At 58.6% G+C, this 56,977-nt stretch carries 53 protein-coding genes and 3 tRNA genes (1 of these 56 cut by a window edge); 36 read left to right on the forward strand and 20 right to left on the reverse strand.

All coding sequences use genetic code 11. The features are described 5' to 3' along the window. Both JMN37_RS07355 and JMN37_RS07360 read left to right on the forward strand, forming a co-directional pair. Positions 1–601: hypothetical protein (locus tag JMN37_RS07355; RefSeq protein WP_252931491.1), on the forward strand; the 601-nt coding region annotated here is incomplete at its 5' end. A 1,133-nt stretch (positions 602–1,734) separates the two neighbouring features. Next, on the forward strand, positions 1,735–2,796 hold the full coding sequence (locus JMN37_RS07360; protein WP_070479191.1) for a glycoside hydrolase family 25 protein: 1,062 nt from the start codon (positions 1,735–1,737) through the stop codon (positions 2,794–2,796). On the opposite strand, the gene JMN37_RS07365 is transcribed toward JMN37_RS07360, so the two are convergent. The 6 genes from JMN37_RS07365 to JMN37_RS07390 all read right to left on the reverse strand — a co-directional run bounded on the left by JMN37_RS07365 (position 2,793) and on the right by JMN37_RS07390 (position 7,999). Continuing rightward, the gene (locus JMN37_RS07365; protein WP_070479190.1) at positions 2,793–3,602 is read right to left on the reverse strand and encodes a spermidine synthase; all 810 of its coding nucleotides are present in this window, start codon (positions 3,600–3,602) and stop codon (positions 2,793–2,795) included. The two genes, JMN37_RS07360 and JMN37_RS07365, sit on opposite strands and share 4 nt — an antisense overlap. 16 nt (positions 3,603–3,618) lie before the next feature. Continuing rightward, positions 3,619–4,368, reverse strand: coding sequence for an ABC transporter permease (locus JMN37_RS07370; RefSeq protein ID WP_252931492.1), 750 nt, complete (start codon positions 4,366–4,368; stop codon positions 3,619–3,621). A gap of 2 nt (positions 4,369–4,370) precedes the next feature. Further along, complete coding sequence (locus JMN37_RS07375; protein WP_252931493.1) at positions 4,371–5,117, reverse strand: ABC transporter permease; 747 nt, start codon at positions 5,115–5,117, stop codon at positions 4,371–4,373. Continuing rightward, entirely contained in the window at positions 5,114–6,028 is a 915-nt protein-coding gene (locus JMN37_RS07380; protein ID WP_252931495.1) for an ABC transporter ATP-binding protein, read from the reverse strand. Before JMN37_RS07380 ends, JMN37_RS07375 begins: the two co-directional genes overlap by 4 nt. An 82-nt stretch (positions 6,029–6,110) precedes the next feature. Beyond that, a complete protein-coding gene (locus JMN37_RS07385; RefSeq protein ID WP_070362596.1) occupies positions 6,111–6,815 on the reverse strand; it encodes a response regulator in 705 nt (234 codons plus the stop codon). Then, complete coding sequence (locus JMN37_RS07390) at positions 6,812–7,999, reverse strand: sensor histidine kinase (protein WP_252931497.1); 1,188 nt, start codon at positions 7,997–7,999, stop codon at positions 6,812–6,814. The genes JMN37_RS07385 and JMN37_RS07390 overlap by 4 nt, the downstream gene beginning before the upstream one ends. Before the next feature lie 94 nt (positions 8,000–8,093). Here JMN37_RS07390 and mnmA point away from each other — a divergent pair, with 94 nt between their 5' ends. Together mnmA and JMN37_RS07400 are read left to right on the forward strand one after the other, a co-directional pair. Continuing rightward, positions 8,094–9,185: a tRNA 2-thiouridine(34) synthase MnmA gene (mnmA, locus tag JMN37_RS07395; RefSeq protein ID WP_070479184.1), complete on the forward strand. Its 1,092-nt coding sequence runs from the start codon at positions 8,094–8,096 to the stop codon at positions 9,183–9,185. Further along, a complete protein-coding gene (locus tag JMN37_RS07400; protein ID WP_252931499.1) occupies positions 9,182–10,027 on the forward strand; it encodes a uroporphyrinogen decarboxylase/cobalamine-independent methonine synthase family protein in 846 nt (281 codons plus the stop codon). Before mnmA ends, JMN37_RS07400 begins: the two co-directional genes overlap by 4 nt. On the opposite strand, the gene JMN37_RS07405 is transcribed toward JMN37_RS07400, so the two are convergent. Further along, positions 10,024–10,707: a 3'-5' exonuclease gene (locus JMN37_RS07405; RefSeq protein ID WP_070363535.1), complete on the reverse strand. Its 684-nt coding sequence runs from the start codon at positions 10,705–10,707 to the stop codon at positions 10,024–10,026. The genes JMN37_RS07400 and JMN37_RS07405 overlap by 4 nt on opposite strands. A gap of 50 nt (positions 10,708–10,757) precedes the next feature. Here JMN37_RS07405 and ligA point away from each other — a divergent pair, with 50 nt between their 5' ends. Next, positions 10,758–12,806: an NAD-dependent DNA ligase LigA gene (gene ligA, locus JMN37_RS07410; RefSeq protein ID WP_252931500.1), complete on the forward strand. Its 2,049-nt coding sequence runs from the start codon at positions 10,758–10,760 to the stop codon at positions 12,804–12,806. On the opposite strand, the gene JMN37_RS07415 is transcribed toward ligA, so the two are convergent. Then, on the reverse strand, positions 12,803–13,468 hold the full coding sequence (locus JMN37_RS07415; RefSeq protein WP_252931501.1) for an ACT domain-containing protein: 666 nt from the start codon (positions 13,466–13,468) through the stop codon (positions 12,803–12,805). The two genes, ligA and JMN37_RS07415, sit on opposite strands and share 4 nt — an antisense overlap. Positions 13,469–13,657: 189 nt before the next feature. Between JMN37_RS07415 and gatC the strand changes: the two genes are divergently transcribed. The 5 genes from gatC (at position 13,658) to gatB (ending at position 19,289) form a co-directional block, all read left to right on the forward strand. Next, positions 13,658–13,957: an Asp-tRNA(Asn)/Glu-tRNA(Gln) amidotransferase subunit GatC gene (gene gatC, locus JMN37_RS07420; protein ID WP_070362590.1), complete on the forward strand. Its 300-nt coding sequence runs from the start codon at positions 13,658–13,660 to the stop codon at positions 13,955–13,957. Between the two features lie 2 nt (positions 13,958–13,959). Further along, positions 13,960–15,441 (forward strand): Asp-tRNA(Asn)/Glu-tRNA(Gln) amidotransferase subunit GatA, encoded by a 1,482-nt coding sequence (gatA, locus tag JMN37_RS07425; RefSeq protein WP_252931502.1) that lies wholly within the window; start codon positions 13,960–13,962, stop codon positions 15,439–15,441. A gap of 199 nt (positions 15,442–15,640) precedes the next feature. Beyond that, positions 15,641–16,672: a 6-phosphofructokinase gene (locus JMN37_RS07430; RefSeq protein ID WP_070479179.1), complete on the forward strand. Its 1,032-nt coding sequence runs from the start codon at positions 15,641–15,643 to the stop codon at positions 16,670–16,672. 90 nt (positions 16,673–16,762) lie between these two features. Next, positions 16,763–17,767: a bile acid:sodium symporter family protein gene (locus JMN37_RS07435; RefSeq protein ID WP_070976362.1), complete on the forward strand. Its 1,005-nt coding sequence runs from the start codon at positions 16,763–16,765 to the stop codon at positions 17,765–17,767. A gap of 22 nt (positions 17,768–17,789) precedes the next feature. Next, positions 17,790–19,289 (forward strand): Asp-tRNA(Asn)/Glu-tRNA(Gln) amidotransferase subunit GatB, encoded by a 1,500-nt coding sequence (gene gatB / locus JMN37_RS07440; protein WP_252931504.1) that lies wholly within the window; start codon positions 17,790–17,792, stop codon positions 19,287–19,289. A 77-nt stretch (positions 19,290–19,366) separates the two neighbouring features. Here gatB and JMN37_RS07445 read toward each other — a convergent pair whose 3' ends face one another. Then, positions 19,367–20,800, reverse strand: coding sequence for a YkvI family membrane protein (locus tag JMN37_RS07445; protein WP_070362585.1), 1,434 nt, complete (start codon positions 20,798–20,800; stop codon positions 19,367–19,369). Between the two features lie 349 nt (positions 20,801–21,149). Next, complete coding sequence (locus JMN37_RS07450) at positions 21,150–21,611, reverse strand: MarR family winged helix-turn-helix transcriptional regulator (RefSeq protein ID WP_070362584.1); 462 nt, start codon at positions 21,609–21,611, stop codon at positions 21,150–21,152. 165 nt (positions 21,612–21,776) lie between these two features. On the opposite strand from JMN37_RS07450, the gene JMN37_RS07455 reads away from it, so the two are divergent. Then, the gene (locus JMN37_RS07455; RefSeq protein WP_070362583.1) at positions 21,777–22,592 is read left to right on the forward strand and encodes a DoxX family protein; all 816 of its coding nucleotides are present in this window, start codon (positions 21,777–21,779) and stop codon (positions 22,590–22,592) included. Positions 22,593–22,605: 13 nt separating this feature from the next. Here the strand turns inward: JMN37_RS07455 and ilvD are convergent, their stop codons facing one another. The 3 genes from ilvD to JMN37_RS07470 are packed head-to-tail and all read right to left on the reverse strand — an operon-like array spanning position 22,606 to position 26,426. Beyond that, entirely contained in the window at positions 22,606–24,444 is a 1,839-nt protein-coding gene (gene ilvD, locus JMN37_RS07460; protein WP_252931506.1) for a dihydroxy-acid dehydratase, read from the reverse strand. 3 nt (positions 24,445–24,447) lie between these two features. Beyond that, positions 24,448–24,975 carry a PH domain-containing protein gene (locus tag JMN37_RS07465; protein WP_252931508.1) on the reverse strand — a complete coding sequence of 176 codons (528 nt, stop codon included), beginning with the start codon at positions 24,973–24,975 and terminating at the stop codon, positions 24,448–24,450. Positions 24,976–24,998: 23 nt separating this feature from the next. Then, the gene (locus JMN37_RS07470) at positions 24,999–26,426 is read right to left on the reverse strand and encodes a mechanosensitive ion channel family protein (protein ID WP_252931510.1); all 1,428 of its coding nucleotides are present in this window, start codon (positions 26,424–26,426) and stop codon (positions 24,999–25,001) included. 247 nt (positions 26,427–26,673) lie between these two features. Between JMN37_RS07470 and JMN37_RS07475 the strand changes: the two genes are divergently transcribed. From JMN37_RS07475 to ilvC, 3 genes are read left to right on the forward strand one after another with little or no spacing between them, the layout of a single operon-like run. Then, the gene (locus tag JMN37_RS07475) at positions 26,674–28,548 is read left to right on the forward strand and encodes an acetolactate synthase large subunit (RefSeq protein ID WP_070479167.1); all 1,875 of its coding nucleotides are present in this window, start codon (positions 26,674–26,676) and stop codon (positions 28,546–28,548) included. 1 nt (position 28,549) lies between these two features. Beyond that, positions 28,550–29,068 carry an acetolactate synthase small subunit gene (gene ilvN, locus JMN37_RS07480; protein ID WP_070362578.1) on the forward strand — a complete coding sequence of 173 codons (519 nt, stop codon included), beginning with the start codon at positions 28,550–28,552 and terminating at the stop codon, positions 29,066–29,068. 60 nt (positions 29,069–29,128) lie between these two features. After that, positions 29,129–30,142: a ketol-acid reductoisomerase gene (ilvC, locus tag JMN37_RS07485; protein WP_252931512.1), complete on the forward strand. Its 1,014-nt coding sequence runs from the start codon at positions 29,129–29,131 to the stop codon at positions 30,140–30,142. A gap of 71 nt (positions 30,143–30,213) precedes the next feature. Here the strand turns inward: ilvC and JMN37_RS07490 are convergent, their stop codons facing one another. Then, positions 30,214–30,618 carry a hypothetical protein gene (locus tag JMN37_RS07490; RefSeq protein WP_070362576.1) on the reverse strand — a complete coding sequence of 135 codons (405 nt, stop codon included), beginning with the start codon at positions 30,616–30,618 and terminating at the stop codon, positions 30,214–30,216. 99 nt (positions 30,619–30,717) lie between these two features. Here JMN37_RS07490 and JMN37_RS07495 point away from each other — a divergent pair, with 99 nt between their 5' ends. From JMN37_RS07495 to JMN37_RS07525, 7 genes are all read left to right on the forward strand, one after another. Beyond that, positions 30,718–31,626, forward strand: a complete 909-nt coding sequence (locus tag JMN37_RS07495) for a cation diffusion facilitator family transporter (RefSeq protein ID WP_070362575.1) — start codon at positions 30,718–30,720, stop codon at positions 31,624–31,626. Between the two features lie 21 nt (positions 31,627–31,647). Continuing rightward, positions 31,648–33,531, forward strand: coding sequence for a DUF262 domain-containing protein (locus tag JMN37_RS07500; protein WP_070479163.1), 1,884 nt, complete (start codon positions 31,648–31,650; stop codon positions 33,529–33,531). A 46-nt stretch (positions 33,532–33,577) separates the two neighbouring features. Further along, positions 33,578–34,411, forward strand: coding sequence for a hypothetical protein (locus tag JMN37_RS07505; RefSeq protein ID WP_252931545.1), 834 nt, complete (start codon positions 33,578–33,580; stop codon positions 34,409–34,411). 56 nt (positions 34,412–34,467) lie between these two features. Then, positions 34,468–36,054 (forward strand): phosphoglycerate dehydrogenase, encoded by a 1,587-nt coding sequence (gene serA, locus JMN37_RS07510; RefSeq protein ID WP_070362573.1) that lies wholly within the window; start codon positions 34,468–34,470, stop codon positions 36,052–36,054. Between the two features lie 72 nt (positions 36,055–36,126). Continuing rightward, positions 36,127–37,143: a 3-isopropylmalate dehydrogenase gene (locus tag JMN37_RS07515; RefSeq protein WP_070976378.1), complete on the forward strand. Its 1,017-nt coding sequence runs from the start codon at positions 36,127–36,129 to the stop codon at positions 37,141–37,143. Positions 37,144–37,207: 64 nt separating this feature from the next. Beyond that, entirely contained in the window at positions 37,208–38,671 is a 1,464-nt protein-coding gene (locus JMN37_RS07520; RefSeq protein ID WP_252931513.1) for a cell wall-binding repeat-containing protein, read from the forward strand. Positions 38,672–38,707: 36 nt separating this feature from the next. Further along, positions 38,708–39,499, forward strand: coding sequence for a fumarylacetoacetate hydrolase family protein (locus JMN37_RS07525; protein WP_083329507.1), 792 nt, complete (start codon positions 38,708–38,710; stop codon positions 39,497–39,499). Between the two features lie 6 nt (positions 39,500–39,505). Here JMN37_RS07525 and JMN37_RS07530 read toward each other — a convergent pair whose 3' ends face one another. Then, positions 39,506–40,621, reverse strand: a complete 1,116-nt coding sequence (locus JMN37_RS07530) for an isochorismate synthase (RefSeq protein ID WP_070362569.1) — start codon at positions 40,619–40,621, stop codon at positions 39,506–39,508. 91 nt (positions 40,622–40,712) lie between these two features. Here JMN37_RS07530 and gltX point away from each other — a divergent pair, with 91 nt between their 5' ends. From gltX to JMN37_RS07565, 7 genes are all read left to right on the forward strand, one after another. Then, entirely contained in the window at positions 40,713–42,212 is a 1,500-nt protein-coding gene (gene gltX, locus JMN37_RS07535) for a glutamate--tRNA ligase (RefSeq protein ID WP_070976385.1), read from the forward strand. A gap of 180 nt (positions 42,213–42,392) precedes the next feature. Beyond that, positions 42,393–42,464: transfer RNA gene (locus tag JMN37_RS07540), tRNA-Gln, on the forward strand. A gap of 28 nt (positions 42,465–42,492) precedes the next feature. Beyond that, a tRNA-Glu gene (locus tag JMN37_RS07545) sits at positions 42,493–42,565 on the forward strand. 125 nt (positions 42,566–42,690) lie between these two features. Beyond that, positions 42,691–43,908, forward strand: coding sequence for an alpha/beta hydrolase (locus tag JMN37_RS07550; RefSeq protein WP_252931514.1), 1,218 nt, complete (start codon positions 42,691–42,693; stop codon positions 43,906–43,908). Between the two features lie 39 nt (positions 43,909–43,947). Further along, positions 43,948–44,020 (forward strand) — tRNA-Glu (locus JMN37_RS07555). A 130-nt stretch (positions 44,021–44,150) separates the two neighbouring features. Beyond that, the gene (locus JMN37_RS07560; protein WP_252931516.1) at positions 44,151–44,951 is read left to right on the forward strand and encodes a carbonic anhydrase; all 801 of its coding nucleotides are present in this window, start codon (positions 44,151–44,153) and stop codon (positions 44,949–44,951) included. A 30-nt stretch (positions 44,952–44,981) separates the two neighbouring features. Further along, positions 44,982–45,281, forward strand: coding sequence for a hypothetical protein (locus tag JMN37_RS07565; protein ID WP_070362564.1), 300 nt, complete (start codon positions 44,982–44,984; stop codon positions 45,279–45,281). Here JMN37_RS07565 and JMN37_RS07570 read toward each other — a convergent pair. Then, positions 45,262–45,954 carry an IclR family transcriptional regulator gene (locus JMN37_RS07570; protein WP_176754842.1) on the reverse strand — a complete coding sequence of 231 codons (693 nt, stop codon included), beginning with the start codon at positions 45,952–45,954 and terminating at the stop codon, positions 45,262–45,264. The genes JMN37_RS07565 and JMN37_RS07570 overlap by 20 nt on opposite strands. Before the next feature lie 60 nt (positions 45,955–46,014). On the opposite strand from JMN37_RS07570, the gene leuC reads away from it, so the two are divergent. Together leuC and leuD are read left to right on the forward strand one after the other, a co-directional pair. Beyond that, the gene (gene leuC, locus JMN37_RS07575; RefSeq protein WP_252931518.1) at positions 46,015–47,457 is read left to right on the forward strand and encodes a 3-isopropylmalate dehydratase large subunit; all 1,443 of its coding nucleotides are present in this window, start codon (positions 46,015–46,017) and stop codon (positions 47,455–47,457) included. Between the two features lie 19 nt (positions 47,458–47,476). After that, a complete protein-coding gene (gene leuD / locus JMN37_RS07580; RefSeq protein ID WP_252931519.1) occupies positions 47,477–48,073 on the forward strand; it encodes a 3-isopropylmalate dehydratase small subunit in 597 nt (198 codons plus the stop codon). On the opposite strand, the gene JMN37_RS07585 is transcribed toward leuD, so the two are convergent. From JMN37_RS07585 to JMN37_RS07595, 3 genes are read right to left on the reverse strand one after another with little or no spacing between them, the layout of a single operon-like run. Beyond that, complete coding sequence (locus tag JMN37_RS07585; protein WP_252931521.1) at positions 48,057–48,518, reverse strand: hypothetical protein; 462 nt, start codon at positions 48,516–48,518, stop codon at positions 48,057–48,059. The genes leuD and JMN37_RS07585 overlap by 17 nt on opposite strands. Before the next feature lies 1 nt (position 48,519). Continuing rightward, positions 48,520–48,966 (reverse strand): YbjN domain-containing protein, encoded by a 447-nt coding sequence (locus JMN37_RS07590; protein ID WP_070976395.1) that lies wholly within the window; start codon positions 48,964–48,966, stop codon positions 48,520–48,522. Between the two features lie 35 nt (positions 48,967–49,001). Then, the gene (locus JMN37_RS07595) at positions 49,002–50,009 is read right to left on the reverse strand and encodes an NUDIX hydrolase (protein ID WP_070362558.1); all 1,008 of its coding nucleotides are present in this window, start codon (positions 50,007–50,009) and stop codon (positions 49,002–49,004) included. A 113-nt stretch (positions 50,010–50,122) separates the two neighbouring features. Here JMN37_RS07595 and JMN37_RS07600 point away from each other — a divergent pair, with 113 nt between their 5' ends. Further along, positions 50,123–51,136, forward strand: a complete 1,014-nt coding sequence (locus tag JMN37_RS07600) for an NAD(P)H-dependent glycerol-3-phosphate dehydrogenase (RefSeq protein WP_205634855.1) — start codon at positions 50,123–50,125, stop codon at positions 51,134–51,136. Between the two features lie 21 nt (positions 51,137–51,157). Then, on the forward strand, positions 51,158–52,222 hold the full coding sequence (locus tag JMN37_RS07605; protein WP_370296005.1) for a D-alanine--D-alanine ligase family protein: 1,065 nt from the start codon (positions 51,158–51,160) through the stop codon (positions 52,220–52,222). Here the strand turns inward: JMN37_RS07605 and JMN37_RS07610 are convergent. Then, positions 52,219–53,190 carry a DUF3515 domain-containing protein gene (locus tag JMN37_RS07610; protein WP_252931523.1) on the reverse strand — a complete coding sequence of 324 codons (972 nt, stop codon included), beginning with the start codon at positions 53,188–53,190 and terminating at the stop codon, positions 52,219–52,221. The two genes, JMN37_RS07605 and JMN37_RS07610, sit on opposite strands and share 4 nt — an antisense overlap. Positions 53,191–53,221: 31 nt before the next feature. Between JMN37_RS07610 and JMN37_RS07615 the strand changes: the two genes are divergently transcribed. The 4 genes in view from JMN37_RS07615 to JMN37_RS07630 are tightly spaced (at most 11 nt apart) and all read left to right on the forward strand, a layout consistent with a single transcriptional unit that may run on beyond the window. Beyond that, the gene (locus tag JMN37_RS07615; protein WP_252931524.1) at positions 53,222–54,187 is read left to right on the forward strand and encodes a thiamine-phosphate kinase; all 966 of its coding nucleotides are present in this window, start codon (positions 53,222–53,224) and stop codon (positions 54,185–54,187) included. Further along, positions 54,184–54,828 (forward strand): uracil-DNA glycosylase, encoded by a 645-nt coding sequence (locus tag JMN37_RS07620; RefSeq protein WP_070362555.1) that lies wholly within the window; start codon positions 54,184–54,186, stop codon positions 54,826–54,828. Before JMN37_RS07615 ends, JMN37_RS07620 begins: the two co-directional genes overlap by 4 nt. Before the next feature lie 11 nt (positions 54,829–54,839). Beyond that, positions 54,840–56,402, forward strand: coding sequence for a DAK2 domain-containing protein (locus JMN37_RS07625; protein WP_252931527.1), 1,563 nt, complete (start codon positions 54,840–54,842; stop codon positions 56,400–56,402). 3 nt (positions 56,403–56,405) lie between these two features. Further along, positions 56,406–56,977: the 5' portion of an ATP-dependent DNA helicase RecG gene (locus tag JMN37_RS07630; protein ID WP_252931528.1), read on the forward strand. The gene runs 1,531 nt beyond the window's last position; the window shows 572 of its 2,103 coding nt (coding positions 1–572); the start codon lies at positions 56,406–56,408; its stop codon lies off the right edge, out of view.

Below are 56,977 nucleotides of genomic sequence, written 5' to 3' on the forward strand. Positions count from 1 at the left end.
TGCCCAGCAGGAAGCGATGCAGCAAGCTGAGGCCGCGCAGGGCAGCGCGAAGGTTGCTGTTGTAGGTGACCCTGAGCTTCACCGTGGTGAGAATATGGTGAGCTTGAAGGTTGCAAATCCTGGGTTGGATGCGGCCCGGATGCGTGTTGAGGTTGTCTACCCGTCGGGGAAGGCCGAGCAGACTGTGACGGTTGCAGGCCAAGGCGAGGCGACGGTTGCGCTGCCAATCAGTGTTGGTGTGGTTAAGACGTCGTCGTTGCCGTTGGATGTGCGTGTGGTCAATGAGGATGGCTCGCAGGCCTTTGCTGGCCGGTTTGATGTTGCCGCGGTCATGGATGCGGATGTTGATGGTGATGCGATGGCTGGTGCGCCTCGTAAACCGCAGCAGAATACACAGACTGCCCCGTCGACGGCGAAGGCTGGTAAGCATGAGTCCTCGCAGTTGACGACGGCGCAGCGTCCAGCGCCGACTGCTCGCGACGATAACGCAAGCCAAGCTGGTGAGACGAATATCGCGGCGATTGTTGCTCCGATTGTGGTGCTGCTGCTGTTAATTGGTGGTGGTGTTGCCGCTGCGATGGCTGGTGGTCTGCACTTCTAGCCGGATGTGATGTGGGGCCTGTGGTGCCGGGAGTGCTCCTGGTGGCATGGGCCCTTTTCGTTGTGCGGGGGTTGGGATTGTTCCCTGCAGGTCTGTGGTGCCGGGAACGTTCTTTGTTTTCTTCGCCAGATGCATTTTTGATGAAACCTGTTCATAAAGAACACATCTAACCTCGAAGTTTAAATACGGCTTGTGTCAGTCAAAGGTTATTCTGCCAGCTACCTCCTCAACACAACGTCCCAAAGACCCGAGTTCCTGGGACATGCCTTCTGTTACTCCCGCCTTCGCTTCGCTCAGCTGCCCCAGTAGACCCGGACGACAATAAATTCATACAGCCGAGCCGCTACAGTCGGCTCGGCTCCGTTGACGGTGGCGGTACCAACTACTTGGAACAGGGCAGTACCGAGTCTTCGGAATGTCTTCGGAACACCGGTACCAAAACCCGCAGCTGACACGCGTAGCTGTCTTAGCGTGAGCCGTCGGCATCCGCAAGGGTGTCGACGGAGCTTGAGGACGTAAACGTCTGTTTATCGGTTGCTGAGGAGGTTATAGATCGGCCTGGCTAGATGCATCAAAAAGCTAGCGACCACCATTGGTGGTCGCTAGCTAAAGGTGTGGGCAAGTCTTCTGAAATTACCGTTGATTTCCACTCATATTATTCCTCAAGCGGTAAATGTCAGCGGCTAACCCTGAGGCGACAAGCATAGCGCTGGCTGCAAGAAAATTTCGGCTAAAAAGCACGACGATTCCCGCAATTGCCATAATCACTGAAGATATGATGTATAGTTTATTTACATCCATTCATGCCTCCGCTTTTACTGTATCTTAGCTAAAATGAAATGATACACGTCGCGAGCTGGGTAAACATAGATGCTGGTCGACCGGGTTGGGCCTGAAAGCCGAAATAGTTCCCTGAGGGAGATGAACTATGTTCAGGAGCGTGTGGAAGGCCTGAGGGCGGCGCACCAAAATCCGGGTTTTGCTCTCGCTAGCAATCGGAATCCCCTGGTCGCGCCTGCTTGCGATGGGAATGTGGTGCCCAGCCAACACACAGGCAGATAGTACTGAAGCGTCTGATGATTTGTGTGTGTCGCGTGTGAATAGTGTGACTGGTGTGCGCTAGAGTGTCGCGTATGTATGTAGCCCCTAGACTTCGCTCTGCAACCGCGGCTTTTGTAGCCGCGACGCTTGCCCTTGCGCTTACTGTTTTTGCACCTCAATCGTTGAGCTCCCACGCGGATGCTCAATCGATCCCTGGTCTGATCTCTGGCGTTGATGTGGCTGATCACCAGCGCCCTGGTGGTGCGCCAATCAACTGGAAGATGGCTGGAACGGTCGGTGGGCAGCACTTTGCGTTCGTCAAGGCGACTGAGGGAACGACGTACAAGAACTCGTTTTACGAAGAAGATGTCAAAGCTGCTGCAGATGCAGGTTTGAAGGTCGGTGCATATCACTATGCGCGACCGGGGATGGACCCTATTGCGCAGGCTCGCCACTTCGCAAACGTCATTAACGCTGGCCCTGCGCAGCAGCTGCCACCAGTTCTTGACCTTGAGGTCGATGAGGGGCTTGGTCCAACACAGCTCGCGGCGTGGACGCAGATCTTCCTCACTGAGTTGGAGCGTGCATCGGGCAAGCGGCCGATGCTCTATACCTACCGTTATTTCTGGTACGAGCGGATGAACAACACCAACGCGTTTACTAGCTACCCGCTGTGGCTTGCCGCATACCAGAACCAGCCGCCACGTCCGGTCGGTGGCTGGGACAAGTTGACGTTCTGGCAGCGCAGCGACTCCGGCCGGGTCGCTGGTATTCCGGCGACTGTCGATATGAACTTGTTTAACGGCACCGGTGCACAGTTCGGCGGTTTCGCCGCTGGCAATCTCGGTTCCGCAGGTGGCGTCCTTGAGACGTTCCAGGTGCCGGACTCCGATCAGCTTGAGGTTCTGGAACAGAACAGCACGGCGCTGGTCGTCGCGATCCTCGCGTTGGCTGCCGGTGCCCTGGGTGCATCACAGGTTGCGTCGGAGGCTGCGAAATTCGGCTTCGATATTAAGGACGCGAACAACATCGCTGGCCTTGTCCAGCGCCTGGCTTCTCAGGGCGAACTGCCCGTGGATGACCTGCGTAACATGATGATTGGTGATTACCAGGTTGGTGACCTGCTGATCCTGTTGGATAACGCTGCGCACTAGACGTCGGTAGGCGCGTCGTAGCGAGGGCTCGTAGCAAGGCTACGGGCCCATTTTTCGTGCTTGAACTGCGCAGGCACGGCGCCTTTGAGCAGTTCACGGTTTAGCGAAGGGCTGGCCTCGATTGGTGTGTTTGCGGCGATGAGGACGATGTTGCCGTAGCGGCGGCCTTTCAGCATTGGTGGGTCCGCGATAGCGGCAACGTGTGGCCACACTTCGAGCATGCCAGCCAGTTCTTCCTTCGCTTCTTTGAGATCCGCGTGGCTGCCGCAGTTTGCCACATATATTCCTGACGGGCTGAGTGATTTCCGCGCTTGCTCGAAGAACTCCACCGTGGTCAGGTTTCGTGGAGTGATCGCTGATGAGAAGACATCGCGAATGATGATGTCGCGGGTGTTGGGTTTGAAGCTGTCGGTGACTTCGCGGGCGTCACCGACTCGTATTTTAACGACCGGTGAACGGGGGATATCGAAAAGTTCGCGGGCGAGCTCGGCAAGTGACATGTCAATTTCCACGACAGTGTTGCGCGAGCCGTTCCACTTAGAAGCAAAGTAGCGGGGCAGTGTGCAGGCAGCGCCACCGAGGTGGGTTAGGCGTGGTTTGGGCCAAAGGGGGACGTCGACAAGCTGTTGGTCGTTCAGAAAATCAGCGATCCACCTCATGTATTCGAAGTCCAGCCGTTCGGGGTCGCCGGGGACGATGTGGGAGCTCGGCACGCCGTTGACGAGGAGCACCATGGAGCCGTCCGGTTCGTGGAGAACCTCCGCGACGCCGGTATCGATTTCATGGAATTCACTTTTTGCTGCCATGCACAGTGACAGTACCTTACGCCTTCACGTCGGCATGGCGCAGGTACACGACGGACGCAAGCCACGCTGTGGCAGTAAGCAGCAGGGTGCTTGCGAGGACGCCGGACACCGCACTCCACTCGAGGACACCCGAGCCCGCGACTGCGTTACCGCCCATCCACAGCATCGTGGCCACGCCGACGGGAGGAAGCAGAAACTGCGCTACTGTGGCGCCGGCAGCAATTGCACCAAAAGCGACGAGGCTGGCCACCACGCCAAGGGCGACTGGCATGGCAAAGTTGCGGACCAGCATTGAAGCGAAGCTTTGCCACGCGGCCACTGCCATCGCAGGAACCACAGCGAGTAAGGACGATGCGAGTAGGGCCATCGGCGGCATGTCTGATAGGCCAGCGACCCAACCACCGATAGTGCTCAAGACGATGAACACGCACTGCATAATTGAGGTCATCGCGATGAGTACAGCAAGTTTTGCGGTGACCAGACTCGCCGCCGATCTGGACGAGGTAAGCAACGTGTTCCAGTTGCCGCCACGGTGCTCAACGCGCCACGTGGAGGACGCGAGAATCGAAATACCCGCCACCATGAAAAGCATGCCGTAAAATAGCGTCGCCTGGGACCAATAGCTCGTCCACCCGGATTCCAAAGTCTCAGAGTTGGCGGCGTAGTTGCCAGCACCGAAGACGACGGAGACGAGTGGGATGGCGACGGCAACGATTGTGATGTAAGTGCGCCGAAGTTTACAAAACTCGTTAACGATCATGTCCATGATTAGATTTCTTTCCTGTCGAGTATTCGCGTTATTGCAACGAACCCTGTAGCGAGCAACACGATGTAGACACACCACGAAGCCCAACCTGGTTGCGTAGGAACTGCGCCTTCGTTAGCGAAGGTGTATGGGAGTAGGACTGCAAAATAGCCGAAGGGGTTCATCTCAGCGAGCCACACAGGGGAAAGCAGCGAGGTGATGCCGAGGAAGCCTCCCGCCACGCCAAATGCCAGCACTCCTACTTGCGATTCAGTGACCGCTGCGAGCATGACCATGGCGCTGGTGATCGCTAGGCTAGTGACAACGGCTGCAACTCCGTACACTGCCCAGGCTCCAGCTGTGCTTCCGCTAGGCATCGGCGCACCCAGCAATACTGGTAGCGCGATGCACGCCGTGAACTCCATCAGCTTGAGCGTGACGATGAGAGGCGCCACTACTCGGAACTTTCGTCGCAGCAGCGAGCCCTTGCGGACGCCAGCAACCGCGTTGAGCAGCCACCCGCCACTTGCATGCTCGTTATCGACGGCGCGACTGGCAATGAGCGCCAATTGCAGTGGGGTGAGAAATGCGAGCGACATCGCAACCGCAATCAGTTGGCCCGACCATGCTGCCTCCGGGGCAGCGGTGAACGCGTCGATTTGGCCGTCTGAGAACAAACTCATACAAGCGAACAGTACGATGCCCAGGGAGAGCACGCCGCCCAGTAGCGAGATGTGCGTACGACGCAGCTTCAAGAATTCGATGCTCATGCGCTAAGCCCCTTGCGTCCTGTCATCCCAATAAAAATTTCTTCCAGGCTGCGGTGCTTTCGCAGAACCTGGTAGATCGGGACTCCGTGATGGACGAGCTGCGCGCATGCAGTAGCAACGGCCTCCTCGGTAAGTCCGGGTAGTTCTACGCCCCCGGAAACGATGCGTGGTTGCAAGTCTCGTAGAACTTCGGTGGCAACGGCTGCCTGTGGGGTTTGGACGTAGACGTCGGGGAGGTGGGCGTCGAAAAGCTGCTGCTTCGAGCCTTGAAATATGAGCTTGCCTTGGTTGATAATGCTGAAGCTGGTGGCCATCTTCTCCATTTCGGAGAGCAAGTGACTTGAAACGAGGACAGTACGGCCTTCGTCGCGTGCGAGACTGATGATAAGCTCGCGGATTTCTTCGATACCCGCAGGGTCGAGGCCGTTGGTTGGTTCATCGAGGATGAGCAATTGAGGGTCGCGTACGAGCGCGATTGCGATGCCGAGGCGTTGCTTCATGCCGAGCGAATAGTTCTTGACCTGTTTGTCCATGTGCTTTTCCAAGCGAACAAGTCGTACCGCGCGCTGCGCGTTTGCAGAATCGGCTTTGAATAGACGCGTCACAATCTTCATGTTCTCCGCACCGGTGAGGTGCGGGTATGCCGCTGGCGACTCGATGAGTGAGCCGATGCTAGCGAGTACCTCGCCGCGTGTTGAGCGGGTCATCGGCTGCCCCAGCACGGTGATCTCCCCGGCAGTTGGTGTGGTCAGGCCGAGCAACATTTTCATTGTGGTTGATTTGCCGGAGCCGTTCGGCCCCAGGAGCCCGTGCACGGCGCCCTGCGGAACCTCAAGCGAAAGCTTGTCGACGACTGTGTGCGCACCGTAGACCTTCGTCAGGCCCTTCGTAGTAATGATTGGTGAGTTCATAGTGTTCACTATCGCCAAGTGAGGCTCCGAAAGCGTCGGAGCTTGGTACGATCTTGCAAGTCATACCGGGGGATGATGGTGGTTAGCCGTCGAGGAGATCGGAACGATCGACAAGGCCCGTGCGATAGGCGAAGAGCGCCGCATGCACGCGGTCGCGCGACTGGGTCTTGGACAAGATCCTCCCGACATGCGTCTTCACCGTTGGCATGGAAATGAACATGCGCTCAGAGATCTCCGAGTTTGACCAGCCGCGACCGATTGCGATGAGTACTTCGCGCTCGCGGGCAGTGAGCTCGCCAAGCGCCATGCGGTCAGTCGCAGAAATTGAAAGCTCCTCGTCGGCGTGTGCGGCTTGGCGCGTGCTGTGAGAGATCCGAGCAATGATGCGTTTGGTGGCGCGCGGAGAGATGACGGCATCGCCAGCAGCGACGGTACGGATGGCGTCGAGAAGTTCCTCGGGTTGTGTGTCCTTGAGCAAGAACCCACTGGCGCCGGCCCGCAGTGCGTCCACGACGTAATCCTCGTCATCGAACGTGGTGAGGATAATGACCTTGGTTTGCGGGAAACGGCTGGCGTACTCGGCTGTCGCGGCAATGCCGTCGAGGATGGGCATTTGCACATCCATCAGCACTACATCGACCGGGTGGGATGCCTGTTGCTCGAGTGCCTCAGCGCCGTTCGAGGCCAGCCAATCGACGCCCAAATCTGTCTGGGAGTCGATGACGAGCTGGATACCGTGGAGGAAGAGTGCCTGGTCGTCGACGATCCCTAAGCGAATTGTGCTCATGCATGCTCCAACGTGTCGGGGTGTATCACTCCGGCGAGACCTTGCTCAACGTAGGGGATTCGCACTTGCGTGACCCACTCTGCACGCCCGCTGTTGGTGGGGGTGGGGCCTGCCTGCAAAGTTGCCCCGATAAGAGCGGCGCGCTCCCGCATCCCACGCAAGCCGTGGCCATTGACAAGGCTTGCTGCAGTGCCATCGAATCCATTGCTCACACGGATTACCACTTGTTTTTCCTCCCACGTCACATCAAGCAAAGCAGCGCCGTCGCCGTGTTTGAGCGCATTCGTGAGAGCCTCCTGGACCACGCGTCTGGCCGCAAGGGACGTAGCAAGTGGTAGCTGCTCTGGTGCAGATCCCGTTTGCGAGTAAGTGATATCCAGGCCGCCGAGTCGACTCGTACGAACCAGCTCTTCGAAATCTAGAGACACTGGTGAAGGTTCCACCGACCGCGACTCGGGCGCGCGAAGGAGCGCGACCACTTCGCGCATTTGCGCCAGGGATTCCCGTCCGACCTCTCCGATTACTCGAAGGGCTTTGTCGCAGTCCCCGCCGTAGCGTCCGCCATCGGCCTGCGCAACAATCACAGTGAGCGAATGGGTAACCACGTCGTGGATCTCGCGGGCAAGGAACGCGCGTTGCTCAGACATAGCCTGTTGAAGCTCGATCCGTTGCTGCCGCAGCGCCTGCTCGAGCTCGCGGGTTGCGGCTTCTTCGGTCCGCCTGCGTAGCTCGCCGAAGAGTCCAGCCGCCACTAGCAACGTGGCGCTCCACGCGAGGTAGGGAAGCTGCTGCTCAAAGGGCATGCTCCGAGGCACGGGCGATACGAGTGAGAGTGCCACGAGGTCTCCTGTAACGAGCGCAATGGCAGCGAAGTCGCGAAGAACTGGGCGAACATTGCGACGGATGATGTAGGCAGTGAAGACCCCAACGACAATCACCGCTACCGTGAGGTTCGTGCTGAATGCACGCATCCCCAATAGGACGAATGCGGTGAGCACAGTTGCAGTTGGCCATCGCCAGCGGGAAAAAGGGGCGACGATAGCCCACAGCAGGAGAGGTACGACCGCCCATGCAGATCTCGTGGCACTCAGGACACCAAGCGAAGCACACACGCCGAGGACAAAAGCGATGCTTGCGTCACGAATGCGGACCGGCATGCGGGCAGTAAAGGGAGGCATATCCATAACCTAATCGACCTGCGCAGGGCTGTCGTCATGCCACGGTATGATTCGCCGGGCGCTTTCCTTCTCCTTCTACTCGCGGGTACACTTCCGCCACATGCGAGTTTTAGTGGCGATGAGTGGAGGCGTGGACAGCTCGGTGGCCGCAGCACGCCTTGTCCAGGCTGGCCACGACGTTGTGGGAGTGCATCTGGCGCTCTCACAGGACCCGCAGGCCACCAGAGAGTCGGCACGCGGGTGTTGCTCGCTGGAGGATTCTGCGGACGCTCGACGTGTGTGCGACAAACTCGGGATTCCATTTTATGTGTGGGACTTTTCCGATCGCTTTAAAGCTGAGGTCATTGATAATTTCGTGTGGTCGTACGAGCATGGTGAGACCCCGAATCCATGCCTGCGATGCAACGAGAAAATCAAGTTTGCTGCCTTGCTTGAGCGCGCTGTCGCGCTTGGGTTCGACGCGATCGCTACCGGCCATTACGCAACTATCGACGAAGACGGGAACCTGCGGCGCTCGGTGGACCCGCTGAAAGACCAGTCTTATGTGTTGGGAGTGCTGACGCGTGATGAGCTTGACAAGTGCATCTTCCCAGTCGGTGATACGGAAAAACCTCAGATTCGTGAGGAGGCGGCAGCGTTCGGGTTCGCTACCGCGCAGAAGCCGGACTCCTACGATATTTGCTTTATCCCGGACGGCAACACCCAGGCATTTTTGGGTAGGTCCATCGGTATGCGCCCAGGAATCGTGCGCGATCAGGACGGCACCGAGCTCAAAGAGCACGACGGCGCGTTCCAGTACACCATCGGACAGCGCCGCGGCCTCAACCTTCGCGTGCCAGCCCAGGACGGAAAGCCGCGCTACGTCACCGATGTCGACGCCACCACGGGCACGGTTACTGTCGGGCCGCGCGAAGCGCTCAAAGTCTGGCAGATCGACGCAGACCGCCTGAAAGTATTGCATCCGGCGATGCAAGGTGAGTTCGCGGCCAATGTACAGATCCGTGCGCACGGCGGGGTCGTCGCCTGCCACGCACGCGTTGAGGGCAACAGCATGCATCTCGAGTTGGAGACGCCCCTGGAGGGAGTCGCGCGAGGGCAGGCTGCCGTGCTGTACTTGCCTGACCCGGACGGGCGCGGTGACGTGGTGCTGGGGTCCGGCACGATTTGTGGGACTTCGAGCGTGCAACCATGACGGCGTTCGGCCTCGGGGAGTTACCCGGCACAGACCTCGTCACCGCCGCGGACGTTGTGCTTTCAGAATCACCGCTGCCACACATTCCACAGCTGCCAGAGCGTGGGATCGGGAGTGACCTGATTGGGCGAACAGCCGCGTTGCTCGACATTCCCATCGACCGCGGTCCGCGCGGATGGCGCGTTGGTACCCAGCACCGGGCGGTGCGTGACCAGATGGATCGCGACCTGGATGTCCTGGAATCGCTGTGGGCCGGCAAGCTCGATGCGATCAAAGTCCAGGTTGTCGGTCCTTGGACACTTGCAGCAGAAATTGAGATGCGCAATGGACACCGCATGATCACGGACACTGGTGCGCTGCGGGATGTGACCGAGGCGCTTGCACAGGCTATTGACGATCATCGAGAGGATGTGGGGCGTCGATTAGCGCCGACAGTGCTGCAAATCGACGAGCCAAGCCTCGACGCCGTGATGCGAGGCTCGCTGCGTGGTGCGACTGATGCCGAACGCATCCCGGCGTACCCAGAACCGGAGGAGCGCCTCGCAGGCTTTGGTAAGTACCTGCTCCACGCGCCAGTGATGATCAACGTCCCTTGGCAGACCGTAGACCTTGCGGACCTACAATCAACCGCCGAAAAAGACCGCTTTGCGCAACTGCTCGATCGCGGCAGCCGCTTCTCGCTTGCACCCATGCGGCCAAGGGACGTGTGGAACGTGCTCGACGAACTCCAAACCGCCCCTGAGGCCTGCAGCTTCGACGTGTGGGCACGACCCGCGGATACGTTGAAACAGGCCGCTGCGAACTACCGTGAAGCCGCTGAAATGGCGGAAGGGCTGCGCTAACTCGCATCCCCGATCATCGGCCACGACGTCGTGAGGTTTGAGACATCACGCCCCTTCGACTCGAAGAACTCCCGCAACTCTGTTTGGAGTTTGTAGTACTCCACGGCCTGAAACTCCATCAACTCGTCCGTGCTCATCTGGGCGAGTTCAGGGTAGGTGGAGCGGACCTGCTTCCACGCAAGGCGCGCAGCGGCGGTCGCATCAGCCGTCGCATCGTGAGCGTTGTCGAGCTTCACTCCGTACAGCTCGCACAGAGCGCCGAGGTTGCGTTTCCCCTTCCTGTAGCGGTCCTTCGCCCGGTCGATGACGAGAGGGTCGAAAACCGGGCCGGTTACAGTGAAGTCTCCGGTGAGCTGTCGCAGCACAGAAAGGTCATACGGCGCGTTAAAAACGATGAGAGTGAGGCCGTCCTCCCAACCGCGCTTAATCATGTCAACTGTTTCTTGCAAGACCTCATCGTGCGGGCGGCCGTGCGCGCGGGCGTACTCCGTGGTGATGCCGTGGACCGCGGCAGCCTCTGCGGGGATCTCAACCCCTGGGTCCGCGAGCGCCTCGTGCGCGTTCGCCTGCGCACCGTCGATCGTGACAAGGGAGGACGTCACAATACGAGCAGTGCGTGGGTTCACAGAAGTCGTCTCGAGGTCGAAGGACATCATGCGGGATGCGTCGAAGAAAGCCATGCACATTACCTTACTAACCGTGTCGGACAGAGACGCTAGACTTGCACGTTATGAACGAAAATGTGAACGAATTGCCTGCTAATGACGTCGATGTGCGTCGACTCTGGGATGAGATTGCCAGCCAAGTTCGCCACCATCGGGATCTGTACTACAACAGCCAACCCGTTATTAGTGACGCCGAGTTTGATGAGCTTTTCCAGCGCTTGGTGCGACTTGAGGAAGAGCACCCCGAGCTCGCTGTTCCGGACTCACCGACGATGCAGGTCGGTGCGCCGACCGGCGGTGCATTCGACGATGTCGAGCACCTCGAACGGATGATGAGCCTAGATAATGTTTTCTCGGAGGCAGAGCTACGAGACTGGCTGGCAAAGGCGCCGGGCCCGTATCTGACAGAGCTCAAGATCGACGGGCTTTCGATCGACCTCGTGTATGAAAACGGCGAGCTGGTTCGCGCTGCTACGCGTGGTGACGGGCGCGTGGGCGAGGACATTACGGCCAATGCAAAGGTCATTGAAGATATTCCGCACCAGCTGCAGGGCGATGCCCCGGCGCTAGTCGAGGTGCGAGGGGAAGTTTTTATCCGGCCCGAGGACTTCCCAGATCTCAACGCTGCTCGCATCGAAGAGGGCGGGAAACCGTTCGCGAATCCGCGCAACGCGGCTGCCGGAGGCTTGCGTCAAAAGGATCCCGAGGATGTGAAAAAGCGCAAACTGCGCATGATTTGCCATGGTATCGGCGCACGTGAGGGGTTTGCTCCGGCAACCCAACACGAAGCTTATGAGCAAATGGCCGCCTGGGGCCTACCAGTTTCGGAGTATACAAAGCGCGCAGCAACTGCTGACGCGGTGGTGGATGCCGTTCGCTATTGGGAACAGCACCGCCACGACGCGATCCACGAGATGGATGGGCTCGTTGTAAAAGTCGATGCGGTTGAGGAACAGCGCCAACTAGGAGCGACGTCGCGGGCGCCACGGTGGGCGATTGCGTACAAGTACCCGCCGGAGGAGGTCACGACGAAACTGCTCGATATTGAGGTTTCCGTTGGGCGAACTGGTCGCGTAACACCGTACGCGGTAATGGAGCCGGTCTTTGTGTCTGGTACGACTGTCGCCATGGCGACGTTGCACAATCCGACCGAGGTCCGCCGCAAGGGCGTCCTCATTGGTGACACGGTCGTAGTGCGTAAAGCTGGCGAGATTATCCCTGAGGTGTTGGGTCCCGTCGCAGATCTTCGCACTGGAGAGGAGCGGGAGTTCGTGTTCCCCGCGGAGTGCCCAAGTTGCGGGGCAACCTTGGCGCCTGCGAAGGAAGGGGATGCGGACTGGCGCTGCCCGAATACGCGCTCATGCCCGGCCCAGCTGGCGCAACGCCTGAAGTACCTCGCCAGTCGTGGCGCCTTTGACATTGAGGCGCTGGGCGAGAAGGGCGCGCAGGACATGATTGACACAGGTGTGATCCAAGACGAGGGTGACCTGTTTGATCTCACAGAGGAAGACCTCAAGAAGTCACAGGTCTACACCACGAAGAAAGGTGCGGTAAATGCCTCTGGCCGTAAGCTGCTGGAGAACCTCGACACTGCGAAAAATGCCGATTTCTGGCGAGTCCTCGTCGCGCTTTCAATTCGACACGTCGGTCCGACCGCAGCTCGTGCACTCGCCTCCCGTTACGGCAGCATGGAAGCGCTTGTCGACGCCCCACTGGAGGACCTTGCGCAAACAGACGGAGTAGGCGCCATCATTGCGGAATCGTTCCAAGAGTGGTTCCGCGTTGACTGGCACCGCGAGATCGTCGAAAAGTGGACAGCTGCTGGCGTGACGATGGAAGTTGATGCCGCCGACGTTGCTCCGCAAACCCTTGAGGGGATCACCGTGGTGGTGACGGGCACGCTCGAGGAATACACACGTGATGGCGCGAAAGAAGCGATCGTGTCGCGTGGTGGTAAGGCGTCGGGGTCTGTGTCAAAGAAGACGGACTTTGTGGTCGTCGGCGAAAATGCCGGTTCAAAAGAGCAAAAGGCGCGTGAGCTCGGCCTCAGGATTCTCAACGAGGAAGAGTTCACGCGCCTGCTCGAACAGGGGCCAGAAGGAGTTGAAGACTAGGAAATTATCGAACCGATGATGGTTCCCAAGTCTCCGATCTGAGCTACCTCTGATGCAAGGAAATCAGGGCCGCCGATGCGACCAACGACGAGAATGTACTCGGAGGCGCCGAGGGGAGTGATGGCAAGCGCGGTATCGAGTTGCCACCACGATTCTGGTGTCCACGTGTCATTGTCCGGAACGAGCACCCGCGCATGCTCGAGCGGCGGCATGATTGGGTGGGATTGGTCATCTTCTGGTGCAGCCTGGGAGGCGCACAGGCGGTCGAGTCCTTCGGGGGTGTGCTTCAGCACCACGGCCCAGGAAGAGGTCATTGCCTGGGGGATCATCACGGTTAACTCGTCGAGTGCCTGCTTCGGATTGTTTGCAAGCTCGGCGATTTTCGCCAGCATCCGGATGTGCCCACTGCGGTCAACGCGCCCAGTGAACGGGCGGATCGAATCAACTTCAACGCCGTCGATGGCTGAAGCTGCTGTAATGAGTGCGTCGACCATCGTTCCGGTGGGCAGGCTGACGACAATGTCGTCAGTGACGGTACCGCTTGGATCAGTCTCGACGATGTCGACGGACTGAATATTTGCGTCGATTACGCCGAAGGCTTCCGCGAGTTCGCCAAGACTGCCGGGTAGGTCGGGCAAGGTCACTCGTACGAGGTAAGACATAGGCTCTTTTATAGCACTGCATACGGACAGCATGCTGCCAATTACATGAATATATGCATGCAATTGTAAAAATGAGGCGAAAAGGGATGGGGCGATGGTGTGGTGTTGCCTAGTGCGATGCGGGTTCTGGGGATAACGTAGAATGAACACGTTTTAGTGGCTAACCTACGGTAAAGATTGGACTTCACATTGGCTGAGATTTCACGCGATGAGGTCTCCCGCATCGCACGCCTTGCGCGAATTGCGTTGCAGGAGGATGAGCTTGACCAGATCGCCCAGCAGCTCGACACCATTGTTGACGCTGTTTCGAAGGTGCAACAGGTCGACACTGATGGGGTGGAGCCGATGAGCCACCCCCACTCGATTGACGCTGGCATGAGGCCGGACGTCGAGAAGAAGACGTTGACGCAGGCGCAGGCCCTTGACCAGGCCCCTGAAGTTGATGAAGAGCGCTTCGTAGTTCCACAGATCCTTGGAGAAAGTGAGTAGGCATGACTGAGTACACGCTTCCATCTGAAGGCATTGTGTCGCTTCCAGCTCACGTGCTTGCACAGAAGATCCAATCCGGCGAGCTGACGTCGCGCGAGGTTACCCAGGCATTCCTGGACCGCATTGCGGAGACTGATAACGAGCTTGGGGCATTCCTGCATGTCGGCGCCGAGGAGGCTCTCGCTGCGGCAGACGCGGTGGATGCCCAGGTTGCTGCTGGTAAGCCGCCGGCTTCAAAGCTGGCTGGTGTACCACTGGCGCTGAAGGATTTGCTGGTGACGACGGATGCTCCGACCACCGCTGCATCGAAGATGCTTGAGGGATACCGCAGCCCGTACGACGCTACGGTAGTCCGCAAGTTGCGCGAGGCCGGTATCCCAATTCTGGGCAAGACGAACCTCGACGAGTTTGCGATGGGTTCCTCCACTGAGAACTCCGCCTATCAGGTCACCCGTAACCCGCATGACCTCGAGCGTGTTCCGGGTGGATCTGGCGGTGGTACCGCTGCTGCACTTGCCTCTGGCCAGGCACCAATTGGTATTGGCACTGATACCGGTGGCTCTATTCGTCAGCCCGCATCGCTGACAGGCACCGTCGGTGTGAAGCCGACGTACGGCGGTGTTTCCCGCTACGGTGTGATCGCTTGTGCGTCATCGCTGGATCAGGTTGGACCGTGTGCGAACAACGTCCTCGACACGGCGTTGCTGCACGAGATTATTGGCGGCCACGACGAGTTCGACGCCACAAGCGTTGATACTCCGGTACAGGAGCTCGCAGCTGCCGCCGAGCAGGGCGCTTCGGGCGATCTGTCTGGCGTGAAGATCGGGCGCGTGAAGCAGTTCTCGCGCCCAGGTACCCAGCCAGGCGTCACTGAGCGTATCGACGCCGCCTTTGCACAGTTCGAACGTCAGGGCGCAGAGATCGTCGAAGTGGACTGCCCGAGCTTCGACGACGTTATGGGTGCGTACTACATCATCCAGATGTCCGAGGTTTCGTCGAACCTAGCGCGCTTTGACGGTATGCGCTATGGCCTGCGCACGGGTGACGACGGCAAGCACTCTGCGGAAGAGGTTATGGCGTCGTCCCGTGGTGACGGCTTTGGTCCGGAGGTGAAGCGTCGCATCATCCTCGGCACGTATGCGTTGTCTGTTGGTTACTACGACGCCTACTACCTGCAGGCGCAGCGTGTGCGTACCCTCATCGCGCAGGATTTCCGTCGGGCGTTTGAGAAGGTGGATGTCATCGCTGGCCCTGCCGTTCCTCAGACTGCGTTCAAGATCGGGGAGAAGGTCGACGATCCGTTGGCAATGTACAACTTTGACCTCTTCACCTTGCCGTTGAACCTGGCAGGCCTCCCGGGCATGAGCGTACCTGCGGGGACGGCAAGCGATACTGGTCTTCCTGTTGGCCTGCAGATTATTGCTCCTGCTTTTGAAGATGAGCGCCTGTACCGTGTTGGTGCGGCGTTTGAGGCTGGACGCTAGCATTCTTATCTGGCATATCCACCACGACCCCGCAGGTTACTGCCGCGGGGTCGTTTTCATTTTGATAACACCTTAATCGCCTATGTTGTGGATTTGTGTGTGAATGGGAGCATCAATTTGATGCCTGTGACCAGGGGTAATTTGATTTTTGGGCATGCGGAATAAGCCCTTTTGCCTTGAAAGCGCTAGGGTTGTGTGTATGCGACTTGCCACTCTTACCTCCGGCGGCGACTGCCCAGGGCTGAACGCCGTCATTCGCGGAATCGTCCGAACTGCCAGCGCGGAATATGGCTCGACAGTTGTCGGGTACCTCGATGGCTGGGTCGGGCTGATGGAAGACCGCAGGATTGACCTGTACGACGATGCGTTTATCGATTCGATTTTGCTGCGCGGCGGCACCATCCTGGGGACCGGCCGTTTGCACCCCGACAAGTTCAAAGCCGGTATCGACACTATTAAGGCGAATATGGATGACGCCGGTATCGACGCCCTGATCGCCATTGGCGGCGAAGGTACCCTCAAAGGTGCCAAGTGGTTGTCCGATAATGGCATTCCGGTTGTCGGCGTTCCAAAGACCATTGACAACGACGTTGCCGCAACTGACTACACGTTCGGCTTTGACACCGCAGTATCGGTTGCTACCGACGCGATTGACCGCCTGCATACGACTGCGGAATCACACAACCGCATCTTGATCGTCGAAGTGATGGGCCGCCACGTCGGCTGGATTGCACTCCATGCCGGTATGGCAGGTGGTGCACACTACACGGTCATCCCTGAGGACCCATTCGACATTGCAGATATTTGCAAGGCAATGGAGCGCCGCTTCCAGATGGGAGAGAAGTACGGCATCATCGTTGTCGCCGAAGGCGCTATCCCGAAAGAGGGCACGATGGATGCAGGCCTCGGTGAGGAAGACGAGTTCGGCCACAAGACCTTCAACGGGATGGGGCAGATCATCGCTGACGAGATTAAGCGCCGCCTTGGTTACGATGTCCGAACTACGGTGCTGGGGCACATCCAGCGCGGTGGTACGCCAACGGCGTATGACCGAGTGCTTGCCACCCGTTACGGCGTGCACGCAGCCCGTGCCGCACACGAAGGCAACTTTGATACCTGTGTAGCTCTGCACGGTGAGGATATCGACCTCGTGCCGCTCGAGTCCGCGGTGGCACACCTGAAGACGGTTCCGGAACACCGGTATAAAACTGCACGAAGCATGTTTGGATAAGAAATTTTTGGGTGGAGCGCCCGCGCCAGTGCAAAAGATTTTTGCGGAAACTGGCGCGGGCGCTCCTTTTGTGTGTCTATAGTCTGACCTATGACTGTTTCGGTAGGTGAGAAAAGAGAACCATCTAGCGGGACTGCCCAGGACCGCGCTGCATACTTCGCAACGCTGGGCTTCCCCGTGCTAGTACTGATTGGCTTCGCGCTTGGTGCAGCAGCACCTGGCGCGGTGGCCCCAATTTCTGGTTGGACTACGTGGCTCCTGGGCATTGTGATGTTCGGCATGGGGCTTACCTTGCGTCCAGTTGATTTTCGTCTCGTTTTTTCGCGTCCGCTCCCGGTACTCATCGGTGTGGTTGCGCAGTTCGTCATCATGCCTGCAATTGCAGTAGCTATCACTGTGGTGCTCGGTCTGCCGTCTGAAATCGCGGCAGGTGTGATCTTGGTTGGGTGCGCACCAGGCGGGACGTCATCCAACGTCGTTAGCTACCTTTCCCGTGGTGACGTAGCTTTGTCGGTCACTATGACGTCGGTATCGACGCTGCTTGCACCAATAATGACGCCGCTGTTGACTCTGTGGCTGGCAGGTCAGCACATGCCAGTGAGTGCAGCAGCAATGGCGCTGTCGATCGTCAAGATGGTCATCGTTCCAATCGTGCTCGGTCTCGTCGTGCGCCTCGTGCTGCCTCAGCTTGTTGACGCCATCTTGCCTGCGCTGCCGTGGGTCTCTGTGATTGCGATCTCGATGATCGTGGCGATTGTCGTGCAGGGCTCCCGTGAGAAACTTGCAGAGGCTGGTCTCTTGGTGCTGCTGTGTGTAGCAATCCACAACATCCTGGGGTACCTGCTGGGCTACCTGACTGGAAAGGTCACGCGTCAGCCGGAAACCGCTTCTCGAACAATGGCTGTCGAGGTTGGGATGCAGAACTCCGGCCTAGCCGCCACACTTGCCGCACAGTACATGAACCCAGTCGCGGCACTTCCAGCGGCAGTGTTTTCTGTATGGCACAACCTCTCCGGTGCGGTATTTGCGTTCATCTGTCGCTCCGTAGACCAGCGGAAACGTGCTATTGGCGCGCCAAGCGACACGGAGAACTAGGAGAGCACTACACTAGAACACTATGACTGCGTACGACCTGATGGATTACGACGAAGTACTGAAAAAATTCGACCCGGTTATGGGGTTGGAGGTACACGTTGAGTTAGCAACCGAGACCAAGATGTTCTCGACATCTTCAGCCCACTTCGGTGCGGCGCCAAACACCAACGTCGACCCGGTGTCGCTTGGGTTGCCTGGCGCATTGCCCGTCGTTAATGCAAAGGGCGTTGAGTGGGCAATCAAGATCGGCCTTGCGCTGAACTGCAAGATTGCGGAAAGCTCGCGCTTCGCGCGTAAGAACTACTTTTACCCGGATCAGCCGAAGAACTACCAGATTTCGCAGTACGACGAGCCGATCGCGTACGACGGCTACCTGGATGTCCTGCTCGATGACGGTACTGAGTACCGCGTTGAAATTGAGCGCGCGCATATGGAAGAAGACACCGGTAAGCTGACTCACCTCGGGTCTGCCTCGGGGCGCATCACGGGTGCGACGGCCTCGTTGGTTGACTGTAACCGCGCTGGTGTTCCGCTCATTGAGATCGTGACGAAGCCGATTATCGGTGCAGGGGAGCGTGCTCCCGAGGTCGCTCGTGCGTACGTTGGCGCGCTCCGCGAGCTTGTGAAGGCTCTCGGTGTCTCTGATGCACGCATGGACCAGGGGTCGATGCGCTGTGATGCGAACGTTTCGCTACGCCCGATTGGTCAGGAGAAGTTCGGTACCCGTACGGAGACGAAGAACATCAACTCCTTGAAGTCGGTTGAGCAGGCCGTCCGCTTCGAGATGATGCGTCAGGCACAGGCGCTCGTCAACGGCGAAGAGATTGTGCAGGAGACCCGCCACTACCAGGAGAAGGATGGCTCGACGTCGAAGGGGCGTCCAAAAGAAGAGGCCTCTGAGTACCGCTACTTCAACGACCCAGACCTGCCCCCAGTTATCGCGAAGCCTGAGTGGGTGGAGGAGATCCGCAAGACGCTTCCGGAGCTTCCGTGGGTGCGCCGGGCGCGAATCCAGGAAGAGTGGCAGTTGCCTGAGAAGGAGTTCCGCGATTTGGTGAACGCTGGCGCGTTGGATCTGGTTGTGGATACAGTCGAGGAAGGTACGACTCCTGACGAGGCGCGTGCTTGGTGGGTGTCGTACATTCAGAGCAAGGCAAACGAGCTCGGCAAGGATCTTGACGCGGTTGGAGTGACGCCAAAGGACGTTGCTCGTGTGGTCGAGTTGGTGAAAGAAGGCAAGCTGACGACCAAACTGGGTCGCCAGGCTATCGACGGCGTGATTGCTGGCGAGGGCCATGTTGACGAGGTTGTCGCTGCTCGTGGCCTCGAGGTCGTGCGTGATGATGGCGCTATCGAAAAGGCTGTCGACGACGCATTGGCTGCCAACCCGGACATCGTTGAGAAGTACCGAGCCGGCAACAAGAAGGTAACCGGCGCGATTGTCGGTGCCGTGATGAAGGCAACGCAGGGCAAGGCTGATCCTGGTCAGGTGAACAAGCTGATCGCGAAGAAGCTGTCCTAAGCTACATCGCATAAAGGAGCCCCCGCGCCGATTTGAACCGGTGCGGGGGCTCTTCCATGTACTGCAACGAAACGGATCTATTTGCCCTTCGATGCGTTCTTGACGTCCTCGTCGGTGACGGCTGGGAACGTGCCAGTTTCGTACATCTCTGAGTAGGCCTCCCAGTCGATTGGGTCGTCGTGTGAGTCGGCGTCACCAGGTGCACCGTCGTACTCCTCGGAGTCGGGGTCGAGTGCCGGTGCGTCGTCGAGCGAGAACTCATTCTCTGGATCAGCGTGGAGATCCGCAGCGACTTCCTCCTGGACGGATTGCCACAGGTGTGTGTCACCAACGTGAGACTCGGTGACCAGGTCTTCGACCTCTTCGCGCTCCTTCGCGGACAGTTCGCTTTCTGCTGGGTCCAGCGCGGTTTCTGCGAGCTCTGCGAGGCGCTCACGTCGTTTGGTCTCTGCCGCGATACGTCCACGATCCTTAAACCAGGAAATAATCATAACGATCGAGAGCACAAGTCCGAGATAGCCAACGACAGGGTAGACCCAACCAACGAGGGCCGAGAAACCGATGAAAGACAGCGCGAAGCCAATGCCGACCACGATGAAGTAGATCAGTCGGAACTTTTCCTGACGGCCATGAGCGAGACGCCGCGCCATGGCGTAGAACATGCCTACCGCGGTGTTGTAGATCATCAAGTAGATCAGCAGCGAGACGACGAAGCCGACCGCTGGGTGCATGTTGTCAAACACCATGAGCAGTGGGAAGTCGGCGCCGTAGACGCCTTCCATGTTCATGAAAATGATGAAATTCAGGATGACCAGTAGGGTTGCAAAGATGAACCCGCCAAGCAATCCGCCAATGCCGGCTTCGCGAGGGTTGAGCTGCGAGCCCGCAATGACGAGGATCATCGAAACAGCCATGATGATGCATAGCGTTGCGTAGTTGACAGCGGAGAGCAACCAGTTGTTGCCCACACCTGTAGCAGGGGCGTTCTGCATGGAGAGCTCGTTGATTTGGCTGATGTTGTCTGGCATGTTCACCAGCGTGATCATCAGCGCCACGATCACCGCGACGATAAGAAATGGCGTGATGATGGAAATGACGTTCGTGAGCTTGTCGACGTCCAGGAACCCCGAAAGGACAAGCAGGACGGTCATGATGGCCGCGCCCACCCAAGTTGGGAGCCCGAACTGTTGGTCAAGGTTCGAGCCTGCACCGGCGACCATGACGAAGCCGATCGCAAAAAGGGTGAACATCGTGGCGACGTCCATAAATTTCGATACAAGTGGCTTTGATACGTTCTTAAAGACGGCGCTGTGGTCGTCAGCGAGGTAGAAAGAACCCAACTGGAAGAGCGTCGAGCCGACGACGACGATAATGATGCCAGCAACAATCGAGCCGACAAGGCCCCAGTACCCGTACGCGAGGAAGTACTGAATCACTTCCTGGCCGGATGCGAAGCCAGCTCCGACGAGCAACCCCACGAACGCGAGCGCCACACGGATAGATTTACGCATAAAACTTTGTCCCTATTGAATATGTAGAAATCGATATAAATATTTAGCGGTGGCGTTATTGCAACGTCCACCGAACGGGAGTTGATGGTACCAAAGGCATTTCTCCAGCGCACACCATAAAACGGACGGAACAGTAGTGTTAAAGGCTCTGGGGAGTGGCGCTGATAAGCGTTCGGCCTTGGTGGGCGTGGGTCGTGACTATCGAATAAACCGCCTGGTAGTAAGGGAGAAGTTGCCAGGTGATCAGACGGGGGAGGTGAGGGGACGTGTGGAGGGAGAAGCTGGCGTCAAAAAGAATGAGATGCACGCCAAAGCGTTACGGAACTGTTACCTTGGCTAGGCTCGTGCCCTAATGGTCTGGTCCTGCCTTGGCGACGATCTTCTTCATGATTCGGTTGAGTTGGTCGGCCTCTTCCGGCGTAATGGAATCGAATACGAGCTCGCGGAGCTTCTGAAGGTAACCGGGCGTGGACCGCACGATGAATTCGACGCCGTCTTTGGTGAGCGTGGCGATGTTGGTGCGGCGGTCCGTCGAGTCTTGGCTTCGCGCCACGAGCCCACGTCTCTCCAAACGTGCGACGATATGGGACAAGCGTGATGCAGACATCTGTGTTGCCTTCGCGAGTTGGCTCATCGTGATCTTCTGATCGTCAGCTTGTGCGATCTCTACCAGTGCAAGGTAGTCAGACAGATTCATGCTCTCATTGGCCTTGAGTGCTTCGTCAAGGCGGGCAGGGATCCACGAGATCATTGCCCACATAGTGAGCCAAATTTCAGTGTCGTGTTCATCAAGCCAACTGAATCGATGCATGTGATGAGATGTTAGTAACTACAACAGATTTCAACCTAATTTTGTTCAGAGGCCCAGCTTCTGGGGCTACGTTTGAACGAAGGTAGCGTCTCTTAGGGCAAGAAGTTTTGTGGCGCGCCGACGTACAGGCTCGTAATCGGACAGATTTGTTCTAGATTGCTAGGCATGACTGATAAAAACTTGCGCGATGCTACACCCGAGGATGTAAGTGGACTCGAAGGCATTCCTGAGTTTCAGGGATCGGCTCGAGGCGACTCGGCTCAGGGAATCTATTCGATGACGGGGAAGGCTGCTCCCACTGAGGTGTTTCCAAACGCCGACGCTCCGGGCGGCTTCGATGCCACACCGGCGACCGAAACGGTTGTTGCCAACAACACGCTCGATTCGGTGCCGACGACCTATGCGCAACCAGATGTTGCCGCTGACTCTGACCTGGAAGAGGAGAAGGTTGAGCACGCAAAGCGCGGTACGCTCGACTTTGGCTTGCTGATTGCGCGCCTTACCATCGGGCTCGCGCTCATCCTGCAAGCGATTGCGGTGTTCTTCCGTCTAGGCGATTCGGCTGGTATCGGTGGGCTGGAAGCAGAATTTGCTGCGCAGGGCTACGCATTTACCGACGGCCTGGCTATCATCCTGCCGACGTTGCAGCTCGCCGCAGGTGTCTTCTTGCTGCTAGGGCTGTTGACGCCAGTTGCAGCGATGGTGGGCATCGCAGTTACTGGCTTTGCCGTTTTACACAGCATTGTTGTGAGCGGAGTTGGCCTGAACGTGTTCGAGTGGGAACCAGCAACAGTCTTGGCAGCAGTGCTTTTCGGTGTGGTGCTCGCGCTGCAGTTTGCTGGCCCTGGCCTGTACGGCGTCGACGCGACCCGCTCGTGGGCGCGCCGACCACTGGCAAGCTCCTGGATTTTCGCAGTCCTTGGGTTAGCCGCAGCTGGTGCGCTGTGGTGGTTCGGCGCCGGGGTAAACCCGCTCGCCTAACCACGACTGCCCGCTAGTCGAGCTGGCGGACGGCGCCCTTGTCGGCGGACGTTGCCATCTTTGCGTACACCTTGAGAGCCTTCGACACTTCGCGGACACGATTTGGTGTCCACGGGTGCTCGGAGGCTTCCATTGCTTCACGGCGCTTTTCCAGGACGTCTTCGTCGACATCGAGGGTGAGCTCGCGCCGAGACACTGAGATCGAAACGGTATCGCCGTTTTCGATCAGGCCGATGAGGCCACCGTGGGCAGCCTCGGGTGAGATGTGTCCGATGGAAAGTCCTGACGTGCCGCCGGAGAATCGGCCGTCGGTAATCAGGGCGCACTTCGTGCCCAGTCCGGCACCTTTCAAGAAGGAAGTGGGGTGAAGCATCTCCTGCATGCCTGGCCCACCCGCGGGTCCTTCGTAGCGGATCACGACAACCTCACCCTCAAGTACTTCGTGTGCCAAGATCATCGACACCGCCTGCTCTTGCGAGTCCACAACATGCGCCGGTCCCGAGAACTCCCAGAGACCTTCTTCAACACCTGCAGTTTTGAGGATCGCGCCGTCCGGAGCAAGGTTGCCACGCAGGACGACCAAGCCGCCGTCAGAAGCAAACGGGTGGTCGACATCGTGGATCACGCCACGGATGGCATCGGTATCCAGGCTCGGCCACCGCGCTGACTGCGAGCATGCCTGCGTGGTTCGCTTGCCACCCGGCGCGGCGTGGAAGAGTTCGATGGCTTCTTCACATGCGCCGGTGCCACGGATATCCCAGTCCTTGAGCCACTCGTCGAGGGAGTCGTAGACAATTGAGTGCACGTCCTCGTGTAGCAGTCCGCCGCGGTGGAGCTCGCCGAGGATTGCTGGGATGCCTCCGGCGCGGTGGACATCTTCGACGTGGGCTGTGCCGTTTGGAGCAACCTTTGACAGGCACGGGATGTGGTGGGACAGGTCGTCGATATCCGCGAGTGAGAAGTTCACCTCGCCCTCTTGCGCGGCCGCAAGGATGTGCAGAATCGTGTTCGTCGATCCACCCATGGCCATGTCGAGAGCCATTGCGTTGCGGAACGCGTGCACGGTTGCGATCTCGCGCGGCAATACTGAGGTGTCGCCTTCTCCGTAGTAGCGGTTGCACAGGTCAACGATGGTGGCGCCAGCTTTTTCGAACAGCTCACGGCGCGCTGTGTGCGTGGCAAGAGTGGTGCCGTTGCCAGGCAGTGAAAGGCCGAGCGCTTCGGTAAGGCAGTTCATGGAGTTAGCGGTGAACATGCCGGAGCACGATCCACAGGTAGGGCAGGCGCCTTCGACGATGGCATCGAGTTCGTTATCGGAGACAGCATCGTTTGCGGAAAGCGCGATGGCGTCAACAAGGTCGGAGGCTGGCTTTTCGACGCCACCAACGTTAATTGGCTTGCCTGATTCCATCGGGCCGCCGGAGACGAAAACCGTAGGGATGTTAAGCCGCAGTGAAGCATTCAGCATGCCCGGTGTGATCTTGTCACAGTTGGAGATGCATACCATTGCGTCGACGGTGTGGGCGTTGACCATGTACTCCACCGAATCCGCGATGATCTCGCGGCTGGGCAGGGAGTAGAGCATGCCGGAATGACCCATGGCGATACCGTCGTCGACGGCGATGGTGTTGAATTCTTTCGGCACACCGCCAGCGGCGCGTACAGCTTCCACAACAATTTCCCCTACCTCTTTGAGGTGCACGTGGCCAGGAACGAACTGCGTGTATGAGTTGACGATGGCAACAATCGGCTTGCCGAACTCATTTTCTTCTGTACCGGTTGCTCGCCATAGTGCACGTGCGCCTGCAGCTTGGCGGCCAATGGTTGTGACTCGTGAGCGGAGAGGGATCACGGCTTACTCCTTTGTACGTGGCGCGGGCTCGGGCCGTGGCCCGGGCAGATCAGGGTGTGCCTTGACGTATTCGTCGTAGGCTTCTCGCGACATTAATACTTTATTGCCGTCTTTGTTGATGATTTCATATTTTCCGTCGGCGGCTTCCTGCGCCTGCGTGATGACGTCCGTGATTCGGCCCCGGGAAGCTTCTGCAAGTTCCGGTAGCATATTAAAGGTCACGCCGGGCATGGTGTGCGATGCCCCGTCAAGAGTTGTGGCCTTCGCCTTCGCACCCTGAAATGCAATTCCCGCCAGGTCAGACCAGGCGATGGTCACGTTTGGCTTCACCATGTACCGCAGAGCAATGCCGCGTTCGCTGATCGTGGTGGAGGCGGTGAAGATCCAGAGCAACCACGCGAGCGGAATGATCAGCAGCCAGCCAAGAATGAGCGGAGCCCAGGAAATTCCGATCAACGCGATGCCTGTCATGAGGACAACCGCAATGACGTGTTGTTTGCTAGGGCGAAAGGTGGTGGGCGAGTCAGTCATGCAAGTTATGCTAGCCAATCTTGTTACGGCTGCGGGAGTTGCTCTTTATCGACGTCCACTTCGTCCGTCGCCGTCTCTTCCTGAGTAGCTGGCGTGGCCACCGGTTCCGGTCGTTCGTATGTGGATGTTTCGGACGTCCAATCAGATGATTCCGACTCGGTCGTTGTGGATGAAGGCGTGGTTGCTTCGGTGGTTGGCGTGGCTGTTGGAATAGTAGTGGTGACGTCGGACGTGGGGATCTCTTCTTGGGTGGCAGGCATGGGGGCGCTCGTGGATGCAACCGGCCGGGCAGGTGGCGCCCAAACACCGGAATTTGCGTTGCTTTCCTCCGCGGGTTGCAACATGAGGCCGCGGACAATGAGCAGAATGGCGAACCCCGCGAGGAGGAACGCTGTGGACATACGCATAATTCCGCGGAATACGCGCTTCGGTTCAGGTGCGTCGTCATCAGTAAGCGTCAAGTCATCAACTGCTGCCGGATCTTGGGGCACTGGGTCTGTCGCGGGCAGCTTCTGCGTCTGAGGAAAGGACTCTGGAATACGCTCTGTGGGCGTTTGCACATCAAAGTGCCTGGTCGGTTGTTCCAAACCTTGCACCAGTGCGCCCTCGAATGTTGTTGCCGCGCCGTACTCGTTCCAAAACTCGTCGAGGATCGCCATGCGGATTGCGCGCTCCACCTTCCACTGCATCAATGGTTGAGTGCGAACCATCACGCGCATATCCACGGTCCATGAGCTTCCGACAGTTGCGGGGGCGTTTACCGCTACTGCGGGTTGTACTTCGACCTCGTCGATGGTGGCGTCGGCAATGTCGGGTTGCGCAATCGCGCGCTGCGCCGCGGTGAGGGTCCTCTTTAACGCCTCTTCCGCAGACGTTGAACCGAGCAGTGGGACAGGAATGACGACGACCGCGCTGGACCAGTAGTTGGATTGGTTGATGCATATGCGTGCCGTCGAGTTCGGAATAGAGATGGTCGATTGCTCGATGGTCCGGATTTGAGTTGCGCGCATTGTAATCTGGATGACCTCTCCGGAGACGTCAATCCCATTGCCCTGAAATGCGACGTAGTCGCCCACACCAAATTGCTTTTCGCTGAGGATGAAGAAACCCGCCAGGAAATCCGCGATGATGTTCTGTGCGCCAAAACCGATGGCTGCCGATACAACCGTTGCGGGGATGGCGGCACCGGCGAGTGAAAAGCCGAGTTGTTGCAGTGCAAAGACGAAAATCAAGAAGTAGGCAACCATCTGGGCGATGTATACACCGACGCCCACGATTGCTAGGCGGCCCTTCGATTCGTCCGTCTCACCAGACTCTTTGACCTGCCGCTCAGCGTGACGGTTCAGGAAACGGCCAGCTCGTGGCACTAAAAATGCGAGTGTGAGCAGGAGAGCGAGGTTGATCCCCGTCTCCGCGAACCAGCGCCAAATCTGTTCGGCAATGTATGACATCGGCATAGTTTTTGAATAATAATCCAAATCCCTCACATTCCCCTGTGGAATGTGTATGATTCAACTCATGATCATTTCGCACGTACTAGTCATTCTTATTCCGCACCGGCGCTTGCCGTAGCGGACTGCTTGCCTAGTCAGTCGCGAACTCAAGCGCCCTCGACAGCCACACGGCTTGGTCGGGGGCTTTTGTTTTAGATCTGATTCGATGGTTGTTGTTATTTGAAACACTAAGGAGCTCGACATCGTGGTTGCTTCACACAAGCCCCCGACGAATGCATCGACGCAGCCTGGTGATGAGCGCACCGCGCCGCTGATCACCGGAGCCGACGCTGTCGTTCGCAGTCTTGAGGAGCTAGGTACCGAGATTGTCTTTGGCCTCCCCGGTGGCGCGGTGCTTCCTCTTTACGACGCACTGTTCGCAGCAGAGAAGCTGCGGCATGTGCTGGTTCGCCATGAGCAAGGTGCAGGCCACGCCGCAGAAGGGTACGCGGTTGCTTCTGGAAAGGTTGGCGTGTGCATCGCCACTTCCGGGCCGGGGGCCACAAACCTTGTCACACCGATCGGTGACGCTTATCTGGACTCGGTCCCGATTGTTGCCATCACCGGCCAGGTAGGTTCGTCAATGATCGGAACCGACGCGTTCCAAGAGGCGGATATTCGTGGCATTACGATGCCAATCACTAAGCACAACATCATGGTCACGGACGTCAACGAGATCCCGAGTGTGATTGCAACTGCATTCCACATCGCATCTAGTGGCCGTCCGGGTCCGGTGCTTGTGGACATCCCGAAGGATGTTCAGGCACAGCTCATGGAGTTCTCGTGGCCGCCGAAACTGCTCGAGACTGGGTATGTTCCCGCTGACGAGCCGCTCAGCGAACAGGTAATGAAGGCTGCGGAGCGAATCTCGCAGGCGAAGCGGCCGGTGTTGTATATCGGTGGTGGCGTCGTCAAGTCTGCTGCGAACAAGGAGCTGCTTGAGCTTGTCGAGGCCACTGGCATCCCAGTGGTGACTACCTTGATGGCGTTGGGCGCATTCCCGCAGGACCATCCGTGCTACATGGGCATGCCTGGCATGCACGGCACCGTGCCGGCGGTTGGTGCCCTGCAGGAAGCGGATCTCCTGATCGCAATCGGAACCAGGTTTGATGACCGCGTGACCGGCGACGTTGACACTTTCGCGCCTCACGCGGACACGATTCACGCTGACATCGACCCGGCAGAGATCGGGAAGATTCGTCCAGTTGATGTGCCGATCGTCGGTGATGCGAAGAAGGTGCTTGCTCAGCTCACTGCAGCGTTTACAGGCTCGCCGAATACTCCGGCGCCGAAGATAGACGCCTGGATGGAGCGGCTTCAGGATCTCCAGGAGCGGTTCCCGCGTGGGTACGACAAGCAAGACGATGGGAAGCTTTCTCCGCAGTTTGTGATCGAGATGCTGTCGAAGACCGTCGGAAAGGATGCGATTTACGCGTCCGGCGTTGGCCAGCACCAGATGTGGTCAGCGCAGTTCCTGGACTTCGATAAACCTCGTCACTGGTTGAGCTCCGGCGGCGCCGGCACCATGGGGTATGCGGTTCCAGCCGCTATGGGTGCGAAGGCCGCGATGCCCGATAAAGAGGTATGGGCCGTCGACGGTGATGGTTGTTTCCAGATGACGAACCAGGAGATCACCACCGCGGCGATGGAGGGCTTGCCAATCAAGGTCTGCCTGATTAACAACGGCAACCTCGGCATGGTCCGCCAGTGGCAAACGTTGTTCTATGAAGGCAACTACTCGCACACCAAGCTCGGTGGGGAAGAGGCATACGTCCCTGACTTTGTGAAGCTCTCTGAGGCACTCGGGGCGCAGGCTGTTCGCGTCACGAAGGAAGAGGACGTCGTCCCCGCGATTGAGTGGGCGCGCGGTATCAATGATCGGCCGGTCGTAGTTGAGTTCATCGTCGGCGAGGACGCACAGGTTTGGCCGATGGTCGCTGCGGGCGCTTCGAACTCAGACATGCAGTACGCGCTCGGGATGCGGCCGTTCTTCGACATGGAGGAATCCGCCGCGGAAACCCCAGAAGCAATTCACGAAGTGTTGACGACACTCGAAGATGAAACAGAGGGAGCGAAATAAGATGGCACCAGTGCAAACAATCACTCGGCATAGGCTGTCGGTGCTTGTGCAGGATGTCGATGGCATCATTACGCGCGTATCCGCTCTGTTTACGCGCCGTGGCTACAACATGGTCTCGCTTGTGTCGGCAAGCACTGAGACCGAAGGCATCAACCGGCTGACCATCGTGGTCGATGCGAGCGAGTACTCCGTTGGGCAGATCCAGAAGCAGCTCAACAAGCTCGTCCAGGTTATTAAAGTCCAGAGGCTTGACGACGACGCCACCGTCGCCCGATCGATGATGCTGGTCAAGGTGAGCGCGGACAACAGTAACAGGCCGCAGGTCGTGGATGCCGCGAACATCTTCCGCGCACGTGTCGTCGACGTCTCGCCCGAGTCCCTCGTGATTGAAGCGACGGGCACGCCCGCAAAGCTGCGGGCGTTGCTTGAAGTACTCGAGCCTTTCGGAATTCGCGAGCTTGCGAGTTCCGGTGATGTCGCGCTTTCGCGCGGCGCCGAAACAATGGCATCGCAATCCTAAGCGCGACGCTATTAACTCCGATATATTTCTCCATACGCATAAAGAAAGGTGAGCCGACTCATGGCTATTGAAGTTTTTTACGACCAGGATGCAGACCTGTCCATCATCCAGGGAAAGAAAGTTGCAGTAATCGGCTATGGATCGCAGGGCCACGCGCACGCGCAGAACTTGCGTGAATCCGGCGTCGATGTTGTGATCGGCCTGCGTGAGGGCTCGAAGAGCGCGGAAAAGGCCAAGGAGGCTGGCTTCGAGGTCAAGAGCAACGCTGATGCTTCCGCATGGGCGGACGTCATCATGTTGCTGGCACCGGATACTTCCCAGGCAGAAATCTTCCGCAACGATATTGAGCCAAACCTGAAGGCTGGCGACGCCCTGTTCTTCGGTCACGGCCTGAACATCCACTTCAACCTGATTGAACCAGCGGACGACATCATCGTGGGCATGGTTGCGCCGAAGGGCCCGGGCCACTTGGTGCGTCGTACGTTTACAGAAGGCAAGGGCGTGCCGTGCCTGATTGCTGTCGAGCAGGACCCGGAGGGCAATGGCCGCGACCTGGCACTCTCGTACGCTGCAGCAATCGGTGGTGCTCGTGCCGGTGTCATCCCGACGACCTTCGAGGCTGAAACCGTCACCGACCTGTTCGGAGAGCAGGCCGTTCTGTGCGGTGGCCTGGAGGATCTCATCATGACGGGCTTCGATGTCCTCGTCGAGGCTGGCTACGAGCCAGAAATGGCGTACTTCGAGTGCCTGCACGAGATGAAGCTGATCGTGGATCTGATCTACGAAGGCGGCATGGCGAACATGAACTACTCCATCTCCGATACCGCAGAGTTCGGCGGCTACCTGTCTGGTCCGCGCCTCATCGACGAGGGCGTTAAGGACCGCATGCGTGACGTGCTGCGTGATATCCAGGATGGCACCTTCACCAAGCGCCTCGTTGAGAACGTGAAGAACGGTAACAAGGAGCTGGAGGACCTGCGCGCCAAGGTCTCCTCGCACTCGATTGAGAAGACCGGCAAGGAACTGCGCTCGATGATGAGCTGGGTGCAGAACCCGCTGAATGAGACCGCCTAGGCTTTCTCATAACGTAAAAACTGGGAGCGACCCAACAGAAGGGCCGCTCCCAGTTTTGTTTGTGCTTTGCGCTATTGCGCTGGTGCCGTCTCGGATTCGGGTGCGTCGCTAAGGACTTCGTCGAGATTCACTGTGGTAGTGACTTCTTCCGGCACTGTCGGTTCGGAAGCGTCAGTGTTCGTCTCGGTAGCAGGCTCAACCGTTTCCGTGGTGTCTTCTGTCATCGTGGTGGTGATATCGACGGTTTCAGTTGCCGTCACGCTGGGCTGGTTGTTGTTGAATTCTTCTTCACTTTGGCCGCCGGCGAACAGGGACCACAGTAGCCATGCGAGAAGGAGGAAGACGAGGATGCCAAGGAGCCACTTCCACCAACCGCCGTTCTGCGGAGTTGGCTCGGATGGAGCGGGAAGGTGGCGTCGCTCCTCTGGTATCTCGAGTGGGGGGTTGTTTGGGGTTTCGTGTGGTTGCTGAGTCACGTGTTTCCTTTCTTTTTGGTCCAGGCTAGCAAAAATCGTTCTGATTGCTTCCGAAGTTGCCCGCTTTACAGATATTCAAAGGTGGATTAGAATCACGGCATGTCGCATAGCCAGGACCACGCTCACACTCACGACCACGATCACGTCGGCGACGCGCCACTGCGTGCCCTGCTGATCGCGCTGGGAGTCACCAGCGTGGTCTTTTTCGCAGAATTGATCGGTGGCTGGCTCACCGGTTCGATGGCGCTGATGGCCGATGCCATGCACATGCTGTCGGACGCTGCTGGACTGATCATTGCGGTGATCGCCGTGGTGATAGGGAAGCGGGCAGCCTCGATGAAGGCCACGTATGGATATCGGCGCGTTGAAGTACTGGCCGCGGCGACCAACGCGCTGACGGTGCTTGTGATTTCTGTCTGGATCGTGGTGCAGGCCATTCGTCGAATCTCTGCACCTACTGAGATTGACACGGCACCGATGATGGTGATCGCCCTCATTGGCTTGGTCGCAAACGCGGTATCTGCGTGGGTGCTGCATAGCCAAAGGGAAAACTCCGTCAACGTTGAGGGCGCGTTTTTGCACGTACTTGTGGACATGCTCGGTTCGGTTGCGGTGCTCGTCGCCGGTGCGGTGATTGCTTTTACTGGCAGCCAGCTGCCGGACGTTATCGCTTCCTTCTTGATCGCGGCGTTGGTGTTGCCACGGGCGTGGTCGCTGCTCCGTCACTCCCTCCAGGTGCTACTGGAGCAGGTCCCTCCGGGATTCGATGTTGAGAGCGTCGAACCGGCCCTGCGAGCAATTGCCGGTGTGGTGGATATCCATGACTTGCACCTGTGGTCGCTCGATGGGGTGTCCGTATTAGCGACGGTTCACGTGGTTAAGCACCCTGGTGAGCAAGGAGCCCGTGTTCTCGACGACGCCCAAGAAGTATTGCGTGAGCTGGGGATTGAGCATTCCACGATCCAGGTGGAGCTGCCCGAACACCGCGGCCACGAGAATGTTTGTTGATTCTGTTCTAAAGTATGACTTATGGGTTTTACTACGCCAAGCTATTCACTCAAGGATCTCTTCGCGCGGGCTGAGCGCGGAGAGCTGCAGCTACCCGATTTTCAGCGCGAGTATATCTGGGATGTTGACCGCATTCGCACCCTGGTTACCTCAGTCTTGCGCGGCTATCCAATCGGCTCGTTCCTCGCGTTGGATACACGCGGGACACCAATGCGATTTCGCCCGCGCCCGCTCGAAGGGCTCGAGCCGAGCGTCAAGGAACCGCAACCGGGGCTGTTGCTTCTCGACGGCCAGCAGCGCCTCACTTCGCTGTACCACGCATTTAAGGGCGACGGCATCGTCCCGACCGTAGACTTCCTTGGTCGACGCATTCACCGCCAGTTCTTTGTGGATGTGCGGACGGCCGTCTCTGCCGATCCAATGCCGGTTGAAGCAGTCTTCGCTGTTGACGAAGAAGGCCAGATCCGTTCGCACTTTGGACCGGATATTCCGGAGGGCATCCGGAACCGGGAGGACATGCTGAAGCACGGTGTCGTGCCGGTGTCGCTGTTGCTCTGGAAAGAGGGCAATGACCTGCTTTTAGACATGGCGGCGGATGCCGAGGATCATGAAATGCGCGACGCGGTCAAGCTCTTCCTGAACGAAGTCATGCGCTGGATGCCGGCCTACGATGTTCCAGTGATCCGCATTGACCGGGAGACCTCGCAGATTGGCGTTGGCCAAATCTTCGCCCACGCAAACTCGGCGGGTGTCCAGATGGATGTTTTCGAGTTGCTGACGGCCATGTTTGCTACGCAAGATCCTGACTTTTTGCTTGCTGAGCATTGGCGGGGCGTCGAAAAGCAGTTGCGCGAGTACCCAGCTTTGGATGACATTGGGCGCATTGAATTCCTCCGCGCGATGTCACTTTTGCTGACGAGTCGGCATGGACACGCTGTTGGACACCGCGGCGACATCTTGAACCTTTCCCTCGATGACTACCGCCAGCATGCGCAAGAAATGGCGGATGCGTTTAAGGCGGCGGCTGAGTTTATGGCTGAGCGTTGTATTCTCAGCGTGGATCAGGTCCCGTACACCTCGCAGATTGTGCCACTGGCTACGATTTTGGCGCGTTTGGCAGAGCATCCGCAGTGGGACCGTAGCCAGGAGTCGAAGGACCGTCTCAACCGCTGGTACTGGTCGGGTGTGTTCGGAGAGCTCTACGGTGCGCACGCACCGACGATCCGTGCGGGCCTCGACGTTACCGAGGTCACCCCGTGGGTGCTGCAAGAGACTGACGCGACGCCACGTACAGTGTCCGACGCCACGTTCTCGGAGTCTCGTTTGCTTACGGCGACGGAGGAAAGCGGTGTCTACCGCGGACTGTACGCACTGCTGATGGCACGCGGCGCGCTCGACTGGAGGACAGGAAAGCCGTTCAACCGGGAGACGTTTGCGGAGCTGCAGCCGTACTTCAACACTGTGTTCCCTCCTGCGTTTTGTGACGACATTGGCGCTGACCCAGTCGTTGCGCAGTCGGTGCTCAACCGCACCCCGATGGGCAAGCGCACGGATGTGCTGATTGAGGACAATCAGCCGAAGCGCTACATTCCGCGCCTGCAGTCGAAGTCGCTCATGGACGACGACGAGTTTGATGAAGTCCTCGAAGGCCATGAGATGACGCCAATTTTCTTGCTGAACTCTCAGTGGACGGAGTTCTTGGCGGATCGTCGCGAACGTTTCGTCGGGATTGTCGAGTATGCGCTTGATAAGGCCGTGATCCGCGATATTGATGGCCCACTTGAGTCAGAGGTTGATTTCTCCGAAGAGCCCGAGCCAGAAGTAGAACCTGCACCAGCTGCTGAAGAGCCTGAGTTTGAGGCGCCAGAAGTTGAGCAGGAAGAGCCGGAAGGCGAAGAGGATTAAGCAGGTTGGGATACGGCAGCGTTGCCTCGCATTGTTGTGCGTGGCAATGCTGCTTGTTGCTTGCTCGCCAGAGCAACAATTAGGCCCGCTGGGAGAGGCGAGGAAAGTCAACCAGTCGCGCCATGTATCAGCGATGTTTGAGCAGCATCCTGTCGTGTTAGCAGACCGGACGGGGCTTGCATCGTTGCAGTATTTCTTCCGTGCTTCCGAGACGCTAGTGGTGTCGGATCCTTCAGTAGAAGCACAGCTGCGAGCTGCCTCAATCGCCGTTGTTGCCCACGCCCCGATGTTGGTCTACGACCCGAACCGACACAACGAGATTCTGCAAGAAACCGAGCGTTTACATACCTATACGGTGCTTACGGTTGGTGATGTGCCACTGGCGCAAACCACTGGACGGATGCGTGTGTACCGCGACCCGGGTGGGCGGGGAGCTTTAGGCCCGATGACGTCGCTGATGTTTGAGGAACGATTGATATCCTCACCCGAGTCTGCTGCGCAGGAAGTGGCGAAGTTGCGCTCGCGTGAGCCGACCTGGCTGAGAGCCGCATGGGCGGACCCTGCCGTGATGAAGGGGGCGCAGGCAAGACCATTCCCGATTCTCTCCCGCAGGGATGCCGATATGGCTCCGTTGGTTGTGGCGACGGCGAATACTTCGATTGCCGCGATTGCGAATGCGCGCAGCTTTGGGGCGAAGGTTGTCTTCGTGGATGAGCCGGACCCGAGAGCATCCTTTGAAACACTATTTGCTCTTGCAGGGTTAGCGGACGGCCCGCTCGTTGCACTTGGAACCGATTTCGGGACCAGCGACGAGCTATCGCGCAGGATTTCGCAAGCGGAAGAAAAGTATCAGGCTAACCGCAGGACAACCGGTAACTGACCTATTAAGGTGTTCGGGGTATCCACTCTGTTTGATTCTCAGGAGACCCCATTCTTATGTCGAAACCTGTTGTCCTCATCGCCGATAAACTTTCCCAGTCAACCGTTGACGCACTTGGCGACGCGGTGGAAGTCCAGTGGGTAGATGGCCCAAACCGTGAGGCGCTGCTCGCGGCAGTCCCCGCCGCGGACGCACTGCTTGTTCGCTCCGCAACGACGGTCGATCGTGAGGTGATCGAAGCAGGTGCAAACCTTAAGATTATCGGCCGCGCTGGTGTTGGTCTTGACAACGTTGATATTCCGGCGGCAACCGAGCACGGTGTGATGGTTGCTAACGCCCCGACCTCGAATATTCACTCAGCCTGTGAGCACGCAATCGCACTGCTGCTTTCTACCGCTCGCCAGATTCCGGCAGCTGATTCCACGCTGCGTAATGGTGAGTGGAAGCGTTCGGCGTTTAAAGGCACCGAGATCTTCGGCAAGACCGTAGGCATTGTCGGCTTCGGGCACATTGGCCAGCTGTTCGCGCACCGTCTGTCTGCGTTCGAAACCACGATCGTCGCATACGACCCTTACGCGAACCCTGCGCGTGCAGCGCAGATGGGTGTCGAGCTCGTCGAGCTCGAGGAGCTGATGGCTCGTGCAGATTTTGTGACGATCCACTTGCCGAAGACGAAAGAAACTGCAGGCATGTTCAATGCGGAGCTGCTTTCTAAGGCCAAGCCGGGACAGATCATTATCAATGCGGCCCGCGGTGGCCTCGTTGATGAGCAGGCGCTTGCTGACGCCATCAAGTCTGGCCACATTCGTGGTGCAGGTTTCGACGTGTATGCAACCGAGCCGTGCACGGATTCGCCGCTGTTCGAACTCGAAGAGGTCGTCGTAACGCCGCACCTTGGCGCATCTACGGCTGAGGCGCAGGACCGCGCGGGTACTGACGTTGCGGATTCTGTGTTGAAGGCACTGGCCGGCGAGTTCGTCGCTGATGCTGTCAACGTTGCTGGTGGCAACGCGGGCGAGGAGGTAGCTCGTTGGCTCGACTTGTCGCGCAAGCTTGGGCTGCTTGCAGGCAAGCTACTGGAAGAGGCTCCGGTATCGCTGAAGGTGACGGCTCGCGGTGAGCTGTCCACGGAGGAAGTCAACCTGTTGGGCCTGTCTGCTGTGCGCGGTCTGTTCTCGGGCATCGTCGATGAGCCTGTGACGTTTGTGAACGCACCTGCTATCGCTGAGGCCCGCGGATTGAGCTATACGGTCGAGACAGAGACTGAAGCACTGACGCACCGCAGCGCGCTCGAGGTCCAGGCCGTTGGGGCAGAAGGGCAGACCGCTACGGTGACTGGCGCGCTGACGAGCCTGGAGGGCGTTGAGAAGATCGTTCGCATCAATGGTCGCGGTGTAGACATGCGTGCGGAAGGCCGCAACTTGTTCTTCCGCTACACCGATGTCCCTGGAGCGCTCGGAAAGGTGGGTTCGCAGCTTGGTGCGCACGATATCAATATCGATGCTGCCGCGCTGACTCGCACCACGAAGGGCGACGGTGCAGTGCTCATCCTGCGCGTGGATAAGGAAGTTCCAGAGCAGCTCGAGGAGCAGATCGCGCAGTCTATCGACGCCACTTCGATCCAGCTCGATTTGGATTCCTAAAGGCGGTTCCCTCACGGGCGGACAGTGTTACACTAAACGCACTGTCCGTCTGGTGAGAAAGGAATCCCAAAAATGAAGGTTGCTGTTATTGGTGGGGACGGCATCGGCCCTGAAGTGATGGCAGAGGGGCTCAAAGTTCTGAATGCTGTTCGCTCGGACGTAGAGACCACGGATTTTGACCTTGGCGCGCGTCGATACCTGCGTAACGGCGAGCTACTCACCGACGGTGACCTCGAGGCGCTGTGTGAACATGACGCAATCCTGCTCGGCGCAGTCGGGGACCCGCGAAAGGTTCCCGCTGGTGTGCTTGAGCGCGGGCTCCTGTTGCCACTGCGCTTCAAGCTGGATCACTATGTCAACCTGCGCCCGTCGCGCTTGTACAAGAGTGTGACCTCGCCGCTGGCACGGCCGGGTGACATTGACTTTGTAGTTGTCCGCGAGGGAACCGAGGGGCTCTATGCCGGCAATGGTGGCACGCTGCGCGAAGGTACCGAGCATGAGGTTGCCTCCGAAGTTTCTCAAAACACCTATTACGGTGTTGAGCGCGTCGTGCGCTACGCCTTTGAGCTTGCTCAGCAGCGCCGCAAGAAGTTGACTCTTGTGCACAAGACGAACGTCCTGGTCAACGCTGGTGGTTTGTGGCAGCGAGTCTTCGACGAGGTCGCGCAGGAGTTCCCAGAGGTGACCACGAACTACCACCACATCGACGCGGCGACTATTTACATGGTCAGCGACCCTTCGCAGTACGACGTCATTGTGACGGATAACCTGTTCGGCGATATTTTGACTGACTTGGCCGGCGCAGTTGCAGGTGGTGTGGGCCTTGCGTGCTCGGGCAATATCAACGCGGCAAAGGTCACGCCTTCGATGTTTGAGCCAGTCCACGGTTCTGCACCGGATATTGCAGGTCAGGGTATCGCCGACCCGTGCGCGATGATTCTCTCCGTCGCGATGATGCTGCGCTTCCTCGGCGATGAAGACAATGCCCAGAAAATTGAAGCGGCCGTGGAAAAGGAAGTGACGGGCCGCGAAGGGGCTGAGATAGTGACGACTGAGGTTGGCGAGCGGATTGCTGCCGCGCTGAGGTAACCACGTAGGGTTGAGGCCAGATTCAAACAGGACCTCCGTGTAGGAAAGGCGGGAGACATTGAAGATGGCTTCGACCCGGCATCGTGTTGGCAGCGTCATCGTTGCGCTCGGTGTTGCAACGGCAAGCTTGAGTGCGTGCGCAACTGGCGACGCCGAAAAAGGAGCGCAGGGCGCGCAAGCCTTGGAGATGTCCGGTGCCGAGGTTATTCAAGACCCAGACGGGACCGGCGCGGAAGTTTCGAAGCGGTTGTATCCAGCGTCGGACGCTGTGGTTGTCGCGGGTAAGGAGCGGGAGTCGCAACTGCTTGGTGCGGCAATCGCCCTGGAACGTGGCATCCCTTTGTTAGTGCGTTGGCCAGGTACAGACGAGGCCGTTGATGCAGAGATTCAACGACTAGGCGCCACCGAAGTCATCACGCCATCAGAGGAAGCGGGCGTGGAGCCGCTGCAAAGCGACAACCCTGAGCGTGATATCGCCACAGTTGCGGCTACGCAGCCACAGCAACCTGGGGCACTCACACTGCCACCGGTCCTGGTGACGGAGGAGACGTCGCTTGGAGCCGCCGTGTCCGCGCGGGCGGCAGGTGCGGAACTCGAAGTCTTGCAGTTCCCGGATCCACGTGTCACCTCAGACGCTATGCGCACAGTGTTGGAGCAAGACACGCTCGCCCTTGGACTGCAATGGGGCAACACCGAAATGTACCGGGACAAGATCACGCTCGCGACCCACGGTGAATTACCTGGAGGTGGCGGTCTTGTCTTTCCCGGACGGCGCATGATTGCGCTGTACGGGCACCCGTCGGGCCCAGCACTCGGCGTTATGGGGGAGCAGCCTCCCGCTGAAGCGGCGCAGCTAGCAACATCGTATGCGCAACAGTACCAACCGTTGGACGGGCAGCCGGTGATCCCTGCGTTCGAGATTATTGTCACGGTGGCTTCGCAATCTCCCGGCGCTGACGGCGACTACTCCAACGAGACAGCGATCGAGGACCTCGTACCATACATCGATGCGATCACTGAGGCTGGTGGCTACGCAGTGCTCGACCTCCAACCCGGTCAGGGTGATTTCCTTCACCAGGCCCGCCTCTACGAAGAGCTCCTGCTTCGGCCGAACGTGGGGTTGGCCCTCGATGCCGAGTGGAAGCTGAATCCCGGCGAGCAGCCATTGTCCCGTATCGGGTCGGCAACTTCGGGCGAGATTAATGCTGTTGCTGATTGGCTTGCGGCCCTCGTTCGAGAGCACAAACTGCCACAAAAGATGCTCATCCTGCACCAGTTCAGGCTGGATATGTACCCGGATCGTGAAAATATCCGAACTGACCAGCCGGAATTGGCGTGGGTGCTCCATGCGGACGGTCATGGCGTGCCGGAGCAGAAGTTTGATACCTGGAACGTCCTGCGTCAAGGTTTGAGTCCTGATTACTTCATGGCGTGGAAGAACTTTATCGACGAGGACACCCCAACCTTTAGCCCGGAGCAGACATACAACGACGTCCAACCTCGGCCGTGGTTCGTGAGCTACCAATAAAGTGCGAGCAGCCTTCGGGGTTGTATGCTCGTCCCTATGCGTTTTGGACGAATTGCTACACCCGAAGGCATGACCTTCGCTGTCATTGATGAAGCGGCGACGACCGCGCGTGCTATTGCTGGTACGCCATTCACCGACCCTGAGTTCACCGGCAAAGAGTGGAAGCTTGAAGAGGTGAGGCTGCTTGCACCGACGTTGCCGTCGAAAATTGTGGCAGTCGGCCGCAACTATGCGGACCACGTCAAGGAAGTCTTTCAACAGACCGCGGATGATTTGCCGCCGACGATTTTCATCAAACCGCCGACAGCAGTTGTCGGTCCCGGCGCGCCAATTCGCATCCCCAAGTTCGCTACCCGCGTTGAGTTCGAGGGAGAGCTTGCACTCGTCATCGGCGTGCCGTGTAAGAACGTGAAAGCGGACCAGTGGAAGTCGGTAGTGCGTGGTGTCACCATTATTAACGACGTCAGCTCGCGCGATCTCCAGTTCTCCGATGGGCAGTGGGCACGCGCGAAGGGCATGGATACCTTCGCTCCGCTAGGGCCATGGATTGAGACAGATCTTGAGCGCTTCAATTTTGATTCGCTGCCGATCAAGGCGCACCTCACACATGAGGGGGAGACTGCGACAAAGCAGGATTCCAACTCGGACCAGATGATTAAGTCGATCGGCGAAATCGTCGAGTGGGTCAGCGAGTCATTCACGTTGCTTCCGGGCGATGTCATCGCAACTGGCTCACCTGCGGGGACCGCGGAAATGGTCCCGGGCGACGTGATTGAGATTGAGATCCCAGGTATCGGCTCGCTGACTAACCCGGTGGCGCGCGCCTAGTTGGGGCTAAAGGCCGAGCGCACGCATGATGGTGCGCAGTTTGGCTGTGGTCTCGTCGAGCTCATCTTGCGGGACGGAATCTGCGACGAGCCCGCCGCCAGCCCAGGCGCGAGCCTGAGTGCCCGCGGCGTTGACCTCCGCGCAGCGGATCGCAACCATGTATTCGCCATCGCCGCTCTTGTCGGTATAGCCGACGGTGCCAGCATAGAACCCTCGGTCGGTCTCTGCGGTGGTGATGAGCGCCTCCGCCGCGGCTTGCGGGGTACCGCAAACAGCTGGGGTGGGGTAGAGGCGAAGCGCAAGGTCGAGCGCTGTTGGCGCAGGGTCTTTCAGAACGCCGCGGATTGGGGTGGCAAGATGCCACATTTCTGAAGTCTTATCCAGTTGTGGTCCGTCTGGAATGTCGAGTTGGGAACACAGTGGCGCCAGAATCTCGCGGATGTGCTCGACCACGTACGCGTGCTCGTCGCGATCCTTGGCGGAAGCAAAGAGTGCCTGACCATTCGCCTCATCAGCCGCAGGGTCGTGTGGGACACGGGCAGCTGATCCTGCTAGCGGATACGAACTCACGATATTGCCTTTGCGGCGCACCAAAACCTCAGGTGATGAGCCCACGAAGAAGTGGCCGACACGCCCGCTCGGTGTGAGGTCTGCGATGAACCCGTCGCGGGTATAAGAAAGGTCAATCAGGCGCGCGGCGACCAGGCGAGGATCGACGGGTGGATCGAATGCGATGTCCACTGCACGAGCAAGGACCACCTTGTCCAACATGGACCCCTGGATCGTGGAGACCGCTGCTTCAACCCGGCGCAGGTGTTCTTCCGGGGTGGGATCGACGTCGATAAGCGACGCGTGCAGCTTTGAGCCTGGGCCGACTCGATAGTAAGGATGAGGCTCGAGCGTGCCAGATTCCCGGACTATGGATTCGGGCACTGTCAGCGCCGCGGGCGTGTCTTTATCGAATGGGAGAGCGCCTACCACCATCTCGACGTCGCCGGACTCGAGGGCGTCGATAGCTTTCCATGCGTCTGAGAACGTTTGATTGGCACCTTGCGTGCGCACTGAACCGGTGCTTCGGGAAAGCAGGAAGTCGGGCGCAGTGGTGGGGCGGGCTGAACACATGTGGTCATATTTTACTAGGCGCAGTCCCGTAGCCCGTACTAAGGGCCTGCCATATGCGCCTTGATGGGGCAGGGGCGCTACGATAAAGCACATGAATAAACCAGCAAAGATGCGTGTCCGATTTTGTCCGTCTCCAACAGGTACGCCCCATGTCGGTATGGTGCGTACGGCCTTGTTCAACTGGGCACAGGCACGACACAGTGGCGGCACGCTGATTTTCCGCATTGAAGATACCGACGCCGCACGTGACTCGGAAGAGTCCTACCAGGCAATCATCGACTCCTTGAAGTGGCTGGGCCTGGATTGGGATGAAGGCGTTTTGGTAGGCGGCCCACACGAGCCTTACCGCCAGTCGCAGCGAATGGATATCTACAAGGAAGTCCTGGACAAGCTGATCGAAGCCGGGGAGGTCTACCCGGCGTACTCCACGAACGAGGAGGTTCAGGCGCGGCACAAGGCGGCAGGGCGGGACCCCCAGCTTGGCTACGACAACTTCGACCGCGACCTGACCGAAGAACAGATCGCTGCATACGAGGCTGAAGGCCGCAAGCCAGTTTGGCGTCTGCGCATGCCGGACAAGGACTGGACCTGGAACGACTTGGTGCGTGGCGAAGTGACGTTCAAGTCGCAGACGCAGCCAGACTACGTTGTTGCACGTTCGAACGGTGCGCCGCTGTACACGCTGGTCAACCCAGTTGATGACGCGCTGATGCAGGTCACGCACGTCCTGCGTGGCGAAGACTTGCTTTCCTCGACTCCGCGCCAGCTTGCTCTGTATGAGGCGCTCCAGCGTATCGGCGTCGCTGAGTTCACTCCTGAGTTTGCGCATCTGCCGTTCGTGATGGGGCAGGGCAATAAGAAGCTTTCCAAGCGCGATCCGGAATCGAACCTGTTTAATCACCGCGACAACGGCATCATCCCGGAGGGCATGATCAATTACCTCGCGCTGCTGGGCTGGTCGCTGTCTTCTGATGAAGACATCTTCAGCGTTGATCAGCTTGTCGAGGCGTTCGATGTTTCTGATGTGCTTGGTAACCCTGCGCGCTTCGACCAGAAGAAGCTAGAGGCGATCAACGCTGACCACATCCGCTTGCTTGAGCCAAAGGACTTCGAACAGCGCCTGCGTGATTACCTGACCGAGTTCACCGACTTCCCAGCCGACTACCCGGCTGACAAGTTCGCACTCGCCGCCGAGTTGGTTCAGACCCGTATCAAGGTCCTGTCAGATGCGTATGGACTGCTGAAGTTCCTTGTTACTCCGGATGCAGATCTTGTCCTCAACGAGAAAGCGGCGAAGAAGAACCTCAAGGACACTGCTGTCCAGCCTCTCGACGCCGGCATTGCGGCACTCGACGCCATTGCTGAAGATGACTGGACTACTGAGTCCATTGAGAAGGCTCTGCACACCGCGCTGATCGAAGAACTGGAGTTGAAGCCACGCGTTGCGTTCGGTGCGCTCCGTGTTGGAATCTCCGGGGAGCAGGTTTCTCCACCACTCTTCGAGTCGATGGAGCTGCTGGGTAAGCAGTCCACGATGGCGCGCTTGCGCGCTGCGCGTGAGGTTACTCCGTACACTGCGCCGGAGGCTTAACGGGCCTAACGAGCATTGGCGAAGTCGAAGAGGTATCGCATGGTTTGCGATACCTCTTTTTCTATTATGACCAGGCGATTTGTGTCGTATTGGGCTTTATGGTTATAGTAGTCATCGTTGTTCAGAGCGAGCAAGGCAAAACGAAAGAAACAGTTTAGTCTTGTGAGTGAAGAAAAACAATGGCCTATGGTGTAATTGGCAACACAACGGTTTCTGGTACCGTCATTCTTGGTTCGAGTCCAGGTAGGCCAGCTACAGAACTTTGGTTCTGTGTCCTAATGCCCCGTTCGTCTAGCGGCCTAGGACGTCGCCCTCTCACGGCGGTAACACGGGTTCAAATCCCGTACGGGGTACAAGTAACAGCCAGTGCGTTGCACTGGCTGTTTTGCTTTGTTTACCTTGGTCGGTCCGTCAGTATGGTTGGTACAGTTTCCCTATGCCGATCCCTGTACGAAAACGCTGTGTCCTAGCAGTCTCGATGGTAGTACTGCTTGCCCAGGCGCAGGTACCGCCAGCTGAAGCGGAGGCCAGTTCAGCCCAGAACAATCCGCTGTCGTCGATCTTCACAGGCGAGCCTTCGCGGTCAGGGTCGAGCGTGCTTGATGCCGCAAGCGTGGTGTTGGCGGTTCTCAGCCTGAGTTCCGCAGTGCCATTGCTCGCCATCCCCGCAGCGGTGTTGGTTGCGTTAGGCAGGGGAGAGCTGGGGTCATCGATGTACCAGCTGTATCCGGGAAGCTCCACTGGTTCGTCGAGAGGAGATGCATCAGCAACGTTTCCAGCGCATGAAGCGCCGCCCGCTGAGCTGCGGTCTATGCGCCAAGTTGAAGGGGACTTGTGGGAACTCACGGTGTGGTCGCCGTCGATGCAGCGAGAGGTGACGAATGATGTGCTGCTGCCGCGTGGCACCGCACCTCGACCAACGTTGTACCTCATGATGGGGGCAGACGGCGCTGCGGGCGGCTACAGCTGGGCGAATTCCTCGGACTATCAAGCGTTCTTCGCTGGCAAGCTCGTCAATGTGGTGACACCGAAGGGGTCAGTGTCTTCAATCCAGGCCGACTGGTATCGAGAGGACCCGGCTACAGGTACGAACAAGTGGCTCACCTACATGACTCGTGAGTTACCGCCACTTATCGACGCCCAGTTCCACGGCAACGGGCACGACGCCATCGCCGGCATCTCGATGTCTGGTGGCCCTGCGCTGGACATCGCCGCGAATGCTCCGGATCGGTTCGTGGCGGCCGCATCCTACTCGGGCTGCCCGGCGACCACCGGCGTGCTCGGCGGTATCTACACATCGTCAGGGGTGACAATGAACAAGGGGAACCCGGTCAACATGTGGGGGACGTCGTCGAACAGGGCGTGGTGGTGGCACTCGCCAATTCTTAACCTGGAGCGACTACGCGGGACCACGCTATGGCTGGGGGCTGCACAGGGCGTGCCCGGTGCGATTGATGAGGAGACATCGTCAAAGAGGCTCGGAGCGCCCATGGTAATCGAAGCAACTTCGTATGCATGCTCGAAGTACTTCGCTGAGACAGCACAGCAGCAAGGGCTCAACGTGACGTGGCATGAAATCGTTGAGGGAACCCATACGTGGGGAGTGTTTGAGCATATGCTGCGAGCGTCATGGCCAACCATCGAGGGCGCGTTGCGGGAAAGCGGCGCGTGGCCTGCAGATTTGGAGAGTTCATAGGGCGACGTTTATTGTTAACGAGTCGCAAAAAGCGAGCGCGCCCCGTTCGTCTAGCGGCCTAGGACGTCGCCCTCTCACGGCGGTAACACGGGTTCAAATCCCGTACGGGGTACAAATGGCAGTCAGTGCAAGCACTGGCTGCTTTTTCTTTTTCGGTACCTCAAAGGCATGCAGTTTACACGCTATGGGATTCACGTATCATCGGAGGCCAAACTCAAAGATGAAAGGAACGTGAACATAGAATGAGAAAAACACAGTATGCTGTGCTCGCCGCTATGAGCGCCAGCGTTTTAGCGCTGACAGGCTGCTCTGAAGCCGGGACGGATGCGCCGTCGACTTCAACTGAGGCGGCTGCCACGAGTGAGGTCCATTGGGGGTACGAAGGAGACGGTGCTCCAGAGCACTGGGGCGACCTTTCGACCGAATTCGAGGTCTGTGGAAATGGCAAGGAGCAAAGCCCAATCAACTTGAGTGACGCTACCCCTGAAGACTTGGCAGACATAGAGTTTGCATATGCTGCCAGCACGGGTGAAGTTCTGAATAACGGACACACGTTGCAGTACACGCCGTCGACAACGCAGAAGGTAACTCTCGACGGTGAAGATCTGGAGCTCGCGCAGCTGCACATGCACACTCCTGCAGAGCACGAGGTCGACGGTAAGCAGCTTCCTGGCGAGATCCACTTTGTACACAAGAATGCGGCAGGTGACATTACAGTCCTCGGAATTCTGCTTGAGGAAGGTGCACCGAACGAGCTAGTGCAGTATTTGCTTGATAATGCGCCAGAGAACGTGGATACCTCACATATCTCTCAGGAGGAGATCAACATCGCGGATGCTCTTCCAGCATCACATGAGTACATCACGTATGGAGGCTCTTTGACGACGCCACCTTGCTCTGAAAACGTTCGCTGGATGGTAATGACGCAGCCGGTAACTGCCTCAGCTGAGCAACTGCAAGCATTCGAATCGCTGATCGGCAAGAATGCTCGTCCTGTTCAGGACCAAAATGGCCGTGAGCTCACGTTGGACGCCACGAGCTAACAAAGTAGTGATAGGGAGTACGCTGGTCGCGTGCTGATTACAGTGTTGCTCTCCATCACGTTCGCGTGCGGGCTGATCATCGCAGCCCTGCATGTGTTGAACCACCAGTTCATCGCCCCTGTGTATGACGTGTGGCTAAACCTCGCAGCGTTTGCAGCGGCCACGACGTCGAATACGTTGCTGCACCAACCGTTGCCGGCGGTTCTGTCGGGGTGTGCTGTGGCCGCCTGGGTGTATCTCGGAATGAGAACGGTGAGAGCGAAGCGTGCTGGACTTGTTGCTGGCGGGCAGCGCCGCCAGCAATCAAGGGTTACCGCAGGGCCTCGGTGAGCTCCTGAGCAGCCTCATGCAGCTCGGGGCCCCACTTTTCGATTGGGGTGGGGGTGAGCCGCTCGGCCGGCCCGGAAACGGAAAGGACAGCGATGACTGATCCGTCTGGGTTGGTGATGGGCGCAGACAGGCTCGCCAGCCCAACTTCACGCTCTGCGATTGACTCAGCGAGTCCGGTTTCACGGATCGCCTCGAGGTCTTGCGAGGGAAACGGAGAGGCGTCGATAAGTGAGTGGGCGGCGAACACACGGGCAGCTGAGCCTGCGGTGAGTGAGAGCTGCGAGCCCACGGGAACTGTGTAGGTGAGGCCGCTCTCGGGCTTTTCTGCCGCGATGCAGGTGCGAGTGTCTCCGCTGAGCTTGTAGAGCTGCACGGACTCGCCAGTGACTTCAACGAGGTTGCGCATGATTGGTGCGGCGGCAGAGAGCAAACGGGGGGAGGAGTGCCCTGAAAAGTGGGAGAGTGCGCGGCCGATCGTCCATTGTCCGTCCTCTGTCCTTGCTAGGACGTTATGCACTTCCAGTGCAGTGGCTATTCGGTGAGTCGTCGCTCGGGGCAGTCCGGTTGCTTCGCTGAGCTCAGCGAGGGTTTTGTCGCCGCCTGCGACCGCTCGTACGATGGAAATCGAGCGATCGAGCACTTTAATTCCAGAGTCTTCGCTATACTGTCTCACGTCATGGATTCTACCATCTCACCCGGTGGGAGGTGGTTGCGACTGTTGAGGAGGAGCAAGATGGGCCAAAAGCCATTAACGCTGGCGGAAAAAGTGTGGCGTGACCACGTGGTCACCCGTGGAGAGAACGGTCAGCCTGATCTTCTCTACATCGATTTTCAACTCCTGCACGAGGTGACGTCACCGCAGGCATTTGATGGTTTGCGCCTCAACGGGCGCCGCATGCGACACCCCGAGCTGCACCTTGCTACCGAAGATCACAACGTGCCAACCACGGGCATCGTTTCTGGCGAGCTGACAGAAATTAGCGACCCGACCTCGCGCACCCAGGTCTCGACGCTGCGAAAGAACTGTGAAGAGTTCGGCGTTGTGCTGCACGAAATGGGCGATGAGGAACAGGGCATCGTCCACACCGTTGGTCCGCAGCTGGGCATTAGCCAGCCGGGCATGACGATTGTGTGCGGCGACTCGCATACGTCGACGCACGGCGCGTTCGGTTCGATCGCCATGGGTATCGGTACCTCTGAGGTAGAGCACGTCATGGCGACCCAGACGCTGCCGCTGGCACCGTTCAAGACGATGGCGATTGAGGTCAGTGGAACGCTGCAACCTGGGGTGAGTGCGAAAGATTTGATCCTGGCAATCATCGCCAAGATTGGTACTGGCGGTGGCCAAGGGCACATCATCGAATACCGCGGCGAAGCCATTCGGAAACTTTCAATGGAAGCGCGCATGACCATCTGCAACATGTCCATCGAGGCAGGCGCCCGTGCCGGCATGGTGGCACCCGATGAGACGACATTTGAGTACGTTAAGGGACGTCCCTACGCGCCGAAGGGGAAGGACTGGGACGACGCAGTGGCGTACTGGAAGACGCTGCCAACTGACCCCGGCGCGAAGTTCGACACCGTCGTAGAGATCGACGCCTCGACGCTCACCCCGTTCGTCACCTGGGGTACCAATCCCGGCCAGGGCTTGCCGCTGAGCGCCTCTGTTCCTGACCCTGAGGACTTCGGAGATGACAGCGCGAAGCAGGCCGCGGAAAAAGCATTGCAGTACATGGGGTTGACCCCCGGCACGCCGTTGCGTGACATCAAGATTGATACAGTCTTTCTGGGATCGTGCACGAACGCGCGCATCGAAGACTTGCGCGCCGCTGCAGAGGTTGTGCGCGGCCAAAAAATCGCAGAGGGGACCCGCATGCTGGTTGTGCCGTCCTCTGCCAAGGTCAAGCAGCAGGCGGAAGAAGAAGGCCTGCACGTAATATTTGATGAGTTCGGTGCAGAGTGGCGTACCGCGGGCTGCTCTATGTGTCTGGGTATGAACCCCGACCAGCTTGCCCCTGGAGAGCGCAGCGCTTCGACGTCCAACCGAAACTTCGAAGGCCGCCAAGGACCTGGTGGTCGCACACACCTAGTTTCGCCCGAAGTAGCGGCTGCTACAGCAGTACTCGGCCACCTCGCCGCACCCGCAGACATTCCTTCCACCGCCAACGCACAGTAGTCAGGAGCTGAACACGATCATGGAAAAATTCACAACCCACAGTGGCGTCGCAGTTCCGTTGACGCGGTCAAATGTGGACACCGACCAGATTATTCCCGCCCGCTACCTCAAGCGGGTGACCCGTACCGGATTCGAAGATGGCCTGTTTTCAAACTGGCGTACCAACGAACCTGACTTTGTGCTGAACAACGAGGCATACAAGGAAGGGTCGGTACTGTTCGCCGGCCCCGACTTCGGCACTGGCTCCTCCCGCGAACACGCAGTGTGGGCTCTGCAGGACTACGGGTTCCGGGCGGTATTTAGCCCACGGTTTGCTGATATCTTCCGAGGCAACGCAGGCAAGGCGGGCCTTCTAACTGGCATCATGTCGGAGTCTGACATCGAACTGATCTGGAAGCAGCTCGAGCAGGCACCAGGCACTGTCGCTACTGTTTCATTGCCGGACCGCACCGTCACAGTCGGGGAGAGTACCTACTCGTTCGACGTCGACGACTACACGCGTTGGCGCCTGAGCGAAGGCCTCGACGATATTGGGCTGACGCTGCGAAACGAGCAAGCCATCGAGGAATACGAACAGCAGCGTCGCCCGTTTTACCCCGCTACTTCTCCTCGGTAGCAGGGGTGCCGAGACGTTCGAGAGACGAAGGCGCGAACGTCGATAAGAAGTCGCGGACCGACGTTGTGATGCCGTGAATAGCAGACGAAACGTGGTCCGCGAACTGCTGGTCGCTGTACTCCCAATAGCCCGGCATGACATACGCAACGCCCAGAGCGGAGACATCGCGCTTCTCGTCTTTCATTACGACGAGCGATGGGAATGCGTGGGCGTTGTTGTAGTCCTCGCACCACGTGAGCACTTCGTCGAAACGACTTGCGTCGACAGCATCGATTGAGACAGTAGAGACGAAATGCAGACTTGTATCGACCAGCTTCATCTCAAAGCCGATACCGGAAAATGCTGTAATGAGAGAGTTGTACTGCGTAGGCTCCCGGTACTCCCAACCTCGCTCGTCAAACAATTTGCGAAGACGATCAAGACTTAACGGCTGTAGCTGTTGCATTTTACTGTTCCTTCTCCTGCTTGTACGGGTGCTTGTCTTTGAGATGCGCGAAGTTTTCGTCGAGCGCTTCCACCGCGTAGTGCATGATGGAGAAGTAAAACTGCAGCATTGACTGCAGCTGCTCGTCGCTGAAACCGTCGGAGGAGAAAAACGGTGCCTCAAATAGCGCAACCAGAGCACCGTCCTCGCGCTGAATCGGATGTGCACGAACGAGGGGCAGTGAGCGGTTCAACTCATTGATGCTGAGACGAAGATTGCTCTTATCTGCATTCATCTTCGCGGTTCCAAGCCACTGGCTGGTGATCTTGAATCCGATGTCCTTGACTTCAAAGAAGCACATGATCGACGGAAACGCGGTGCGGGTGAGGCCGTCCTCGGAACTGCGGAAATACTGCAATTCAAGCGCATCGAGTGCCGCTTCGATTCGTTCTTGGGTAACTGGCTGCAACTGGGCAGTCCTTTCTTTTTCTAGGCGAAGTGTCCTTAGAGCACCGGTAGTGGAGATGGCATGTAGTCGGCGCCGATGAGTTGCCCATCGTTAAAGGACAGTACCCATACCGACGCCTTCTTCGCCAGGATCGGCGAATCGATCGGCAGACGACCGTCGGCCGAGAGCGCAGCAATCATCTCAGGGATGACCCCGCCCTGCGAGCACACAACGTGTGTGCCACCGCGTTTGATGAGCGCATCAAAATCTGCGCGGGCGGCTACCTGGTTCTCCTGCCACGCGATTTCACCGAAGGTGGCGTCGATCGTGATGTCTTTACCGAGTGCCTTCGCAAGTGGGATCAGTGTCTGCTCGCAACGCAACGGCTCGGCAGAATAGAGAGACTCAGGAGCGAACGCCTGCAGCAGCGGCACAAGCGCCTTCGCCTGGCGCTTGCCCTTCTTATCGAGCGGCCGACGACTATCGTCGTGCTTCCAGGCCTCCTTGTAGTTCGCACGAGCGTGGCGCACGTACAGAATCCTGGTGTCAGCAGGGGTGGCGAAGCGCTTCGCAGCTTTCAGCAATACTTGCCTGTCGAGCTCGTAGCTCATCAGCTGCGTCGCATCGTCGATGTTGAGCCAGCGGATCTCGTCGACCTCATTGTTAGGAGTGAACTCGCCGCCGACTACCTTGCCGGTCCAGTAGTACACAACCTTCGTCGTGTTCTTGACTGGATACACGGTTTTGCCAATCAACTTTCCCAGCCGGACTTCGTAGCCAGTTTCCTCCTGAATTTCGCGAACGGCGGTGGTAACAAGGAACTCGTCCGGATCCACCTTGCCTTTGGCGAGCGACCAGTCGTCGTAGTGTGGGCGGTGGATACAAGCGACTTCTATAGAATCCGGATGTTCGAGATCGCCACGCCACAGCACAGCACCCGCGGCGAGTGTTGTCTTCTTGAACTCTCGACGCGGATGGCGGGGGACTTCTTGGTGGCGTCCGGTAATGAACATTTCTCCGAATTGGTCTTTGTGTTGTTCGTGGAGCTTCGTTGAACGTGACATACTTTCTATCTTTACGCACTTTGCAGGTTTTCGCTGCAGCGACAGGTCAGCGGGCTGATTGTGGATATTGGCGGTAGAAAAGTGCTAGCGTGAAACGGTTCATGCAGACAGGAATGGCGGTGGCACAAGTGGTAAACGTAGCGGTAATGGGTGCAGGTTCCTGGGGGACAACCTTGGCCAAAGTGTTTGCCGATGCCGGCAACATGGTGCAGCTGTGGGCACGCCGGGATGAGCTGGCGAAGACCATGCAGGAGAGTCGGGAGAACCCCGATTACCTGCCGGGGATTGCGCTGCCGGACGGGGTCTTCGCAACGTCTGACGCGGAAGCGGCACTGCAGGCTGCAGATATCGCTATTTTTGCCGTGCCGAGCCAAACCATGCGCCAGAACCTGGAAGTGTGGGCCCCGCTGCTGCGTACTGACACCACGCTGTTGTCCATTTCGAAAGGTATTGAGACCGGCACATACATGCGAATGTCGGAGATCATCGCTGAGGTTACCGGCGCAGAGGAGAACCGAATCGCGGTACTCAGCGGGCCAAACCTTTCCCGCGAGATTGCTGAGGAACAGCCGGCGGCCACCGTCATCGCCTGCAGTGACATCAACCGTGCGAAGCTCGTGCAGGCTGCGTGTGCGACGTCGTACCTGCGCCCGTATACGAACACTGATGTTGTCGGCTGTGAGATCGGAGGTGCGACGAAGAACGTCATCGCGCTCGCCTGTGGCATGGCTTCTGGCCAGGGGCTAGGGGAGAACACGCTGGCAACGCTTATTACCCGTGGTTTGGCTGAAAGTACGCGTCTAGGCCAGGAGTTGGGGGCCGACGCCAGGACGTTCGCAGGCCTGGCGGGCATGGGGGACTTGGTTGCCACGTGCTCCTCGCCGCTGTCTCGTAACCGAACTTTCGGTTCCGCGCTGGGTAAGGGGGCCACGATTGAAGAAGCGAAGGCTGCAACGAAGGGCCAGGTTGCTGAGGGGGTTATTTCCTCACGCAGCATTTATCAGCTTGCCGAGCGCCACGGCGTGGACATGCCGCTGACTCAAGCCGTTTTCGCGGTGTGTCACCAGGGTGTGACGGTGGAGGAGACGATTGCTGCGTTGATGGGTCGGTCGAAAAAGTCGGAGTAGACACCAGGTAATGTGTCAGCTGTGATTCGTATTGCAGTAGTCTACGGTGGTCGTTCCACCGAGCATTCAATTTCTTGTATTTCTGCCGGCTCCATCATGGCCCACCTCGACCCCGAGGTGTACGAGGTGTTTCCAGTAGGTATTCGCCGGGATGGTACTTGGGTGCGCGGGGAAATCGACCCAGTTGGCGGAGAGGCGCTTCCCGAAGTTCGTGGTGGTGCAGAGATCGCGTTGAGCATTAACCCTTCGCGCCGCGGTGAGTTTACTGATGTCGCCACCGGCGAGACCGTCGCGCAGGTCGACGTTGTTTTCCCGGTCCTGCACGGGCAGTTTGGTGAAGACGGCACAATCCAAGGCATGTTCGAGCTTTCGGGAATCCCGTACGTGGGGCCAGGCGTCTTGGCGTCCGCGAGTGGCATGGACAAGGAGTACACGAAGAAGCTCGTGGCACTTGCCGGAATTACAGTGACTCCGGAAGTGATTCTCCGCGGAGGTGAACTGCTGCTCGATGAGGATAAGCAGCGCCTAGGCCTTCCAGTGTTCGTCAAGCCCGCTAACGGTGGATCGTCGATTGGTGTGTCCAAGGTGACCACGTGGGAAGACTTCGATGCCGCACTGCATCAAGCGTACGAGTGCGACTCGAAAGTGATCGTCGAATCGGAGCAGGTCGGCGACGAAGTCGAGGTTGGAGTTCTGGAGTTTCCCGATGGCCGCATTGAGGCTTCCGTGCCGGCCAAACTCAATGGAACTGATGCCTCCGCAGAAGGCTTCTACGGCTTCGAAACGAAGTACATGGAAGAGGGAGTTACAGCAACAATCCCCGCGCCTTACGACGCCTCTTTGATAGCTACCCTGCAGGACCAAGCAGTCCGTGCATTCAATGCACTGAACTGTAAGGGATTGGCACGCGTGGACTTCTTCGTCACCGACAAGGGTCCTGTGCTCAACGAGATCAACACCATGCCGGGGTTCACCGCAATTTCGATGTACCCACAGGTGTGGAACGCAAGCGGCATCGACTACCCGAAACTGCTCGACACTCTGGTCCGCACTGCGCTGCGGGCAGCCGACGGCGCAACGGACTAAGACTTGCGTTCGGGGACGTGCTTCTCGACGAGCTCGGTCAGCGTGGTGATGACCTCATTGCCCTCACCTGAGGGCACAAAGGCCGCAACGTTGACCTCTCGCCCGAGCGCGTACCACGTCGACGAGGTGGTACCAGTTGCAGTGATGGTGTCCTCAAACCAAGGGATCCCGTTGATCTGTTGCAAGGTCGCTCCGGCCTCGTAGTGCTCCGGGTCGTTCACACCACAACGCAGCACAATCGGTTCGTGGCCAAGCTGCGTCCAGACTGCAGTTTGCGGCGAAGCCACTTTGTTCTCAGGAAGCCGTTTATAGCCTTCGACGAGCGATTCAGGAAGCGCAGCAAGCAATCCGCCGCATGCGTTTGCTCCACTCCCGTCCGTTGAATGCGTCGCTGGCTGCAGCTCAGAGAGCGGCGCCGGGTTGCGGGGAAGATCGCGCTGCGGCAGCGCACTCACGTTAATCTCGTCCACTGGCGTATCTGCCCTGCCGAGTCCCTCCGCGTCGGTAGTCACGGCGACTACCGGCCAACGGTCCGCGCTAAACCACGTGACCATGCTTGAGCCTGGGGTGGCGTCGTCAATTCTGATCCACTCTGCACCATTGTGGGAGGACACCGGGGTGTACTCGGTGTACTGCAGGGGCATTTCCACGCCGCAGCGCAGCGTGACGCGTCGAGTTGAAGAGGACTGCCACGCGGCAGCACCTGCCGGAGCCGGGGCGGCGAGCTCCGCACGCTTGTGCCCAAGCACCTTTTCAGGAAGGCTGTCCACGAGCGCAGCGCACTCGGGTGAATCAGCCTCGGGGGAAGGCAGCTCAGTCATCGCCACAGGCTGCAGTGCCACCTGCTGGAAAAAATACCGAGCACCCACAATGACGCCCAGAACAAGCGCCACTGCGAGGCCCAAACTGATGTAGACCGCTGTACGGTTAATCTGTGAATCATGCAACGCGCCAGTGGAATCTTTCATGGCGTACAAGTCTACTGAAAGGCGCACTTTGGTGAGTAACGTCGGCTTTCCCACGCACGGCCCGACGCTCCGGGAGGTGGGAGAACAAGCAACGATTGACGCCATCGTTGGTGCATCGCCATCGCCGCTCAACGGTGATGACGCAGCAGTGCTCGAATCGCACACGCCGAATAGCCGCGCAGTCGTAACAACGGACATGCTTGTGGAGGGACAGCACTTTCGCTTTTCGACGACCACCCCTGCTTTGTTGGGGCGCAAAGCCATCGTGCAAAACTTCGCCGACATCGAGGCGATGGGTGCTCGCCCCGTTGCCGCGCTACTCGCGCTCTCGGCGCCTCCGGACACCCCGCTCGCCGTCGTGAGTGAGCTTGCACGAGGGATCCATCTCGAATTGGAGCGATACTCGAGCGAACTCGTCGGCGGGGACATCACGAGTGGGAACCAACTGACGATCGCGATTACCGCGATTGGTTCGTTAGGAGGCAGTTTGCCGCCACTGCGCTTGAGCCAAGCGCGTCCGGGGCAGCGAGTGATAGCGCACGGGAAAATCGGCTATTCTGCTGCAGGCTTTGCACTACTGGAGTCCGGACGGGAAATCCCGGAACGGCTTGCGGATATCGTACATGCGCACCGTTGCCCGCAACTGACTCCTGGGCGCGGGGTTGTTGCACGAGCAGCAGGGGCTACAGCCATGACAGACAACTCCGACGGGCTACTGCACGATCTGGGCGTGATAGCCCGGGCCTCGAACGTGGGGATTAACATCTCGCGCGCCGCTGTAGCCCCAAGTGATCAGCTGCGAGAAGCCGGTGAGTTCCTAGGCGTCGACCCATGGGACTGGGTACTCAACGGGGGAGAAGACCACACATTGCTGGGCACGATCGATGGGGACGCACCCGTGGGGTATCGTTCGATCGGTACGGTCACACGCAAAGTCGGCGTGGAAATCGACGGCGTCGCACACACCGCGCGCCATGAATGGGAGCCATTTTCATGAACTTACCCGTCCACCCTTCCTGGCAGGAACCGCTGGCGGAAGTAGAACCTGCCATCCACGCGATGGGAGACTTTCTCCGCGGTGAACCCGCGTACCTGCCTGCCGGAAAAGACATTCTCCGTGCGTTTTCGACCCCATTTGAAGATGTCCGTGTGCTCATCTTGGGCCAAGATCCGTACCCGACGCCCGGCCACCCCATGGGTCTCTCATTCTCGACGCAGCCAGGCGTGAAACCGCCCCGATCGTTGGTAAACATCTACCAGGAGCTCAACGATGACCTCGGTATCCCCCCACGAGCCGACGGGGACTTGACCTCTTGGCAGCGAAACGGAGTCATGCTGCTCAACAGAGTACTCACAGTCCGGCCCGGCGCGCCGGCGTCACACCGCGGGAAGGGCTGGGAAGCGGTGACCGCACACGCAATCGCAAAGCTCGCTCAGCGTAATACTCCGTTGGTTGCGATCCTGTGGGGCAGAGACGCACAAACTGCGAAACAGTTCCTCGGGAGTACGCCAACGATTGAGTCCCCACATCCGTCGCCGCTGTCGGCGCGCCGGGGATTTTTTGGGTCGCGGCCATTCAGTCGGGCAAATCAGGCGCTCATTGCACAGGGTGCTTCACCTGTCGACTGGGCACTGTAGACTGTCTGACCATGGAAACAGCAACTGCACTCGATGGACCACGGCTCCTGTCCTGGGCTCGTCGGGCAGCGGCAGAACTCGAACGTCGTCGACACGAGATCAACCAGCTCAATGTGTTTCCCGTCCCGGACGCGGACACTGGTTCCAACATGGCGCAGACGATGGCGGCGGCTGTCGAAGAGGCGTCGAAAAGATCTGATGCTCAGTCGATGCAGGAAGTAGCCGAAGCGCTTGCTGTTGGCGCCATTCGCGGCGCGCGTGGCAACTCGGGTGTTGTGCTGTCCCAGGTCATCAGAGGCGTCGCGCAAACCGCCGATGAAGATACTCGAAGCGGGCAGTTCATCGCGAACGCGCTTGCCCAAGCAGTGCAGTTTGTTGACCGCGCAATTGCCGAGCCGGTAGAGGGCACCGTGATCACGGTGCTGCGGGCGGCGTCGACTGCGGCATCGCAAGCGCTGCAGGATTCAGGGGGAGAAGCACCCGCGTTGAGCATCGCACAGGCTGCCGCCGACGCTGCGGAAACTGCACTTGCACGTACCCCGTCACAGCTGGAAGCGTTACGGGAAGCGGGCGTCGTCGACGCAGGAGGCACCGGCCTCGTTATCCTCCTGGAATCACTTGTATACGAACTCGACGGCCAACCCTACGAGGTAGCGCAGCCTGCCACACACGGAACCTCTCACGTGATCTCACACGCAAGTGGCAAGGCAAACCTGGAAGTCATGTTCTTCTTCGAAGGCGACATGGATGTCCTTGAGGGCGAACTTACCACCATGGGCGACTGTCTTGTGATCGCTCGCAATAACGAGCACAGCGGCAAAGTCCACATTCACTCCACCGAGGCCGGCGCAGTGATTGAGCGCGCGTTCGCCCGCGGTACCGTGACACAACTGCATCTCGAAGTGCTCCCGGACGAACCTGTCACGCAAACTCCCACAAGACTGGTTGTCGCAGTGACGCCTCCCGGATCACTTACTGATCTCTACGCGCAGGCAGGTGCGGTAACAGTCGCGCCGGGCGAGAATATTGTCGCGGACATCCTCGCCGCCGTCCACAAAACCGAAGCTCGCGAAGTTATTTTGCTGCCGAACGGACTGCTTGATCAGCGAAGCCTCGCCGCAGTGGAGAAAGCAACCCACGCCTTCGAACAAAGCATCACCCTGCTTCCTACCGTGCGGCTTGTTTCCGGTATCGCGGCGCTCGCCGTTCATGACCCAGCCCAACCACTCGCGACGGCAGCTTTCACCATGTCGGAGGCCGCCGGAGAAATGCGAACCGCTGTCCTCCAGCGCGCCCCTAAAGCCGGGCTCGTGCAAGGAGGGGCAGTCTCGAAGGGCGACATCATCGCCATGGCACACGGCGAAACACTCCTGATCGCTGACGACGCGATAGCCGCCGTCGAAAAGACCTGCAAGCGCCTCCTCGAGCCCGGTGGGGAACAAGTCACCGTACTCTTCGATACCGCATCACTGCGCGCCGAAGACCTCGCGGCACTCGACGACAAACTCGACGTCGACGTCATCGTTTTCCCCGCAGACGGGCTCGGTGCCGTCGCCGAGATCGGAGTCGAATAGGAAGTGCTAGGAAACATCGACCCCAGGCCGCTCAACCTCGTCATCCCCCTGAAACAAGCCAAGGCAATCACCAAACACCTTGGATACAGCACCTGCGGCGAGCTCCTCGAGCACTACCCACGCCGATACCTCCACTACGGCACCGCGACCGACCTTGCCACCATCAATGAAGGCGATACACTCAGCATCGTCGGCGAAATCACCGCTACCCAACGCATCCCCAACAGAAAACACCCCAACCGACCCATCTACCGAACCCACGTCTACGACGGCACCAACACCTTCACCGCAACATTCTTCGGCTCCAACTACGCCATGCGAGTGCTCAAAGAACACACCCGCGTCATGATGACCGGCAAAATCAGCACGTACCGCAACGAAATCCAGTTCCAACACCCAGACTTCGTACTACTCGACGGCCCCACCCAAGCCACCGGAGCACTACGACAACTCCAACACTTCGGCGACCTCGAAGCAATCCTCTCCGGACGCGAATGGCTCCCAATCTACCCGGCAACAAAACAGGTCAGCACCTGGACCATCATGGGAGCCGTCCACACCATCCTGCAAAGCCT

The sequence above is a fragment of the Corynebacterium lipophilum genome, assembly GCF_024102595.1.
GTDB classification, from domain to species: Bacteria; Actinomycetota; Actinomycetes; order Mycobacteriales; family Mycobacteriaceae; genus Corynebacterium; species Corynebacterium pseudogenitalium.

Bases quoted from the DNA above. Each gene is read 5' to 3' on its own strand.
- JMN37_RS07375 (WP_252931493.1), bottom strand. From the start codon at position 5,117: ATGAGCATCGAATTCTTGAAGCTGCGTCGTACGCACATCTCGCTACTG.
- JMN37_RS07610 (WP_252931523.1), bottom strand. From the start codon at position 53,190: ATGAAAGATTCCACTGGCGCGTTGCATGATTCACAGATTAACCGTACA.
- JMN37_RS07525 (WP_083329507.1), top strand. From the start codon at position 38,708: ATGCGTTTTGGACGAATTGCTACACCCGAAGGCATGACCTTCGCTGTC.
- JMN37_RS07470 (WP_252931510.1), bottom strand. From the start codon at position 26,426: ATGTCATACATTGCCGAACAGATTTGGCGCTGGTTCGCGGAGACGGGG.
- JMN37_RS07495 (WP_070362575.1), top strand. From the start codon at position 30,718: ATGTCGCATAGCCAGGACCACGCTCACACTCACGACCACGATCACGTC.
- JMN37_RS07595 (WP_070362558.1), bottom strand. From the start codon at position 50,009: ATGTCACGTTCAACGAAGCTCCACGAACAACACAAAGACCAATTCGGA.
- JMN37_RS07390 (WP_252931497.1), bottom strand. From the start codon at position 7,999: ATGGATATGCCTCCCTTTACTGCCCGCATGCCGGTCCGCATTCGTGAC.
- JMN37_RS07520 (WP_252931513.1), top strand. From the start codon at position 37,208: ATGGCTTCGACCCGGCATCGTGTTGGCAGCGTCATCGTTGCGCTCGGT.
- JMN37_RS07450 (WP_070362584.1), bottom strand. From the start codon at position 21,611: ATGCATCGATTCAGTTGGCTTGATGAACACGACACTGAAATTTGGCTC.
- JMN37_RS07430 (WP_070479179.1), top strand. From the start codon at position 15,641: ATGCGACTTGCCACTCTTACCTCCGGCGGCGACTGCCCAGGGCTGAAC.
- leuD (WP_252931519.1), top strand. From the start codon at position 47,477: ATGGAAAAATTCACAACCCACAGTGGCGTCGCAGTTCCGTTGACGCGG.
- JMN37_RS07445 (WP_070362585.1), bottom strand. From the start codon at position 20,800: ATGCGTAAATCTATCCGTGTGGCGCTCGCGTTCGTGGGGTTGCTCGTC.
- JMN37_RS07500 (WP_070479163.1), top strand. From the start codon at position 31,648: ATGGGTTTTACTACGCCAAGCTATTCACTCAAGGATCTCTTCGCGCGG.
- JMN37_RS07560 (WP_252931516.1), top strand. From the start codon at position 44,151: ATGAGAAAAACACAGTATGCTGTGCTCGCCGCTATGAGCGCCAGCGTT.
- ligA (WP_252931500.1), top strand. From the start codon at position 10,758: ATGAACGAAAATGTGAACGAATTGCCTGCTAATGACGTCGATGTGCGT.
- JMN37_RS07365 (WP_070479190.1), bottom strand. From the start codon at position 3,602: ATGGCAGCAAAAAGTGAATTCCATGAAATCGATACCGGCGTCGCGGAG.
- leuC (WP_252931518.1), top strand. From the start codon at position 46,015: ATGGGCCAAAAGCCATTAACGCTGGCGGAAAAAGTGTGGCGTGACCAC.
- JMN37_RS07505 (WP_252931545.1), top strand. From the start codon at position 33,578: ATGCTGCTTGTTGCTTGCTCGCCAGAGCAACAATTAGGCCCGCTGGGA.
- JMN37_RS07600 (WP_205634855.1), top strand. From the start codon at position 50,123: ATGGCGGTGGCACAAGTGGTAAACGTAGCGGTAATGGGTGCAGGTTCC.
- JMN37_RS07515 (WP_070976378.1), top strand. From the start codon at position 36,127: ATGAAGGTTGCTGTTATTGGTGGGGACGGCATCGGCCCTGAAGTGATG.
- JMN37_RS07530 (WP_070362569.1), bottom strand. From the start codon at position 40,621: ATGTGTTCAGCCCGCCCCACCACTGCGCCCGACTTCCTGCTTTCCCGA.
- gatB (WP_252931504.1), top strand. From the start codon at position 17,790: ATGACTGCGTACGACCTGATGGATTACGACGAAGTACTGAAAAAATTC.
- JMN37_RS07405 (WP_070363535.1), bottom strand. From the start codon at position 10,707: ATGGCTTTCTTCGACGCATCCCGCATGATGTCCTTCGACCTCGAGACG.
- serA (WP_070362573.1), top strand. From the start codon at position 34,468: ATGTCGAAACCTGTTGTCCTCATCGCCGATAAACTTTCCCAGTCAACC.
- gltX (WP_070976385.1), top strand. From the start codon at position 40,713: ATGAATAAACCAGCAAAGATGCGTGTCCGATTTTGTCCGTCTCCAACA.
- JMN37_RS07585 (WP_252931521.1), bottom strand. From the start codon at position 48,518: ATGCAACAGCTACAGCCGTTAAGTCTTGATCGTCTTCGCAAATTGTTT.
- ilvN (WP_070362578.1), top strand. From the start codon at position 28,550: ATGGCACCAGTGCAAACAATCACTCGGCATAGGCTGTCGGTGCTTGTG.
- JMN37_RS07620 (WP_070362555.1), top strand. From the start codon at position 54,184: ATGAACTTACCCGTCCACCCTTCCTGGCAGGAACCGCTGGCGGAAGTA.
- gatA (WP_252931502.1), top strand. From the start codon at position 13,960: ATGACTGAGTACACGCTTCCATCTGAAGGCATTGTGTCGCTTCCAGCT.
- JMN37_RS07380 (WP_252931495.1), bottom strand. From the start codon at position 6,028: ATGAACTCACCAATCATTACTACGAAGGGCCTGACGAAGGTCTACGGT.
- JMN37_RS07455 (WP_070362583.1), top strand. From the start codon at position 21,777: ATGACTGATAAAAACTTGCGCGATGCTACACCCGAGGATGTAAGTGGA.
- JMN37_RS07465 (WP_252931508.1), bottom strand. From the start codon at position 24,975: ATGACTGACTCGCCCACCACCTTTCGCCCTAGCAAACAACACGTCATT.
- JMN37_RS07435 (WP_070976362.1), top strand. From the start codon at position 16,763: ATGACTGTTTCGGTAGGTGAGAAAAGAGAACCATCTAGCGGGACTGCC.
- mnmA (WP_070479184.1), top strand. From the start codon at position 8,094: ATGCGAGTTTTAGTGGCGATGAGTGGAGGCGTGGACAGCTCGGTGGCC.
- ilvC (WP_252931512.1), top strand. From the start codon at position 29,129: ATGGCTATTGAAGTTTTTTACGACCAGGATGCAGACCTGTCCATCATC.
- JMN37_RS07400 (WP_252931499.1), top strand. From the start codon at position 9,182: ATGACGGCGTTCGGCCTCGGGGAGTTACCCGGCACAGACCTCGTCACC.
- JMN37_RS07415 (WP_252931501.1), bottom strand. From the start codon at position 13,468: ATGTCTTACCTCGTACGAGTGACCTTGCCCGACCTACCCGGCAGTCTT.
- JMN37_RS07625 (WP_252931527.1), top strand. From the start codon at position 54,840: ATGGAAACAGCAACTGCACTCGATGGACCACGGCTCCTGTCCTGGGCT.
- JMN37_RS07550 (WP_252931514.1), top strand. From the start codon at position 42,691: ATGGTAGTACTGCTTGCCCAGGCGCAGGTACCGCCAGCTGAAGCGGAG.
- JMN37_RS07385 (WP_070362596.1), bottom strand. From the start codon at position 6,815: ATGAGCACAATTCGCTTAGGGATCGTCGACGACCAGGCACTCTTCCTC.
- JMN37_RS07360 (WP_070479191.1), top strand. From the start codon at position 1,735: ATGTATGTAGCCCCTAGACTTCGCTCTGCAACCGCGGCTTTTGTAGCC.
- JMN37_RS07370 (WP_252931492.1), bottom strand. From the start codon at position 4,368: ATGGACATGATCGTTAACGAGTTTTGTAAACTTCGGCGCACTTACATC.